The sequence below is a fragment of the Oligoflexus sp. genome (genome assembly GCF_035712445.1).
Classification (GTDB): domain Bacteria; phylum Bdellovibrionota_B; class Oligoflexia; order Oligoflexales; family Oligoflexaceae; genus Oligoflexus.
Genome location: NZ_DASTAT010000018.1, coordinates 1 through 57,671, shown reverse-complemented (window position 1 = coordinate 57,671; position 57,671 = coordinate 1). Strand labels below are relative to the sequence as shown.

Annotated in this window: 49 protein-coding genes (1 of these 49 running past the window's edge); 25 read left to right on the top strand and 24 right to left on the bottom strand. The window is 53.0% G+C overall.

Translation table 11 applies throughout. From position 1 onward, the window contains the following. Together VFO10_RS03350 and VFO10_RS03345 are read right to left on the bottom strand one after the other, a co-directional pair. Nucleotides 1–139, bottom strand: partial view of a glycosyltransferase family 1 protein gene (locus VFO10_RS03350; protein WP_325137265.1) — the beginning only. It extends 1,043 nt beyond the left edge of the window; 139 of the gene's 1,182 nt are visible here — the first part of the coding sequence; its start codon is at nucleotides 137–139; its stop codon lies off the left edge, out of view. Nucleotides 140–307: 168 nt separating this feature from the next. Further along, nucleotides 308–976 carry a hypothetical protein gene (locus tag VFO10_RS03345; protein WP_325137264.1) on the bottom strand — a complete coding sequence of 223 codons (669 nt, stop codon included), beginning with the start codon at nucleotides 974–976 and terminating at the stop codon, nucleotides 308–310. Between the two features lie 156 nt (nucleotides 977–1,132). On the opposite strand from VFO10_RS03345, the gene VFO10_RS03340 reads away from it, so the two are divergent. Next, the gene (locus VFO10_RS03340; protein ID WP_325137263.1) at nucleotides 1,133–1,915 is read left to right on the top strand and encodes a glycerophosphodiester phosphodiesterase; all 783 of its coding nucleotides are present in this window, start codon (nucleotides 1,133–1,135) and stop codon (nucleotides 1,913–1,915) included. Further along, nucleotides 1,863–2,786 (top strand): alpha/beta hydrolase, encoded by a 924-nt coding sequence (locus VFO10_RS03335; protein ID WP_325137262.1) that lies wholly within the window; start codon nucleotides 1,863–1,865, stop codon nucleotides 2,784–2,786. Before VFO10_RS03340 ends, VFO10_RS03335 begins: the two co-directional genes overlap by 53 nt. Here VFO10_RS03335 and VFO10_RS03330 read toward each other — a convergent pair. The 7 genes from VFO10_RS03330 to VFO10_RS03300 all read right to left on the bottom strand — a co-directional run bounded on the left by VFO10_RS03330 (nucleotide 2,740) and on the right by VFO10_RS03300 (nucleotide 13,480). Beyond that, complete coding sequence (locus VFO10_RS03330; RefSeq protein WP_325137261.1) at nucleotides 2,740–3,732, bottom strand: nitronate monooxygenase; 993 nt, start codon at nucleotides 3,730–3,732, stop codon at nucleotides 2,740–2,742. The two genes, VFO10_RS03335 and VFO10_RS03330, sit on opposite strands and share 47 nt — an antisense overlap. Before the next feature lie 60 nt (nucleotides 3,733–3,792). Then, nucleotides 3,793–5,172: an L-serine ammonia-lyase gene (locus VFO10_RS03325; protein WP_325137260.1), complete on the bottom strand. Its 1,380-nt coding sequence runs from the start codon at nucleotides 5,170–5,172 to the stop codon at nucleotides 3,793–3,795. Nucleotides 5,173–5,316: 144 nt separating this feature from the next. Next, complete coding sequence (locus VFO10_RS03320; RefSeq protein WP_325137259.1) at nucleotides 5,317–6,315, bottom strand: class I SAM-dependent methyltransferase; 999 nt, start codon at nucleotides 6,313–6,315, stop codon at nucleotides 5,317–5,319. A gap of 221 nt (nucleotides 6,316–6,536) precedes the next feature. Beyond that, nucleotides 6,537–8,306 carry a glycoside hydrolase family 5 protein gene (locus VFO10_RS03315; RefSeq protein WP_325137258.1) on the bottom strand — a complete coding sequence of 590 codons (1,770 nt, stop codon included), beginning with the start codon at nucleotides 8,304–8,306 and terminating at the stop codon, nucleotides 6,537–6,539. Between the two features lie 105 nt (nucleotides 8,307–8,411). After that, nucleotides 8,412–9,446, bottom strand: coding sequence for an aldo/keto reductase (locus VFO10_RS03310; RefSeq protein WP_325137257.1), 1,035 nt, complete (start codon nucleotides 9,444–9,446; stop codon nucleotides 8,412–8,414). A 135-nt stretch (nucleotides 9,447–9,581) separates the two neighbouring features. After that, nucleotides 9,582–11,507, bottom strand: a complete 1,926-nt coding sequence (locus VFO10_RS03305; protein ID WP_325137256.1) for a glycoside hydrolase family 9 protein — start codon at nucleotides 11,505–11,507, stop codon at nucleotides 9,582–9,584. Between the two features lie 188 nt (nucleotides 11,508–11,695). Continuing rightward, complete coding sequence (locus VFO10_RS03300; RefSeq protein WP_325137255.1) at nucleotides 11,696–13,480, bottom strand: MEDS domain-containing protein; 1,785 nt, start codon at nucleotides 13,478–13,480, stop codon at nucleotides 11,696–11,698. A gap of 742 nt (nucleotides 13,481–14,222) precedes the next feature. Here VFO10_RS03300 and VFO10_RS03295 point away from each other — a divergent pair. Genes VFO10_RS03295 through VFO10_RS03285 form a run of 3 tightly spaced genes read left to right on the top strand, consistent with a single transcriptional unit; the run spans nucleotide 14,223 to nucleotide 19,425 of the window. After that, the gene (locus tag VFO10_RS03295; protein ID WP_325137254.1) at nucleotides 14,223–15,392 is read left to right on the top strand and encodes a response regulator; all 1,170 of its coding nucleotides are present in this window, start codon (nucleotides 14,223–14,225) and stop codon (nucleotides 15,390–15,392) included. Further along, nucleotides 15,386–17,359: a 7TM diverse intracellular signaling domain-containing protein gene (locus tag VFO10_RS03290; protein WP_325137253.1), complete on the top strand. Its 1,974-nt coding sequence runs from the start codon at nucleotides 15,386–15,388 to the stop codon at nucleotides 17,357–17,359. The genes VFO10_RS03295 and VFO10_RS03290 overlap by 7 nt, the downstream gene beginning before the upstream one ends. Then, nucleotides 17,359–19,425 (top strand): sensor histidine kinase, encoded by a 2,067-nt coding sequence (locus tag VFO10_RS03285; RefSeq protein WP_325137252.1) that lies wholly within the window; start codon nucleotides 17,359–17,361, stop codon nucleotides 19,423–19,425. The genes VFO10_RS03290 and VFO10_RS03285 overlap by 1 nt, the downstream gene beginning before the upstream one ends. On the opposite strand, the gene VFO10_RS03280 is transcribed toward VFO10_RS03285, so the two are convergent. Then, the gene (locus VFO10_RS03280) at nucleotides 19,426–19,854 is read right to left on the bottom strand and encodes an HNH endonuclease (RefSeq protein WP_325137251.1); all 429 of its coding nucleotides are present in this window, start codon (nucleotides 19,852–19,854) and stop codon (nucleotides 19,426–19,428) included. Between the two features lie 151 nt (nucleotides 19,855–20,005). Between VFO10_RS03280 and VFO10_RS03275 the strand changes: the two genes are divergently transcribed. Further along, complete coding sequence (locus VFO10_RS03275; RefSeq protein WP_325137250.1) at nucleotides 20,006–21,385, top strand: HAMP domain-containing sensor histidine kinase; 1,380 nt, start codon at nucleotides 20,006–20,008, stop codon at nucleotides 21,383–21,385. Here VFO10_RS03275 and VFO10_RS03270 read toward each other — a convergent pair. Beyond that, entirely contained in the window at nucleotides 21,336–21,956 is a 621-nt protein-coding gene (locus tag VFO10_RS03270) for an isoprenylcysteine carboxylmethyltransferase family protein (protein ID WP_325137249.1), read from the bottom strand. The genes VFO10_RS03275 and VFO10_RS03270 overlap by 50 nt on opposite strands. 24 nt (nucleotides 21,957–21,980) lie before the next feature. Beyond that, nucleotides 21,981–22,583, bottom strand: coding sequence for a hypothetical protein (locus VFO10_RS03265; RefSeq protein ID WP_325137248.1), 603 nt, complete (start codon nucleotides 22,581–22,583; stop codon nucleotides 21,981–21,983). Between the two features lie 204 nt (nucleotides 22,584–22,787). Between VFO10_RS03265 and VFO10_RS03260 the strand changes: the two genes are divergently transcribed. Both VFO10_RS03260 and VFO10_RS03255 read left to right on the top strand, forming a co-directional pair. Further along, nucleotides 22,788–23,360, top strand: a complete 573-nt coding sequence (locus tag VFO10_RS03260; protein ID WP_325137247.1) for a hypothetical protein — start codon at nucleotides 22,788–22,790, stop codon at nucleotides 23,358–23,360. A gap of 320 nt (nucleotides 23,361–23,680) precedes the next feature. Continuing rightward, nucleotides 23,681–25,555: an alpha-amylase gene (locus tag VFO10_RS03255; protein ID WP_325137246.1), complete on the top strand. Its 1,875-nt coding sequence runs from the start codon at nucleotides 23,681–23,683 to the stop codon at nucleotides 25,553–25,555. Between the two features lie 48 nt (nucleotides 25,556–25,603). On the opposite strand, the gene VFO10_RS03250 is transcribed toward VFO10_RS03255, so the two are convergent. Further along, nucleotides 25,604–26,071 carry a DUF1036 domain-containing protein gene (locus VFO10_RS03250; protein ID WP_325137245.1) on the bottom strand — a complete coding sequence of 156 codons (468 nt, stop codon included), beginning with the start codon at nucleotides 26,069–26,071 and terminating at the stop codon, nucleotides 25,604–25,606. Between the two features lie 289 nt (nucleotides 26,072–26,360). Between VFO10_RS03250 and VFO10_RS03245 the strand changes: the two genes are divergently transcribed. From VFO10_RS03245 to VFO10_RS03215, 7 genes are all read left to right on the top strand, one after another. Continuing rightward, nucleotides 26,361–28,673 carry a family 65 glycosyl hydrolase domain-containing protein gene (locus tag VFO10_RS03245; protein WP_325137244.1) on the top strand — a complete coding sequence of 771 codons (2,313 nt, stop codon included), beginning with the start codon at nucleotides 26,361–26,363 and terminating at the stop codon, nucleotides 28,671–28,673. Further along, a complete protein-coding gene (gene pgmB, locus VFO10_RS03240; protein ID WP_325137243.1) occupies nucleotides 28,670–29,329 on the top strand; it encodes a beta-phosphoglucomutase in 660 nt (219 codons plus the stop codon). The genes VFO10_RS03245 and pgmB overlap by 4 nt, the downstream gene beginning before the upstream one ends. Before the next feature lie 192 nt (nucleotides 29,330–29,521). Beyond that, nucleotides 29,522–30,649 (top strand): SDR family oxidoreductase, encoded by a 1,128-nt coding sequence (locus tag VFO10_RS03235; RefSeq protein WP_325137242.1) that lies wholly within the window; start codon nucleotides 29,522–29,524, stop codon nucleotides 30,647–30,649. Nucleotides 30,650–30,750: 101 nt separating this feature from the next. After that, a complete protein-coding gene (locus VFO10_RS03230; RefSeq protein ID WP_325137241.1) occupies nucleotides 30,751–31,818 on the top strand; it encodes an MBL fold metallo-hydrolase in 1,068 nt (355 codons plus the stop codon). A gap of 107 nt (nucleotides 31,819–31,925) precedes the next feature. Continuing rightward, nucleotides 31,926–33,005 carry an endonuclease/exonuclease/phosphatase family protein gene (locus tag VFO10_RS03225; protein ID WP_325137240.1) on the top strand — a complete coding sequence of 360 codons (1,080 nt, stop codon included), beginning with the start codon at nucleotides 31,926–31,928 and terminating at the stop codon, nucleotides 33,003–33,005. A gap of 55 nt (nucleotides 33,006–33,060) precedes the next feature. Further along, nucleotides 33,061–35,772 carry an ATP-binding protein gene (locus VFO10_RS03220; protein WP_325137239.1) on the top strand — a complete coding sequence of 904 codons (2,712 nt, stop codon included), beginning with the start codon at nucleotides 33,061–33,063 and terminating at the stop codon, nucleotides 35,770–35,772. 95 nt (nucleotides 35,773–35,867) lie between these two features. Further along, complete coding sequence (locus VFO10_RS03215; protein WP_325137238.1) at nucleotides 35,868–36,146, top strand: hypothetical protein; 279 nt, start codon at nucleotides 35,868–35,870, stop codon at nucleotides 36,144–36,146. Nucleotides 36,147–36,154: 8 nt separating this feature from the next. Here VFO10_RS03215 and VFO10_RS03210 read toward each other — a convergent pair whose 3' ends face one another. After that, nucleotides 36,155–37,495 (bottom strand): hypothetical protein, encoded by a 1,341-nt coding sequence (locus VFO10_RS03210; protein ID WP_325137237.1) that lies wholly within the window; start codon nucleotides 37,493–37,495, stop codon nucleotides 36,155–36,157. 162 nt (nucleotides 37,496–37,657) lie between these two features. Beyond that, nucleotides 37,658–38,584: a hypothetical protein gene (locus VFO10_RS03205; RefSeq protein WP_325137236.1), complete on the bottom strand. Its 927-nt coding sequence runs from the start codon at nucleotides 38,582–38,584 to the stop codon at nucleotides 37,658–37,660. Nucleotides 38,585–38,843: 259 nt separating this feature from the next. Between VFO10_RS03205 and VFO10_RS03200 the strand changes: the two genes are divergently transcribed. Together VFO10_RS03200 and VFO10_RS03195 are read left to right on the top strand one after the other, a co-directional pair. After that, a complete protein-coding gene (locus VFO10_RS03200) occupies nucleotides 38,844–39,428 on the top strand; it encodes a hypothetical protein (protein WP_325137235.1) in 585 nt (194 codons plus the stop codon). Nucleotides 39,429–39,453: 25 nt separating this feature from the next. Continuing rightward, nucleotides 39,454–40,998, top strand: coding sequence for a flotillin family protein (locus VFO10_RS03195; RefSeq protein WP_325137234.1), 1,545 nt, complete (start codon nucleotides 39,454–39,456; stop codon nucleotides 40,996–40,998). 31 nt (nucleotides 40,999–41,029) lie between these two features. On the opposite strand, the gene VFO10_RS03190 is transcribed toward VFO10_RS03195, so the two are convergent. Further along, nucleotides 41,030–41,737, bottom strand: a complete 708-nt coding sequence (locus VFO10_RS03190; RefSeq protein ID WP_325137233.1) for a hypothetical protein — start codon at nucleotides 41,735–41,737, stop codon at nucleotides 41,030–41,032. A 275-nt stretch (nucleotides 41,738–42,012) separates the two neighbouring features. Here VFO10_RS03190 and VFO10_RS03185 point away from each other — a divergent pair, with 275 nt between their 5' ends. The 5 genes from VFO10_RS03185 (at nucleotide 42,013) to VFO10_RS03165 (ending at nucleotide 46,931) form a co-directional block, all read left to right on the top strand. Beyond that, the gene (locus VFO10_RS03185) at nucleotides 42,013–42,207 is read left to right on the top strand and encodes a hypothetical protein (RefSeq protein WP_325137232.1); all 195 of its coding nucleotides are present in this window, start codon (nucleotides 42,013–42,015) and stop codon (nucleotides 42,205–42,207) included. A 51-nt stretch (nucleotides 42,208–42,258) separates the two neighbouring features. Next, complete coding sequence (speD, locus tag VFO10_RS03180) at nucleotides 42,259–42,630, top strand: adenosylmethionine decarboxylase (RefSeq protein WP_325137231.1); 372 nt, start codon at nucleotides 42,259–42,261, stop codon at nucleotides 42,628–42,630. Continuing rightward, nucleotides 42,627–43,436: a bis-aminopropyl spermidine synthase family protein gene (locus VFO10_RS03175; RefSeq protein ID WP_325137230.1), complete on the top strand. Its 810-nt coding sequence runs from the start codon at nucleotides 42,627–42,629 to the stop codon at nucleotides 43,434–43,436. The genes speD and VFO10_RS03175 overlap by 4 nt, the downstream gene beginning before the upstream one ends. 31 nt (nucleotides 43,437–43,467) lie before the next feature. Further along, on the top strand, nucleotides 43,468–44,244 hold the full coding sequence (locus VFO10_RS03170) for a class I SAM-dependent methyltransferase (RefSeq protein WP_325137229.1): 777 nt from the start codon (nucleotides 43,468–43,470) through the stop codon (nucleotides 44,242–44,244). 71 nt (nucleotides 44,245–44,315) lie between these two features. Next, nucleotides 44,316–46,931, top strand: coding sequence for an Hpt domain-containing protein (locus VFO10_RS03165; protein WP_325137228.1), 2,616 nt, complete (start codon nucleotides 44,316–44,318; stop codon nucleotides 46,929–46,931). A gap of 11 nt (nucleotides 46,932–46,942) precedes the next feature. Here the strand turns inward: VFO10_RS03165 and VFO10_RS03160 are convergent, their stop codons facing one another. Beyond that, nucleotides 46,943–48,505 carry a hypothetical protein gene (locus tag VFO10_RS03160; protein ID WP_325137227.1) on the bottom strand — a complete coding sequence of 521 codons (1,563 nt, stop codon included), beginning with the start codon at nucleotides 48,503–48,505 and terminating at the stop codon, nucleotides 46,943–46,945. Nucleotides 48,506–48,903: 398 nt separating this feature from the next. On the opposite strand from VFO10_RS03160, the gene VFO10_RS03155 reads away from it, so the two are divergent. Further along, entirely contained in the window at nucleotides 48,904–49,200 is a 297-nt protein-coding gene (locus VFO10_RS03155; RefSeq protein WP_325137226.1) for a DUF6289 family protein, read from the top strand. 66 nt (nucleotides 49,201–49,266) lie between these two features. Here the strand turns inward: VFO10_RS03155 and VFO10_RS03150 are convergent, their stop codons facing one another. Both VFO10_RS03150 and VFO10_RS03145 read right to left on the bottom strand, forming a co-directional pair. After that, nucleotides 49,267–49,482, bottom strand: coding sequence for a hypothetical protein (locus VFO10_RS03150; protein WP_325137225.1), 216 nt, complete (start codon nucleotides 49,480–49,482; stop codon nucleotides 49,267–49,269). A 93-nt stretch (nucleotides 49,483–49,575) separates the two neighbouring features. Then, entirely contained in the window at nucleotides 49,576–50,421 is an 846-nt protein-coding gene (locus VFO10_RS03145) for a hypothetical protein (protein ID WP_325137224.1), read from the bottom strand. 309 nt (nucleotides 50,422–50,730) lie between these two features. Here VFO10_RS03145 and VFO10_RS03140 point away from each other — a divergent pair, with 309 nt between their 5' ends. After that, a complete protein-coding gene (locus VFO10_RS03140; protein ID WP_325137223.1) occupies nucleotides 50,731–52,116 on the top strand; it encodes a Fic family protein in 1,386 nt (461 codons plus the stop codon). Nucleotides 52,117–52,448: 332 nt separating this feature from the next. Here VFO10_RS03140 and VFO10_RS03135 read toward each other — a convergent pair whose 3' ends face one another. Next, nucleotides 52,449–52,958, bottom strand: coding sequence for a hypothetical protein (locus VFO10_RS03135; protein WP_325137222.1), 510 nt, complete (start codon nucleotides 52,956–52,958; stop codon nucleotides 52,449–52,451). Continuing rightward, nucleotides 52,919–53,464: a Panacea domain-containing protein gene (locus VFO10_RS03130; RefSeq protein WP_325137221.1), complete on the bottom strand. Its 546-nt coding sequence runs from the start codon at nucleotides 53,462–53,464 to the stop codon at nucleotides 52,919–52,921. The genes VFO10_RS03135 and VFO10_RS03130 overlap by 40 nt, the downstream gene beginning before the upstream one ends. Before the next feature lie 720 nt (nucleotides 53,465–54,184). Here VFO10_RS03130 and VFO10_RS03125 point away from each other — a divergent pair. Continuing rightward, nucleotides 54,185–55,276: a tyrosine-type recombinase/integrase gene (locus VFO10_RS03125; RefSeq protein WP_325137220.1), complete on the top strand. Its 1,092-nt coding sequence runs from the start codon at nucleotides 54,185–54,187 to the stop codon at nucleotides 55,274–55,276. A 28-nt stretch (nucleotides 55,277–55,304) separates the two neighbouring features. Here VFO10_RS03125 and VFO10_RS03120 read toward each other — a convergent pair whose 3' ends face one another. From VFO10_RS03120 to VFO10_RS03110, 3 genes are read right to left on the bottom strand one after another with little or no spacing between them, the layout of a single operon-like run. Beyond that, nucleotides 55,305–55,691 carry a hypothetical protein gene (locus VFO10_RS03120; RefSeq protein ID WP_325137219.1) on the bottom strand — a complete coding sequence of 129 codons (387 nt, stop codon included), beginning with the start codon at nucleotides 55,689–55,691 and terminating at the stop codon, nucleotides 55,305–55,307. 1 nt (nucleotide 55,692) lies between these two features. Beyond that, the gene (locus VFO10_RS03115; RefSeq protein WP_325137218.1) at nucleotides 55,693–56,073 is read right to left on the bottom strand and encodes a hypothetical protein; all 381 of its coding nucleotides are present in this window, start codon (nucleotides 56,071–56,073) and stop codon (nucleotides 55,693–55,695) included. A 10-nt stretch (nucleotides 56,074–56,083) separates the two neighbouring features. Beyond that, nucleotides 56,084–57,595 (bottom strand): GxxExxY protein, encoded by a 1,512-nt coding sequence (locus VFO10_RS03110; protein WP_325137217.1) that lies wholly within the window; start codon nucleotides 57,593–57,595, stop codon nucleotides 56,084–56,086. Nucleotides 57,596–57,671 lie beyond the last annotated feature (76 nt).

Genomic DNA, 57,671 nt, shown 5'->3' with positions numbered 1-57,671 from the left:
GAGAATCGCGGTTGACGAAAATAAAAAACCGATGCCGTGAGGGACCAATTTTCAAACCATTCAAAAGCTGAAAAACATAGCGCGCGATGCCATGCATGCTGCCCTGTTTGATCATACGGGCATCAATCGCAATCCGCACGTTTTCCTCCTCAACGCTGACTCGAACGCTTCACTTTCTCAGCCAATGGACAAAAGTCTAGCGAGCCCTTGAATTAAAGACCAGCAACAAATGGAAAAGCACAGGGGGACCGCGACGAATCACGGTCCCCCTGGGAGGAATCTAGTTCAGATTGGCAGTGATTATCTCTTAGAAAGCCAGGCCGAGTTCAATACCGGGCTCCAAATGACTCATCATGCGGCGTTGGAGCGAGGTCAGATCCTCGGGAGTCGTGGTCACTGTGCCGTTTTCGGCTTTGTCTTTCATTGTGCTTTGGAAGTGGCGCAGGCCGATATAAGCGCCGACCGAGAAGGGAATCGACTCCGCCACGTAACGATAGCCGGTGCGCACGGTGCCTGTGGGGCCCGCGCCCTCCAGGGAGTGACGAACCTTGCCATCCGCATTCAGGCTGGCGCCCTGGATATCCTGATTGGCGGTCGGCGTCTGATCCCAGTAGCCCTGCACCTGGCGATAGCCGAGGCCCACGGTCCAATAGCCGCCCGACAGCGACTTGGGCTTGCTGTACTGCGAGTAAAGGAATGACACCTGCGAGGCCTTCATCATCAAAGAGTCGCCGTTTTTCTCTTCGATTTCCTTGTCGGAATACATTTCGCTCTCGCCCATCATGTTCAGCTCAATGCCCAAAGAGCCGTTGCCACGCAGGTTCCACTCGGCTTTGGTCACCGATTCCCCGCCGAAGGCGATGATAGGAAGACTTAAATTCATGGTTTTGTAATTGCCACCCATATCAGCGGCCTGGGCTGCCGATGAAACCATAAAAATGGCCAAACATAGTTTCCAGCCAGCGTGCTTGCGCATGGGAAGACTCCTTGGAAAACGAAAGAGGGATCGACTCACTGTTATTGTACAATCCCGCCGGGGAAACGGAAAGACACCCGGCAAACAGCGTTGAGTTTGCGGCAAAATCGCGCTAGGCTTGGAAGATTGATAAAGTTCTGGAGGGTTACGATCCCGATGAAAGTCATAGCACACCGCGGCGCCTGCACAGAAGCCCTGGAAAACAGTTGGGATGCTTTCCGCAAGGCCGTGGATGGTCAGGCCCATCGCATCGAACTCGATGTGCACCTGACGCGCGACGGCCACCTTGCGATCGTGCACGATGAAAGCCTCGAACGCACGGCGGGCGTCAACAAGCTGATCGCGGACATGACCCGTTCGGAAGTCGAACGCACGGTGAAGCTGACCAATGGCGAGCCTTTGCCTTTTTTGGATGATGTCTTCACCGAGCTTCTGCCGAAGATCGAATTCAACGTCGAAGTGAAAAGCCCAGGCCACGCGACAGTCGAGGCTTTGGCGGCTTTGATCCATAAGCAGAGCCTTGCGGGCAAGGTGATCGTGTCGGCTTTTATGGAACCCACTGTCGCATCTTTTTCCCGGGATCATCCAGAAATTCGCATCGCTTTCCTCTGGGACAAAAGCCTTTGGTGGCCCATGGCCTTTCAATTGGGCCCGAAGAGTTTCATGAAGAAAAACGCCGTTCGCATTTTTCATCCCGATGCCGCGCTCGTGACCCCAGGCATGGTCCGGCAGATCAAACTCGAAGGCTGGGAAATTTATCCCTACATCGGCCTGCGTCGGGAGACCAACCGCGAGCAGCTCTGGTCCTATCTCATGACCGTCGGCGTTGATGGTCTTTGCACCAACTATCCGCGCGAGATGCAGCTCTGGCTGCAGGAGGCTCTGGATGACTCCAACCGTTTCAGCAGCTCTGGACAACTGGCACATAGCAAACCTTGATTCCCCGGTTGATGGCATCCCCATTCGCTTTGCGGTTCTGCGGCCGAAAAAAAAGGCGACGCAGGCTGTCTTGATTTTAAATGGCCGTAGCGAATGGATCGAAAAATATACCGACATTCCCGACTGGATGAACCTCGGTGATGATACGCTTTGGGTGACCCTGGATCATCGCGGCCAGGGCGCATCGGGTGGACCGCGCGCTTATGTGGCGAGTTATGAAGACTATGCGCTGGATGCGGCGGCGGTCATGGAGGCCGTGGCCGAGGATTTGCCCTATGCGATTGTCAGCCACTCGATGGGCGGTTTGATCGCCCTCTATGGAACTCTGCATGGTCAGCTGCAGCCGCGGGTTTTGGGTTTAAGCTCTCCGCTTCTCGCAATGCCGAATTCACCTTTGCCCAAAAATATCGCGAAGCCTTTGGCCCGGATCATCGCGAAAACGCGCTATGCGCAGCAGCCGACCGGCGCGGGAACCGAGAAAAGGCGGGATTTTTCCGGCAATCCTTTGACTCGTTCCTTGCCGGGATTTCAGCGCGTCTGCCACGCGCCCTATCCCTATGTGTCTCCAACCTTTGGTTGGGTGGAGGCCACCTTTGCCGCCTGCGATGCGATTTTGGAAGTGGATCGGATTAAAACTCTGAAGGCCCCGGTTCGCATTATCGGCGGAAGCCAGGAGCGCGTGATCGATCCGAGCGGCTGGTCGAGCTGGTGCATGCAGGCGGGTCAGGCCACGCGCACACCGATCGAATTTCATCGGGTGAGCGGTGGTCGTCATGAACTTTTGAACGAGATTCCTCGCATTCGGCAGCAGGCTGTGAACCTTCTCAGGACCTGGCTGCTGCGGCATCTTCCGCAACCAGATTCTGAATGATCTCGGCCACCGGCTGGATTTCCTTGATACCGGCGACGCTTTTTCCGGCCTGGAAAAATTCCTTGTAGGACGCGCCTTGCTGAAGGCTCTGCTTGAGCTGCCACACCGAGCGCAGGCTATAGAACATGCGGGCCCAGTGTTTGGTGCGGGCGTTGTTCAGAAGGAAATTTTCAATCCCGCTCATCTGCGAGCCGCGTTTTTTCATATAGCCCGTGTTGATGACTGCGACCGGGACGCCGGTCAGTTTTTTGGTGAGGATGATGTCCTCTTCCTTCGCCGCGAGGATCGCCTGCTTATAATCATCATGGGCCGTGCATTCCTTCGAAGCGATAAACCGGGTACCGAGCTGAACGCCCTGATAACCAAGGCTCAGGGCTTTGCGATACTGGGTTTTATCGCCGATGCCACCGGCGCAGATCAGGGGCACGCCGAAGGCTTTCAGATCCTGGAAAAGTTTTTCCGGCGTTTGATTGCCTGCGTGACCACCGGCGCGATTGTTCACACAGATCAGTCCATGCACGCCGGCGTCGATGGCTTTTTGGGCCCAGGATTTTTCCGTGACATCATGAAAGACTTTCGCCCCAGTGCCTTCCACGCGTTTGACGACCCACGAGGGATTGCCGAGCGCCGTGATAAAAAACCGCACACCTTCTTCAAGGGCGATATCCAGCCACTGCTGGTTTTTTTCCAGATATTTCTGGGATGATTTTTCGATCAGAAGATTGAGGCCGATCGGATTGGGGGTCAGGCTCCTGATATAGCGAAGGCCCTCGCGGAACTGATGCTTATGCACATAAGTCAGGGAAATAGGCTGCACGATGCCAATGCCGCCTGCTGCGGAAACAGCAGCCACCAGCTCGGGGTTGCTGCATGGATACATGGCCCCGCCGATGATGGGATGTTTGATGCCAAGCATTTGAGTAAACGAGGGTGTTGCCGAGGACATGAAGCCTTCCTTTCCGTAGTGACGATGCGAGAAGCTGCGATTTTTTTACCAAGGCCCAGGTCAACACTCAATCACATTCACCGCAAGCCCGCCGCGCGACGTCTCTTTATACTTCGTCTTCATATCCGCCCCGGTGTCCCGCATGGTTTTGATCACCGAATCAAGCGACACCTGATGCGTACCCTCTCGTTTCATAGCAATACGGCTGGCGTTGATGGCCTTGATAGCCCCCATAGCGTTGCGTTCGATACAGGGAATCTGAACCAGTCCACCGACCGGATCACAGGTCAGACCCAGGTTATGCTCCATGCCGATTTCAGCAGCTTCCTCGATCTGGGACGAACGCCCTTCCAAAGCCGCCACCAGCCCGCCCGCGGCCATGCTGCAGGCGACGCCGACTTCACCCTGGCAGCCGACTTCCGCCCCGGAAATCGAGGCGTTTTCTGCATAAAGAATCCCAATCGCCGATGCCGTCAGCAGAAAGCGATACACGCCGTCCTGATCCGCGCCGGGACAGAATTCCTCGTAATAGCGCAGCACCGCGGGAATAATACCGGCCGCGCCGTTGGTCGGCGCCGTGACAACGCGGGAACCAGCGGCGTTCTCTTCATTCACAGCCAGCGCGTAAAGGTTCACCCAATCCAGAATCGAAAGTGGATCTTTCAGGGCTTTCTGGGGATTCTGGGTGAGGTCCTTATAAAAATCCGGCGCACGTCGCTTCACTTTCAAACTTCCCGGAAGAACGCCGGTATTGTGACAGCCACGATCTATGCATTCCTTCATCGTGGTCCAGATGCGGTCGAGCCCCGCCCGAATTTCCGCTTCACTGCGCCAGGCCTTTTCATTTTCAAACATGATCTGGGCAATGCTCAGATTCTGCGCGCTGCTGATCTCCAAAAGCGCAGCCGCCGTTTTAAAAGGATATTTCAGCTCGGTCGTATCCTTCTTCAGCCTGTCCTCTTTCGCAGTATCCTCGTTCACCACAAAGCCGCCGCCGATCGAATAGTACACGCGGCTATGCAGTTCCTTATAATCGGCGTCATAGGCGATGAAACGCATGCCATTGGAATGCAGAGGCAGAACTTTTTTGCGAAAGAAAATGATGTGCTTTTTGGGATCAAACTCGATCGGCCGCTGCCCTTTTAGAAAGAGCCGGAAATCCCGTTTGATCGTGGCCAATTTCTCGTCAATGGTTTCCGGGTCCACCTGATCCGGCAGCTCCCCCGAAAGGCCGAGCATGATGGCTTTATCCGTGCCGTGGCCGACGCCCGTCAAAGCCAAAGAGCCATAGAGCTCACAGGTCACCGTGGCGACCTGATCGAAGACGCCTTTTTCCTCAAGGCCCATCAAAAAACGGTGTCCGGCACGCATAGGGCCGACCGTATGCGAACTGGACGGACCGATGCCGATTTTAAATAAGTCAAAGGTACTGATTGCCATGAATCCCCTCACAAGACCCGATACATCGAGTGTACCTGAGACCTACAGAAATGTAAGAGGAGCGGCAAGAAAGAAGCAGGGGAAGCCGGAAGTCAGGGTCAAAGAGGTCGCGATCCGGGGCGCGCATGAACGCCCCGCGCCGACTCAGTCCACACCGAATTCCTTCTTCATCCCATCCCCGGATGGCATGAGGCGGGTTTCCAGCTGAACGCGCAGCAGCCTTTCATAGTCTTCACGACGGAACACCGCAAAGCGCACGAAAAGTTTATCATCCTTTTGGGGATGCAGCGGCGGCTGGAGCATGAACACGGTTTGACCCCAATGCGTGGCACCTTCGGCATCCGGCGCGGTATCCAGTTCGATCGGATGATCGACAGGATTTTCCGGCGAACCGCGGAAAGACACATCAAACCATCCACAGATGGCTTCGATGGGGTTATGCCCTTTAAGCGTGATCTGACCTTCACCCGACACACCGGCTTTGAGTTCGTCGATGGTGATGCGATGCAGATCAAGCGTGGTCGATGCCAGGGGCTCACCCAGCACCTGATCAGGATGCACATCGGCCCACTCACCACCGCCCAGATAATTCTGCTTTTGTTCCGCGATGTAAGGGTGCGTTAGCACATCCATGTCGATGTTATAGAGATTTTTCATATCGAGCAGGAACCATTCCCAATGTTCTATCACGCGATCGAAGGATTCCTTGCGCTCGGCGCTTTCCTGAGCCTTGATCGGAGCCCAGAATAGCCGGGCATGAGACGGGTACATGGCGCCGCCGGGCTTCAAAAAGCGATCGCGGGCGACGAGCACGGAGTCGAGCATGGTCTCGCGCAAAAGAAGGTAACCCATCCATTCGCTGACGATAATATCGACTTTTTCGGGAAGTTCGACCGTCTCCATCGTGCCCTGAATCACAGTCACGATGTTATCGAGCTGATTGGCTTTGACAAGATTCCGGGCATGCTCCGCCATGGATGTCGCTTCCACAGCATAGACCTTGCGCGCCCCGGCCCGGGCGGCAAACATGGCCAGAATCCCGGATCCGGTTCCCACATCGAGCACGACTTTGCCTTCAAACTGTCGGCGATTGTCGACGATGGCACGATAGTAGGCGGTGGTCCGCTTGTGATCCTCCAGCATGGATCTCTGGTGGGAAATGAAAGAATAGGATCGGAAATAACGAATAAAGTCCTGTCCGTCCGGACTTTGGCCTTGCAAACACTTATCGGAACCGCTCATTGACTTTAACCCAAGGTATAGTGACACAGGGCAAACCGGGAATCCTATATGAGGCGAGTTGGGGCTTTTTTTCAAGGTAAAAAAAGGAGCCTGCGCGCACGAGGCCCCTTGATCGTCACAATTTAAAGGGCGCAGCAGAGGAGGGCCTGAACCTTGCCGCCCTTGTGCGCATAGCCAGCCAGGTAGTCCTGATCCCCGCACTGACCTTTATGGGAGTAATCAGCCCAATCTCCCCCACGTCCACTGAGCCGCTGATCACCCTGGCTGAAATCCACTGTACGACAGCTTGTGCTCAAATCCCGATTGGCACTGGCACAGAGGAGTCCACTCGCCTTGCCTTTATCCTGAGCATAGCCCACGGCAAAATAATTCAATGGGCATTCGAACTTGGTGGAACCAGGGGCCCAATCGGAAATTCCATGCGGGCGCGCGCCGGTTTCCTGCCAGGCTTCGACATGATACTGCGCAGCTGTCATGGAAGGATCCTGCGGTTTTTCATGCGAGCAGAGCAGTCGATGATCCTGACTCAGGCCCACGATCCTTTCCCCGCTGGGACATGAACCCTTGCGCGTATAAGGCAGCCAGTCACCCGCCCCTGCAAGGTTTTCATCGCGATCGCTCACAGCCAGGCGGCTCAAGCGATTCACAGGAAGGCTCGGCTGCGCGCCCTCGGATGCGATCAAGCGCGAAAGTTCCGCATAACGCCAATCATCGGTCAAATTCCGGGCGTAGTCCTCGCTGACAAGGCCATAGCCTTCATGATTGAAGGGCCAGTAAGCAAAATCGAGATCCTTATCAATCATGTACCGCACGAGTTCCGAAAACCAGGCGCGCGTCGCCGGATCGCCTTCATTCGCCGAGGCTCCGAATTCACTGACCCAGACCGGGGCGGTAAAATACTGATCCGCATTCAGCACGTAACCGAATTCACGATCCAGAGTGTCCCGCAGCGTTTGTGCATCCATTTGCCCGTAACGGGTTTTGCCCGGCGAGGTCTTGTCATCACCTGTATGATTCGGACCTGTGAAGGAATAATTGTGCGCGGCATAGACAAGCTTATGGGGAACGATCAGATTCACAGGGCGCCCCTGAACAGGCTGAAGATGCGGGCGCTCGCCAGATCCCAAAAGGGGAATCGTGCCGGTCCAGTTGATGCCTTCGACTATGATCAAAAGATCGGGATTGACGGCCAAAATACGATTGCCGGCATCCGCTGCCGCTAAAGCCCAGTCATTGCCATCGCCTTTGCCCCAGTTGGGAAAGACGGGGATCACTGTATTGCGCCACTTCCCTGTGCGCACTTCATTGCGGAGATCGGCACCGACCACCCACTTGTTATTTTTATAGCGTGCGGCCAGCATCAGCCAGTCCTGAACCCACTGCTCTGAGGATTGGCTATACGTGCCGGCTCCTTCATTGTGCCAAAGGCCGTTGCTATCAAAATTGCAGCACCATTCCGAACTTGTGGAATGATTATTCAGAATCACAGCGATACCGTTATCGGTAAAGGCCTGTACCACCGCATCCATGATCTGCAGGGGATTTTGCCCACGAAACTGAGGGTTGGCCGCCACGGCTTCATCCGGCACGGGCCTTGTCTCATGCAGCATCTGATTGGAAAAAGGCAGACGAACTGAATTGAATCCCCAGGCCTTGTAAAGCCCGATCATCGACGCCAGGGGCTGACGATCGAGGCCCTTGAGCACCTGGCTGTCGAGGTGAAAACCGTACCAGTTGGCGGAACGCAGTTTGAAGCGGGCGCCCTGACTATCGACGACATAGCGCCCGGCGGTACTCAGTGGCAAACGGGGACTTTCTGCAGCCTGGGCCAGGCCGGCCCAGAGTGCGATGCCGGAAACACAGCGCATAAACCAGCGGTATGCTGTTCGCATTCTTCAACTCCCTTGTGCAACGCATAATTTTCCCAAGGTTTAGCAGGCTGCGAGCACAAGAGCAAGTTGAGGAATGGCGAATTTCAAGCTGGAGACGGCGCTCAGCTATTCCTTGATCGGCGCGCTTGCGCGGTACTGACCCTGAAAGGCGATCATCCATCCGGGATACTCCGGCGGCAATTGGCTCACTTCATTCAAAGCCTTGAGATCCTCGTCTGTGAATCGCAGACGGGTGGCACTTAAATTATCCTCAAGCTGCGGCATGGTCCGCGCTCCGATGATCACGGTGCTGACCACGGGCTGATGAAGCAGCCAGGCAATGGCGACCTGAGCCACCGACGCCTGATGCCTTTCAGCGATCGGGCGCATGACGTCGACGCAGCGAAAAGCCCGTGCTTTATCGACTATGGGGAAATCAAAGGAGGTACGCCGCGCGCCCTCGGGCCCCTGTCCATCGGCCTTGTATTTTCCGCTCAAAAGTCCGCCGGCCAAGGGACTCCAGACCATCACACCGAGTTTCTGATCCTGAACCAGCGGAATCACTTCACGCTCCAGATCACGGCCGGCGATCGTGTAGTAAGCCTGAACAGTTTGAAAACGCGCCCAACCCCTTTGATCCGAAATCGCCAGCGCCTTCATGATTTGCCAGGCAGCCATATTGGAAAGACCGATGTAGCGAACCTTGCCCGAACGCACCAGATCATTGAGAGTGGACAGCGCCTCCTCGAGCGGCGTCAGAGGATCAAAACCGTGCAGCTGATAAAGATCGATGTGATCGAGCTGCATCCTTTTCAAGCTGGCGTCGATTTCATTCATCAGGTGATAGCGTGATTGCCCACGGCCGTTCGGCAATTCGTTCATAATGCCTGTCGCCTTGGTTGCAATCACCAGCTGATCCCGCGGCAGTCCCAGATTGCGAATGGCCTGACCTGTGATCGTTTCGCTGATACCCATGGAATAGACATTGGCGGTATCTATAAAATTAACACCGGCATCAAAGGCCTTTTTCAGCTGAGCCGCGGCATCCTCAAGCTGCAGTTTACCCATCCGCTCCCAATGTCCCGCGCCGCCAAAAGTCATCGTGCCGAGACAGAGTTCAGAAACATAAAGACCAGTCTGGCCCAGTAGTTTGTAACGCATACACACTCCTTCTAGTTCGGCGTGCTCACCTCTGGGCAAAAGCTACACGCGCGACTCTGGAGGCGCCAGTCAATTTCCAGACAAAAAAAGAACGGCGAGGTCATCAGCCCCCGCCGCTCCTTTTCCTATCCCGGCTTACTCCTGGATCGGAAGGTTCGCATTGCTCGCCCAGTCGCTGCTGGTCTGAGCAAAGGATGGATCATTTTTTTCATTCCAATAAGGCGCCCAGCTCTGCGGATAGTTGAAGCGGAACTGCACCTCGCGACGGCACTCGGACTGTCCGGCTGGAATAATCTTCTGCCCCGAGAAATCGACTTCGATGAAATAAAGGGCGCGCGTGGCGTCATAGACTTTCAGACCCGAAACCGAGGTGGCCTGGGAATAGGCTGTGGTGATCTTCACCTGGCCAGGATCCCGGAGGTTCGCAGGAATCTCGGAAAGGTCGATGATATAGCGCATCCGCAGTTTTTCCGGCTGACGTGGGGGAAAGGCTGTTTTGTTCTCGATCCGTGCGGCGATTTCAAGGTAATCATTCCCGCGGGAATTCACCTTGGTTTCAATCGAGTATTCCTCGGTCTTGTTCTGCTGCGCGGGGAACTGAGGATCGATGCTTCCGCCGTAATCCTTGATCAGGAAGGCCAGGGCTCCGGTGAACGCCGCATTATAATCGGTCGCGACTTCGGTGAAGACATACTGATCCCGGGCATCGGAATAGCTATCGTTGCGATCCGGTCCACCGACCAGGGCTCCATACAGAAGGTGCCTGGTTTTCGCCGGGGCCTGCAGACTGTTGGTCCACGAACCATGCGCCGCGCGGTGATGCGGATTCTGCGGAGGATTCACGCCGTAGCCGACGACATAACTGCGACCCGAGGGGTTATCGCCGAGCGCGTAATCAATCTGCTTTTTCCCGAACTTGTGGTAGACCCAAGCCTTGTCGCTTTTGCGATTATTCTGCCAAAGGTAATCGGCATACAGCAAAGCCATGAACGCTGTGTTCGATGCATAGCGCAGGGAACCCCAGCTATCGAGCCACGCGAGCCCGCCTGGGCTATAGGTGATGCGCTGACCCTGATGACCTTCCGTCCAGTAATCCAGCCAGCGTTCCGCGTCCTCTTCATACTTGGGATTTTTGGTCAGTTTCGCCATCAGGACATAAGCCCCGTAGCTTTTATCATCCCAAGAGAGTGTCCATTTATAAGGCCTGCCCGGGTTATCAATACTTTTAATACCCTCATAGGCCACTTCAGCTTTTTTCAAATAGGAGGCGTCGCCGGTCGCCTGATAAAGCCAGGCGGCTCCCCAAACGAGTTCATCCTGATAGCCGCTCCATGAGCGGTAATAGGAACCGGCATCCTTGATGCAATCACTATAAACACCGCGGTAATTATCCGCAAAGTCATAGAGTTCCTGGGCCTCTTTCAAAGCTCTTTGCGCATAGGCGGGATCATCCTTGGCAAAGACCATGGACGTTGCCGCCAGGGCCGCGGCCGCTTCACCGGCCAGGTCACTGCCAGGACAGGAGCGGTCTATTTTGTAAGCCGGACGTGCCATCTGCATGACTTCCGGTGGGCCCCAGTACGCATGGTCGATCCCGCCGTTACCCACCTGCCCCCAGAATTCATAGGGGGCGCTGTGCGCTTTCATGATCCAGTCAGCGACGTAGCGCAGGTTTCTTTTCGCATAATAATCCTGATCGAGGCTTTCATAGCTCTTTTCTGAAACCAGAAGACTCCAGGCGAGAACTGTCGTTGTATAGGTCATAGGCAGACCAAACTTCACATGATCGCCAGCATCAAAGAATCCGCCGGTCAGATCCACGCCTTCTGCGGCGCCGTCATTCAATCCTGCAGGTCCGCGCCACGGCACCCGATAGCCTTCCGGCAAGGGTCCAGCCATCTGCGCTTCATAGAAATAAAGGGATTTTTGTAAGACTTCGCCGTAATTCGGTCCGGGAACGGCGGCATGGGCGGCGGGCATCATGATGGGGGAAGCATTCACCAAAACCATCGCTGCCATGAAATACATGGAAGCTGTCGGCATTTTTCGACAGTATGACATTAGCATCCTGCTCGTCCTTTCTACTAACTTTGTTTAGATTCTTAACAATGTATTTCCAACTTTTCTGTTGTTTGATCAAACAAAGGAATTTCAATGGACAAGTTGAAAAATCCTCGAACACCTTGAAAAAGACATAAAAAAAGCCTGAACCTCGCGATTCAGGCGGGATTTTTTCGGAATGACGAAATCTACCTCATTTTGAATTGCTTCAAAGTTTTCAGCAGGTCTTCGCGGTGGATCGGCTTGGGAATATGGCCATCGAAACCGGCAAGCCCTGATTTGATACGGTCTTCAAGCATTGCGTGGGCGCTCAAGGCGATAACGGGTTTTCGGAAGCCACCCTTTCGCAGGATTTCGACGGCGGAATATCCATCCATGGTCGGCATCTGCAGATCCATGAGAACCAGGTCGAATTCATTTTCGCTGGCCATGGTCACGGCTTCGTGCCCATCCTTGGCAAAGGTGAATTGAGCACCTGTGCCGCGCAGCATGTGTTTGATCAGCAGACGATTGTCAGCCAAATCTTCGGCGATCAGAAGGCGATAACCTTCCAGTTCACGCTGGGGATCGGCCGCCCTTTCCCCTGCTGACGAACCTTCCGTCATCTCAACGGCATCAACCCCGATCGTGACCATGAACACGGAACCTTCACCGGGCGCTGATTTTTCGAGAATCACATCGCCACCCAAGGCCTGGGCCAGTCGTCGCGAAAGGTAAAGGCCAAGGCCGGTGCCTCCGAATCGCCTTGTCATCGAACCGTCCGCCTGATTGAAGGGCTGAAAGAGCGACTGCTGATGATCCCTGTGAATCCCTATGCCCTGGTCCTGAATACGGAAGACGATTTTCGGCTGCGGTTTCGCCGTGAATTCCGCCTGAATCGAGATCGTCCCCCTTTCGGTGAATTTCACAGCATTGCCCACGAGATTGATCAATATCTGCCGGAGCCGCGTGGGATCCGATTGGACGGTAAGCGGCAGCTTCGGTGAAAAATCCGTGCGGAGGGTCACGGGCTTCATGCGGATTGACGGCGTGAACACCGCAATGACTTCTTCCAGCAGTTCCACGGGGGAAAAGCTTAACTTTTCGATCTTCAGCATGTCGGCTTCGACTTTGGCAATGTCCAGAATATCATCAACCAGGCGCGACAGGGCGGTGCCGTTCCTTTGAATGACTTCGATAAACTCTTTTCTATCCGGGGTGGAAAGATCATCCTCTTTCAAAAGATCGGTGAAGCCAAGGATGGCGCCCAAGGGCGTACGGATTTCATGAGACATGTTGGCAAGAAATTCCGTTTTCAATCGACTGGCGGATTCCGCAGCCTTCTGCGCCTGCTTCAGGCTCGACTTCAATTCCCGATTCAGGGTTTGAAGGCTGCCGTTTTCCGAGCGCGCCTTCACCGATTCCAAAAGTTCCCACTGCCCGCCCTGACGCAAAAGAGCGAAATCGTGATTCCGCACCACGTCGAAAACTTCCTTGGATCCCGAGTTATTCAGGCAATAGCTGCAAAGTCCAACGATGCGATGCCGCGAAAAGGTTTCGTTCACCTTGGATTCATACTCTGTAAAAGCCGCCCAATCGTCTTTTTCCAGCCAGTAGGTATTGCCCGTCAGGCGCAATCCCTTATAGCCTTTTTCCAGAGCACGAAACTGATAATCCACCCAGCTCTGCAGGATGACGTCGGCATCATTCTTTCCATGCCGTAGATACCAGTCGTGATGATTGATGATTTCAATCTGCCCGTTCTCTTCGAATTCGTCCAAACGGGGAACAGCCTTTTTTAAAAGGGTTCGCGCCTCATGAGCCAAAAGCGGCTTGGACGTGACCCAAAGGCACTGCTCTCTATTTTCAAGTCCGGCTTTGAAATAGGGGACGAGAGTATCCACAAGATCCGCCTGATCGAAATAGAAATGACAGAAATGCGAACCCCAGGAAATATCTCCGAGAGCATGAAGGCCACTTGCCACGAGTTCCATCCGATCAACTCCTCAAAGATGCTTCATTCAGGCTTCTCAGTCCTAGGGTATTCAAAGGAATAAAGCAATAGACTCCAATAGGATCCAGGCCAAAGCAGGATAGATCGGATCCCGCAAGACTTCCCTGGAATGCTTCTGATTCCTGCCAGGTCCTGCCTGGACATAGGCGAGGGACTATGGGGGGGAGGACCATTCGATGCCGTTGCAAGCGGAAAAAAGCCATGTGCATCTCTTTGCCGTTTTGTGCTCGGCGATCTTCATCTTCCTGCACTCCACGCTTGGCGTCCATCTCGGAAACGAGGCGCCTCTTATCCTGCTGATTCTGCCTGTCTTCATGAGCGCCTTCTACGGAGGTTTGGGGCCTGGAGTCTTATCCACGATCGCTTGCCTCGCAGGTGGCACGCCCTATGACCCAAAGCCGCGGCCGGCATTTGGAAAGCCAAAAAGAGGCACTGCGGCTAAGCGAAATAAAGTTCCGACTCCATGGAACGATCACATCACAAAGCTGATCTCCCCAAGACACTGGTCGAGACCATAGCCCATTACACCGATCGACTTTTGCATTGAACTACCTATAACGCTGCCCTGCTCTTGCAGCTCAAGGCCTTTGAATTGCAGGAAGAATATCCCGCCTATCCAGCCTCCCAATTACCTCTTAAACTCTGCGCTTTTTCTCAGATTTCCAAAGATTAAGAATATTCACACTCTGCCGACGGTAAAGCCCTGACCATTGGAGTCTCTCATGAAGCTAAACCTGAAGGCTGCTGCCGGCGTCCATGCTGGTGACGAGCAAAGAAAAGACGAAGGCCTCCATCGAATCCTGATCGTGGATGATGAGCTTCCGAATCTTGATGGTCTATCGCGTCAGCTGCGAGACCAGTACAATGTGTTGACCTTTCAATCCGCCGTGGATGCTCTCAAAATGGTGGACAAGGGCGGGAATGAAGGTCAATTCTCCGTCGTCATCAGCGACCAGATCATGCCCGAGATGAGTGGCGTGGAATTTCTGCGGGAGCTTCACAAACGAACGCATCCCGCACCGCGCATCATGCTCACAGGCTATGCGGCCTTGGACAACGTGATCTCGGCGGTCAATGAAGCCTCCATCTTCCGCTACATGACCAAACCCATCTTCCCCGATCAGCTGCTCCGCACCGTTCATGAAGCCATCAAACACTTCGAAGTCCACCGCGAAAACGCCCGGCTCGTGACGCTCGTCAAACAGCTGCTGGAAAAAAACGCGGAACTCAATAAGACCGTCCATAGCCTTTCGCCGAATACTCCCAAAGGAACAGTGGAAACCGAGGAATTTGCGCCCAAGCGGGTGCCGCTGGCGGTGGTCTTCGCCGACATTCGTGGTTTCACCGCTCTCTCCCGCACGGTTCAGCCGGAAAAATTGATCGAGGTCCTGGATAAGATCATCTGCGCCCTGCATGAGGTGGTCTATAAGTTTGGAGGCGTGGTCGACAAGCACCTGGGGGATGGGCTCATGGCGGTTTTCGGGCTCTCCGGGGAATCCATGCTGAATACAGCTTTGGCGGCCACCGAAAGCATGGCGGAACGTTCGCGGGCCATCCTCGAAGGTCTGCCGGCTCCCTTTGATAAACTGAAACTGTCCTTCGGCCTCGCCTCGGGTGACGTCGTCCTCGGCATGATCGGAAGCATCAATCGTTCCGAACTCGCTGTCATCGGGGATATCGCCAATCTCGCAGCCAGACTGCAGGAGCTGAGCAAGGTGACCTTGACCTCGGAACAGGGTCGACAAAGCCTCGGGGATTTCAAGCGTGTGATGGCCATCTGTACCAGCGGCCTTTTGGAGTTCCCTTCCAATTTTAAGAAGGCCACGCTTCATAACGAGGTGGGTGTCCGCGATTTCCCGGAAATCAAAGAGGTCGGGGTATACTCGTGCTAGTACGGCCCCTTCATTTCCGACTGTCCATCTGGGTCCATGGACTCCTTCTGATGCTTTGCCTCCTGCCGTCCCTAACGATGCGGGCCGCTCCCTTGGAGCTCAGCCATCAGGAATCGGTAAGCCTGGGCCAGGATTCCCACTATCTGACGGAAAAACAGCCGACATTGAACTTTCAAGAGGCGCGCCTTCTTCACTTTCCTCTGATAACGAGCGGTTCCCCCAATTTCGGCTGGACGGATCTGACCCTCTGGCTCCGAACAGAACTGATCAAAAGAAATGAACTGACCTATATCCTGGAAGTTGGCTACCCCCTGCTGGATGAGCTTGATATCTACATCGAACGCGAAGGCAAACTGGTTGCGCATCATGTGCTTGGTGATCACCAGGGCGGCACGAAACGCCTGAAAAATGCGATCAAACCGGCTCTTGAGTTTCCGCATGAACCGGGCCACTATCAGATCACGATCCGCGTTCGCTCGTCATCGTCCGTGCAGGTACCGATGACTCTTCTTCAGGAAAACACCTATCACGATCGGATGCTTGGAGACTTTTCCACGCTCTTCGGCTACGTCGGCGCCGTCACTATCATGATCATCTATAACGCCTTCATTTGCCTGAAAACCCGCAGCCGCGCCTACTTTCATTATGTGGCCTTCATGAGCCTTTTTCTGGCCCTGCAGGTGGCTCTGAATGGTTTTGGCCAGGTCTATCTTTGGCCGGAAACGGGAAGCAACCTCATCATTGGGCACTTCTCCTATATCCTCGATTACTTTGTGTATCAGTTCACCCGCTCGTTCCTCGGCTTTCACAATCGCCCGGGACTTGATCGCTTTCTGCAGGGCATGGCGGGGCTATCGGCCCTTGGCTTTTTCCTTTCCCTTTTTGTACCCTATGCCTTGTCTGTTCGTATCATGGCGAGCCTGACGTTATCCACCGCGATCGGTCTTCTTGCGGTGGGTGCCTTCGCGACCTTCGTGGATCGTACGCATGAAGGGAAATTCTATCTCCTCGCCTGGGGCGCGATGCTCGTCGGCTGTGTCATCTATCTTTCCAAACAGCTCGGCTGGCTACCCTACAATGCCCTGACTCACAATGCCTTCATGATCGGCAACATCACGCAGATTGCGCTTTTATCCTTTGGTCTGGCGGATCGCTTCAATCGCCTGCAGCAGTTGGCGCGCGAGGCGGACCAGGCGCGTGCCGAGGCCGAGGCCGAACTCAGCCTGTCCCTGAAAACCAGGGTCTATCTTGTCTCGGACATGGCCCATCGGCTGAACAATCCTTTGAATTATATCTCGACCAATCAGGCCAACCTCGATAGGGAGATGGCGGATCTTCACAAGGATATGAACCATATCATTGAAGAGTGGCACCCCCGCAACCAGCCGGATCTTTATGAAATGGCCCGCGGTCATATCAACCAGCGATTTCAGCTCATGAAGGAATCCATGAGCTTCATCGAGGATGGCATCAGACGCTCCGCCTCGTCAGTGATCGCGATTCGGCAACTCAGCGGCGTCGATGGGTATCAGCTGGACCGCCTGAACATCCTGGAGCTTTTGGAGCTGGCGCAGCAAAGGATCATGGAAACCGCCGGCAAAGCCGCTGCTGCCCGTTTTCATATCAAAGGTCAGCTGACGCCGCTGGAAGTTTACACCAATCGCTTTGCGATCCCGATGGTGATCGAACTGATCTTCCGCAACTGGATCAGTGTCACGAGCCTTACGGAAAACTTCACGGTTGAACTGACCACGAGCGGAAGTGGCAAACCTTCGCTCATGATGGCCTTGAATTATGCGAATCGGGATCAAGCGAAGCACATCGTCGAGCATATTCTGCCCTTTTTGAATCAGATCCTGAGGCCCTATGAGTCGCTGATCCTTTGCGTCCAAAACGAAGCCTCGCTCTCCATATCGCTGAATTTCGGTCAGGAAAAGCCTGTCGCGACTCTGCGGGAGGTGGCGTGATGCTGGCCGAAATGCTGCTGAGTTTGAATACTCTGACCGCAGTGCCCCTGACGGGTGAGGCCACTGACCTGGGGCCCCGGATCGTTTGGGTCGAAGATCAAAAGGGCAACATGAGCCTTGAGGAATTCAGCGAGTCGATTGCCCGGGGTGAATACAAGTCATCCCGCAATAACGCGCCTAACCTCGGCTACATGCATCATCCGGTTTACTTCGTCGTGCCGATTGAAAATCAAAGCGATCATCATCGCTTCATTCTGAATATCACCTATCCGCTTTTGGATGAGGTCACACTGCACGTTATTTCGGATAAAACGGTTCAGCAGCCCTTCACAAGCGGGGATCATGTCCCCTTCTCGCAGCGCTATCGACCCTATCGGACGATCAACTTCAAACTCGATCTGCCAGTTTCCGCAAAAGCCTATCTCGTCTTCCGCGTGAAGTCCGAAAGTGCGATGCAGCTGCAGATGCGTATTCACAGTGAATCAGACTTCGGGGACATGGCGGCCCGCGAAAGCCTTGTGCTCGGCCTCTACTACGGCCTGAATCTGGTCATGATTCTTTATAACGCCTTCCTCTATCTTTCGCTGCGCATGCGAGGCTATCTCTTCTATGTGGGATACCTTGCGCTTCACCTGCTGTTTCAGGCGAGCCTTCATGGGGTGGTCTTCCAGTTCCTCTTCCCCAATAATCCAGGCCTGAATGATAAGATGCTCTGGGTTTGGAGCTGCATGGGTTTTGTCTTCGCCTTCCTATTCGCGCTGCACTTTCACGAACTCGACGCCCGACTGCCCCGCACGGCCAGGGCTGCAAGGGCCATAACCTGGGTTCATGTCGTCTTTCTTTGCCTCAGCTTCGTGATGCCCTACTATATCGTGGCCTGGGTGGGAACCTTCCTGGTTTCCGTCGTCAATTCGCTGGTGATGGTCGGCATCGGGCTCATCAGCCTGCGGCATGGATACCGGCCTGCCCGATATTTTACTGTGGGTTGGAGTATCCTCGTTCTCGGGAACTTCATCTATGGCCTGAAGCATCTCACGCTGCTGCCTTCGCACTTCCTCGTCGACCACGGGATGCTCATCTGCTCGTCGATCGAAGTGGTTCTTCTGTCCCTCGCTCTCGGAGATCGCGTGAACCTCCTTCAGCAGGAACGGGATGACGCCAACCGGGCTTTGATTGATGGCTATTCCCGCCTGCAGGTCGAGATCGACCGCCGCGAAGAACTGGAAAAGCAAAAAGCCGCCCTGGGTCAGGAGATCCGCCAGGCCACCGAGCAGCTTATCCAGGCTGATAAGATGTCGACCATGGGCCAGCTTGTGGCGGGGGTGGCTCATGATATTGCGAATCCCACTCAGCTTATTATCAATTCCAAGACTGAAGCCTTGAAGAACGTGACCACGATTGAGGAGCGCCTGAATGCGCTTTTGGAAGGTGATGATCCGGAGGTGGTCTCGGTAAGAACGACTTTTGCCAGCGATCTGACCCAAACCCGGTCGTCACTTGATGACATCAGCACAGCGGTGGATCGCATCGAAGCCATCCAGAGCGCGATTCGCAATCAAACGCGGGTGGACTCCCAACCCTCGCTCGTTCAGCTGCGCCCTTTGATTGATGAATGCCTCACCATACTGCGTTCGAAGCTGAAACCTTTGCGGGTGGATATCGAATGCCCGGAAGACCTGACGCTGGAGTGCCGCCGCTCCCAACTTGGTCAGGTGATCACCAACCTTCTGAGCAACGCGGCCGATGCCCTTATGGAGAAGGGCCTGGAAAGGGATGCGCATCGCACTGAGCCGCATCTTCTGGTGCGTGCTGCGCTCGGGGAAAACATGGTCACGATTGAAATCGAGGATGACGGTCCTGGCATTTCCCCGGACAAGATGGAAAAGATCTTCACGCCCTTTTTCACAACCAAGGCCGTGGGCGTCGGGACCGGCCTTGGGCTGTCCATTTGTCAAAAGATCATCACGGCTCATGGGGGAAGCATTCGCGTGCAGCATCCCCGCAAGCTTCAGGGCGCCTGCTTTCATATCGAAGTTCCGGTGGTGGCCCTTAAAGAGGTCGCCTGATTATTTCAGCTTCTTCTTTTTAACTTTCTCCGGCGTTTTACTGGCCTTCTTACGATTGCATTCAATGCAGAGCGTCTGAAAATTATTCAGCCGATCACGACCGCCTTTGGTGATGGGCAGGATGTGATCCTTGGTCATGAGCACCTCACGCCCATCCTTCAGCGCGTAAAGATTCAGGTGATAGTAGGGCTCGGCCGGATACTTTTCCTTGGCGAAGTAGCTGCCTTTGCAGCCGCAGATACGGCAGCGGACGCCATTTTCGCGGAAGGTCTGCAGTTTCAAAGAGGTCATGTTGATGGGATCACCCGCAATCATCACCAGGGCCTCGGGAAAACTCGTGGCACTCAGTTCCTTCGGAGTGAAGATGACATGGGGAAGGACATCGGTAATAGCCAGCGTTTCCTTGCGAATCAGATTGGGATCCTTCACATGCGTCCCCTCCTCGACCTTATTCTAGAACCTGGTCAAGGATCTGCAATCACTCTTTTCAGGTCAAGGCCAGCGTCGAGCTTGCGGCAGGGAGGCTGACCCGCGTCTAATCTTTCTTGAGGAACGGTCCCATTCTTCCGATAGCGAAGGCATGACAGAAGGAAAAGACAACCTGCGTTCCAATAAGTTTCTGCATATAAGGTGGCAGGAAGCTCATCTTGCTCTTTATACCAAGTATGCGAATTTCATCTGTATTGCCCTGATGCTTCTGACCATTCCCACGGATTTTGTCTCTTTTCCCATAGACGAAGCCTGGCGGGTCGTCAATGCGCGCTTTTTGGTGATCATCATCTTTCTGATGGATCTCACGCTGCTCATGACCGTGGCACGCAAAGTCCGTCGCCCCACGCTCCTTTTGAATACTCTTCTCTTCACCAGCACCTTAACCATCAATGTTCTTTATCTCTACTTCCTTTTTTCCATGGACAACCAATATCGCCTGGCTGTCACCACGGGTTGCCTGACTTCCATCCTCGCCACGCACATCTTTCTTTACCGTTTTTATGCGGTTCATAACTCGTTTACCCTGATCTATGGACTGGGTCTCACCGTCTGCTTTGCGATGCAGGGCGAGTGGCGCTCCTCGCTCATTCCCCTGTTCCTGGGGCATGCGACGGGCTTCGCTCTTTCCCTTTTTTTCCGCAAGGTCTTTCAGCAGTCCTTGGAAAAGGACTACCTGATCAAAATCCAGGCCGAAGCCATCCGCAAGCAGTCCGAGCAGATCGAAGCCACGCTGAAGGATAAGGACAACCTGCTCAGGATCCTGGTTCATGACATTGCCAATCCTCTTTGCGTCATCATGGGGAATGAAAGCTATCTTACTGAGCAGGAGGCCCATCTGGATCAGGTTTCCATGAAGCGTCTCTCCCGCATTCATAATGCCTGTCTCGCCATTGATCATCTGATTGTGCATGTCCGGGAGTTTGAAGCGGTGCGTTCCGGCAAAAAAACGGTGAAGATCGAGCCCTGCTCGGTGAATGAGGCCATCGACGGCGCCATCCTCATGGTCGAAGCCAAGGCGGAGGCCAAAAGCGTGGCAATCAATGTTCATTATTCCAAGACCCGTGATATCCTGTGCGTCGCGGAAGGGCTGTCTTTGACCCACCAGGTCCTGGTGAACATCCTGAGCAACGCCATCAAATTCTCGCCTTTGGGCGGCAAGGTTGATATCTTTATCGACCGGAATGAAGGCAACGTGGAAATCGCGGTGCGGGATTACGGAGTCGGCATTCCGCCTGAAATCCTGGGCGGCCTTTTCAATCCGAGCAAGCCTACAACCCGAACAGGAACCGCAGGCGAGAAAGGTACAGGCTTTGGCATGCCTCTCGCCAAAGCCTACGTGGATAAATTCGGGGGTCAGCTGCGGATCGAAAGTGAAACGCCGGATAAATCCCTGGATAAGCACGGCACCAGAGTCACCATCATCCTTCCCTTATGGAGTTCAAGGACTTCAGGAGTTGAAGCGGCTTAGGCAGAAAGCGGCCGGTGCGCTCCATATAATGCGTATAGGTCGGGAACGCTGCGCGAAGGCCTCGCTCTTCCAAACGTGCCGAGCGGTGATAGTAGCCGAGCATCGTGCCCCAGAGAGCCAGCACAAAGACATCCCCTGTCGCGACAAAAAGCCCCAAAATGATGATCAGGTTCGCGGTATAGATCGGATGCCGAATGTGACCATAGATGCCATCCATGACAATATCCTTCGGCACATACATCTGACTGCAGTGGCTATAGTTCTGGCCCAGAGTGCTCTTGGCACCGATGAAAAGAAGGATGCCGACCACCGAAATCCAGGCGCCCATATAAAGGGTCGCAAGGTTATGGAAGAGTGAGAACGTCAGCTCGTGCCGGCCCATAAAGAACAGCACCAAAGCATAGAGAAAGGTGAGCTGCGAGATCCTGTAGACATAACGGAAGGTGGACACAGAACTCATGGCAGGCCGGTTCGCTTCACCGGACACCTGGATCTTCTTCGCATCATACATCAGGAGCGAAACCAGACCTATCATGGAATAAAGCAGGGCAACGGTCAATTGATGGCTCATCACGGCACTCCTTAGGGCTTATGGTTATTTGGAAGAGGGATGATGCGGGCTCAGACTGAGCTTCAGGCGGCTGAGCTTGGATCGCACAAGGCGCACCATAATCTTGCCCCCAACCGTAAGCAGCTGCGTCTTGCTCCAAAGAAAGACATGATAGGTCTCGCCTGGAATCAACTTGCTCGGCGCCTTATAGATGACCCGTCCGCAGAAGAATTTATAAAGATCGCTGATGCCCTTGCGATTCGCCACGCCCAGCGTGTAATGGCAGCTGGTGCAGAACACCGAGCGCCAGACGATGGTGGCCCACACAAAGGCCTGCAGAAGGACCTTGTCCTTTGTGCCCCGCTTGATCCAGAACGCAGCATTTTCCTGGACATTGCTCAGGTCACCGCAGTGCTTTTCCAGAAGCGCCTGGCGCAGCTCATCGGGGATGTCCTTGGTTGAACGGATAGGCGGGCAGCATTCGACGTAACCACCGACCATCTGCTGGCCGCTATAAATCGCGAAAACTTTGGATCTCTGCATCCAGTCAAGGGGGATGGCCTGGTCTCCCCCGTTATTCACGTAAAGGTCACTGTATAAATTCATGTCATCGGCCGTTTTTAATTTTGAAATTTTATAGCCAAGCATTGCAGTGGTTCCTAAGAATGTTGTGGTTTGCCTCGATATTCTGAGCACGCTTCGGCAGGAATCGCGGTGTTTTCTAAACATTCTGTTAAGCCACTGGGGGCACTCATCCTATGCAGGACCATTAAAGATTTCGTTTCAGAGTTTATGAAAGGGCGAAACTGCGCTAGATTCTTTACTTAACCTTCATAGCAGGAAGATTCCGATATGCTTCATACCCGCTTCGTATTTCTGATAGGTCTTGGCCTCGCGTCGGTCGCTGCCCATGCCGCTGACAGCTTTCCAATGCCCAAAACCGGGGAATGGAGGGTCAAGGAGCTTGACGGTGGCGCGAAAGCCAAGGACAGCGGTACTCTGGAGTGCATAGAAACTCAAGATAAGAAAAATTGGGTGAATGATTTTAAGAAAGCCGCCAGTGCCAACGGCATGGAATGCGAGCTGACGATCAAGTCCGAGACCGCCAAACGCCTCGCCTACGATATCCAATGCAAGGGCCGCCGTTCCCCGACCGGAGCCACAGCCGTGGAAGTCTACAGCCAGGATGCCGAGGGGAGCCTTGTTTTCAATCGGCAGAGCGAGACGGCCTATACCATCGAGCAGGAGATCAAACTCCTGAAGATGAAGCCCGACGCGGCCGATCCCAAAAGCATGTCGCCCCATCAGAAAAAGATGATGGATGCCGCCATGCGCCATGCAGCGGAAAGTCCGACGACCCGAATGAAAAACGAATATACGTTCGTGGGCCCCAAGTGCACAGTAGCCAAACCCAAGCAGGGCTGAACACAGGGGCGGTGACCGGCCTCCGGTCACCGCAAGTTCAGGAAATGGTTCACCACGAAGAAGCGATCTGAATCCCGTGAACGTCCTGTAGGAAACTTACCGGATTTCTAACCTTTCGGTGTGCCTGCCTTCTCCGCCAAAATCAATAATATCAACATTTCCAGAGGTATAGTCGATTTCGATACCAAAGCTGCAGGTCGCTTTCAGGCTTAAAATGATGTGAAATTCCAAATCCTTGTCGCCAGCGAGCAGCTGTTGTACCCATGAGTGAAGCGCAAGCAATGGCTTCCAGGAAGAAGCCCACAATGGGGGACGCGCCGATGATCCAGAAATTCATTTCCGTAAAAGCATGGGTGGCGGCGGTTGCCATTCTTTCCGCATCCGGACTGCAGGCCGCCGACAACGGCACCATGATGCAGTATTTTGAATGGAATACGCATGCCGGCGGTGAGCATTGGAATAACCTCGCCAATGATGCTCGCCACCTTACAGACCTTGGCATCAGCGCGGTCTGGATTCCACCGCCGAGTAAAGGCGATGGCAAGATCTGGGACGTCGGTTACGGAATCTATGATCCCTATGACCTTGGCGAATTCAAGCAGAAGGGCGCCGTGCGGACCAAGTACGGAACCCGGACCGAACTCTTGAATGCTGTGCGGCAAATGAAAGCCAATGGCCTTCAGATCTATGCTGATATTGTGATGAACCATCTGCTTGGCGCTGACAAGACAGAGCGCGTGCGAGCCTCCCTGTCCCAGGAAAGCAATCGCAATAACGCGAACAGCGGGGCCATGGACCTCAACCTATACACACGCTTTGACTATGCGGCGCGTGGCGGTAAATATTCGACCTTCACATTCAACGGCAACCACTTCAACGCTGTGGGCTGCAGCGTTCCGGGTTACACCGGCAATATCTGCAAACTCGATGGTCACAGCTGGAACTGGGAAGTGGATACGGAAAACGGCAACTATGATTATCTCATGGGCGCCAACCTTGATTATGATCACCCCGAAGTCACCCGCGAAATGCAGACCTGGGGCCGCTGGCTAACCACCGAGCTGCAGCTGGATGGTTTTCGCCTGGATGCCGTGAAACACATCAAATATAAATTCATCCAGGACTGGGTCGGCTATCAAAGAGCCGCGTCGGGACGTAACCTTTATGCCGTCGGTGAGTTCCTGAGCGGTGATATCAATAAGCTCGACAACTTTTTGGCCAAGACCGGCTACACGGTTTCGCTCTTTGATTTCCCTCTTTACTATAACTTCCAGAAAGCCTCGGATTCGAACGGCAACTTTGATCTGCGCACCATTCTCAACGGAACGCTGATTCAAAAGCATCCTGGCCTCGCCAACACCTTCGTTGACAATCACGACACCCAGTATGGTCGCGACTCGGCGCGCCCTGTGCTGTCCTGGTTCCGGCCTGCTGCCTATGCTTTGATTTTGACCCGGGCCGATGGTTATCCAACCGTTTTCTACGGTGACTACTATGGTCAGCCGCAGGACAAGATCAAACCCATGCGGGATAAACTCGATCCGATCCTGCGCGCCCGTAAAACAGCGGCCTATGGCGCTCAGTATGATTACTTCGATGATCCGGACCTCATCGGTTGGACCCGTGCAGGCGATAACGCCCATCCTGGTTCCGGCCTTGCGGTTCTCGTGACCGATCGCGGCGGCGGCAGCAAACGCATGTATGTGGGCACGGAGAATCGTGGAGAAACCTGGATCGATGTCACCGGCGGCATCAAGGACGCGGTCACCATTGATGACGGCGGCTATGCCACCTTCCGTGTGAATCCCGGTTCGGTATCGGTCTGGCTGAATCGCAGTACCCAGGACGCCTGGCGTCCTCAAGCCGGTCAGCTCGTGAGCCTGACCTTTGACATTCGTCACGGCCGCCTGCCTGAAGGCCAGCGCGTGCTGGTCGCGGGAGCACCTGCGGCCCTGGGTGCCTGGAATCCCGCTTTGGCTCCTGTGCCCACGGAATCCGCTGATGGCCTGACCTCGACCCTGACGGTCGAAGTTCCAGCTGGAACGCAGTTCGAATTTAAAGCGGTGAAGGTCGACACCACGACCGGCAAAGTCGTGAAGTGGAATGAAGGACAGGACTACTATTATACCGTCTCGGGCGCTCGCCCGGATCAGCTGACCGTTTTTTGGAAAGACGTTCCCGATTTCGTCGAGTAAGCAGCGAAGGCACCAGGTTCTCAGCCTGGTGCCCTGAAACTCAGCCTCTCACCTCTCCGCCCTGGGATGATTCAAAGCGTTATTATGGGAACCGGTCAGCTGCGGTCCAATCACGACCGTATAATGATCGGGGAACTGACCGCTCAGCATATCAGGCACCCATACCGAGAAAAAAGCCCGATTCGTGCAGGCTGCTGTATTGTCCGCATAGGGAATGTTAAAGCCCGCATTCTGATTCACGCAGAAATAGTGATTGGCGCCCCACTCCTTGCCTGAACTTCCCGAAGCATAAACATAGTAGCGTGTATTCGTGAAATTGCTCGTCAGCTGCGTGCAGGCATAGGAACCGACATCATACCAGCCATGAGACACCCAGATATTACTTTCGAATCCCGCGTACGCGACACTCAAAGTATCCTCAGTTTCATTGCACACATAAAGTCCAGCGCCATAGCTGGGCGAGGCAGCTGTCAAAAAAAGAGCGGCTCCAAGAGCCATGGATTTGTATATGATCATAAACATGCTCCTATCAGGAGGTTCTCGATGGGCTTTCCATAACTCTCGTCCGCTTTGCTGAAAAGCTGGAGTCATTACCACGGTCAGTCTTATGGGGAATATTGAGAATGAGTTCGATTGCTATCCGTCAGTATCACGCTGACAGGGCGTCGCTCAGGGAGCAAGAGCCCTGAGCAGAAGCCTTTCCCGCACGTAAATTCTCAGTGAACACAACTAAACTGTAGCTTTCCTTTGCAAAGGGCCGGGCCTATAATCCAGCCGCTCTCGTATTGAGATAATGAGGTAGCTTATGTTTGATTTTTTTGAAGCCCATCCGTGGAAAATCGTAGAAAACGAATTGCGCCCCGATCATAAGCGCTTCTCGGAAAGTATCTTCAGTCTTGGCAATGAGCACATGGGACTGCGGGGATTTTTCGAAGAGGATTATTCCGGAGATACCTTCCAAGGATCGTACATCGCAGGTGTTTATTATCCCGATCCCACCAAAGTCGGCTGGTGGAAGAATGGGTATCCCGAATTTTTTGCTAAAGTCATCAACTCGACGAACTGGGTCGGCATGCATGTCTGTATAGACGGTGAACGCCTTGATCCAGCCCACGGCCAGGTGACTGATTATCGGGCCGAACTCGATATGAAACAGGGTCTTTTGAGCCGGTCCTACGTCTGGACCAGTCCCTGCGGCAAGAAAGTGGCCGTTTCTTTCCAGCGTTTCCTGAGCATGGCCGATGTCGAGCTGGGCGCTGTTCGCTGTGAAATCAAAGCCTTGTCGGGTCCTCTGTCGATCGTCGTCACGCCGTACCTGGATGGTGATGTGCGTAACCTCGATTCGAACTACGGTGAAAAATTCTGGGACGCCGCGGGTCATGGAGCCAAAGAGGATGCGCTTTATCTGAAGAGCATTTCGAAGAAAACCCACTTCGAAGTCGCGACGGCCATGAGCTGCCGCTTTTTGCATCGCAATGATGAGCACGATCTTTTGCCTCAATCCTGTTCGCAGCCCCATCGCGCCGAAGCAGCTTACGCGGTGGGCCTTGCTGAAAATGAGACCATGGCCCTCGAAAAATTCGTGGCCGTGCTCACCTCACGCGATCATGAAGCCGGCGACCTGATCGACCTCGCCTGCAGGAAAGTCCTTCAGGCGAAAGAACTTGGCTTTAATCCCCTCTTTTCGAATCATGTGGCCGTATGGGATCAAAAATGGGCGGAAGCCGACGTCATCATTGAAGGTGATGTGAAAGCGCAGCAGGGCATTCGCTACAATATTTTCCAACTGCAGCAAACCTATGCTGGCCGCGACAGCCGTCTGAATATCGGTCCCAAAGGTTTCACCGGCGAAAAATACGGCGGCTGCACCTACTGGGATACGGAAGCCTTCTGCTTCCCCTTCTATCTTTATACGAACAAGGAAGTGGCGCGGAATCTTCTCGTCTATCGCTATAACCATCTGGAACGGGCCAAGGAGAATGCTCGCAAGCTGCAGCTCAAAGGCGCTCTTTATCCCATGGTGACCATCGACGGGCGCGAATGCCACAACGAATGGGAAATCACCTTTGAAGAGATTCACCGCAACGGCGCCATCGCCTATGCGATCTATCATTACACCGAATACACAGGCGACACGGAATACCTTGATTCCATGGGTATCGAGGTCCTGATCGAGCTGAGCCGCTTCTGGGCTTCGCGCGTGTCCTATTCCGAACCCAAGCAGAAGTTCGTGATCCTTGGCGTGACCGGGCCGAACGAATACGAAAACAACGTCAACAACAACTATTACACCAATATGCTGGCGCAATGGACCCTTTCCTATACGCTGCAGGAACTCGACCGTCTGGAGCGCACCAAAAAAGATCTGTTCAAAGATCTTCAGGATCGCACGCAGCTGACCCGGCAGGAAGAGCTGCAGTGGCTGAATATCCAGCAGAAGATGTACCTGCCGCGGGATGAGGAGCGCCGCATCTATCTGCAGCAGGATGGTTACCTCGACAAGGAACAGAAACTGGTCGCCGATCTGCAGCCCGGTGATTATCCTTTGCATAAGAACTGGTCGTGGGATCACATTCTGCGTTCGCCTTATATCAAGCAGGCTGACACCATCCAGGCCTTCTACTTCTTCCCGAAACTGGTCGACCGCGCCGAGCTGCGCCGCAGCTTTGATTTCTATGAACCCCGCACGGTTCATGAGTCCTCGCTCTCGCCTTCGGTCTATTCGATCGTCGCCAGCCTTGCCGGTTATGAGGAGAAAGCCTATGAGCTTTATCTCCGAACCGCACGTCTCGATCTTGACAACTATAACCACGATACTGAAGACGGCTGCCATATCACGAGCATGGTCGGCAGCTGGCTTGCGATCGTGCAGGGCTTCGCGGGTCTGCGCTTTGAAGGCAATCAGCTGGCTTTCGATCCTTATCTGCCCCAGCAATGGAGCGGCTACAGCTTCAAAATCAACTATCAGAATCGCCCGCTCAGCATCACGGTAACGTCCGGCGAATTCGTGCTGAAGCAACTCTCAGGTGATCCCATGATTGTGAGAGTCGGCAGCAAAACCTTCCCGCTGAGTCCGTCGCAGGCTGTGCTGGCGCCAACCCGGAGGGCTGAGGCATGAGATCACGCTTCGCGGCCGTGATTTTTGATCTGGACGGCGTGCTGACCGACACCGCCCGCTTTCATTACCTGGCCTGGAAAGAGATGGCGAGCGGCCTTGGCATTACGATTGATGAAGCCTTCAATGAAACGCTGAAGGGCATCGATCGCATGTCATCGCTGGACCTCATCCTTGAGCATGGCAAGGTGCAGCTGCCTCTGGCCGAAAAAGAGCGGCTGGCGTTTGAAAAAAACGAGCATTACAAGGAACTCACGGCCTCGATGACCCGCAAGGATCTTCTGCCGGGAGCCCTGGAACGCCTCGATGAACTGAAGACCCTCGGTGTAAAAATCTCTTTGGCTTCGGCGAGCAAAAATGCGCCGGCGATACTCGAAGCTCTCGGTATCCCGGGCTACTTTGATTCGATCGCCAATCCTGCACTGGTGGCTCGGGGCAAACCCGCACCGGATATTTTCCTTCTGGCGGCGGCTCCTCTTGGAGTCCGGCCCGAGGAATGCCTGGGCGTTGAAGACGCCGAGGCCGGTGTGGTCGCTATTAAAGTGGCCGGTATGCAGGCCCTGGGGGTCGGGGATCCCAAGGTTCTCGCGGCTGCCGATCGCGTGGTTTCGGGCCTGGATACATTTAAATTTGCTGAACTTTTTGCCGAGTGGCGATAACCCGGTAAACGCCCAGATCTTCGCAGAGGCATCGCTCTTTGAATGCGATGGCCTTTGCGGAGATTTTTTTTATATACGCTTTCCCTCACACTGGCACGAAATCTGATAGCAGAATCCAGGCCGCCCTGCGTCACACGAAGGGACGGTCACGAATCAAAAACGTCTTCGATTCAAAAGCAACGGAGGGTTGTTATGAAGCGATCTATCAAGGATTCTGTTGTCGTTATCACCGGAGCATCGAGTGGAATAGGCCGCGCGGCGGCTCTGGATTTCGCCCGCAAAGGCGCACGTCTGGTCCTTGCCGCCCGCGGTGAAGAACAGCTTCAGGCTGTGGCCAATGAATGTCAAAGCCTTGGAACCACCGCAATGGCTGTTCCCACCGACGTCAGTGAGCGTGAAGCTGTCGAGCAGCTGGCACAAAGGGCCATTGAAACCTTTGGTGGCATCGATGTGTGGGTGAACGACGCCGCCGTGTCTCTCTTCGGACGTCTCGATGAAGTGCCCTGGGATGACTATCGCAAGGTCATCGAAACCAATCTCTTCGGCTATATTCATGGGGCTCGGGCTGTGCTCCCGCATTTTCGGGAACGCGGCCGCGGGGTCATGATTAATATTTCATCCATGGTCGGCAAGACCGGAGCCCCCTATATCAGCGCCTATGCCATCAGCAAGGCGGCTATTATCGGGCTTTCGGACAGTCTGCGCCAGGAACTCATGGATACGCGTGACATTCATGTTTGCACGGTGCTGCCGGCATCCATCGACACGCCGATCTTCCAGCATGCCGCCAATTACATGGGAAAAGCTGTTAAACCCATGAGCCCCATCTACGATGTGGAGGCTGTGGCCCAGCAAATCGTAGACCTTGCCGTTCACCCCCGGCGCGAGGTTTATGTGGGCGGATCAGGCCGCCGCATGGGGCTTCTGAGCCGTGTAGCCCCTGGATTTGCGCAAAGGATCATGGCCCGTCAGGTGCGGAAGGATCATTTTTCGAAAACCCCGGCCGATGCCAGGGAGGGCAACATTCACCACCCCATGCAGGAGATTTCCGGGCCAACCGGTCACTGGCGTGAGCGTTCAGACACCCACAAAGGCACCATGATCCTTGGCCTTGCAGTTCTTGGAATTGGGATCGGCGCTCTGATCGCCTATCGCCGGGGTATGCTGCCGACGCTCACCAAACGCGCTGGGCTTCATGGGTTCAAAGCCCTTGCGAACACAGCCGTGATGCGCATTGCCGAAGGGCTGCATCAGTCCAACAAGTTCCGCCGTCAGACTGTTCGCCGCATCAAAAAACCTGTGCTCCGTCTTGTCAGCTGAATCTCAAGCCGCGCTGGGGGCGCGGCTGCCTTCATGCACACCTCATAAAGATTTATGCTATAATTTCAGCTTCATTATTCCAAATCCTCACAGGACATCGGATGCATCTCGCAGAAAAACGTCGGGCCCGGATGGAGCGTTCTCCTCAATGGCAGAACGGAAAATTTACCAATCCACTCGAGCGCACTCAGGCCTCCAGAATCTCTCTTTTGCGGCAGATCCTTTTTGGAAACCCCAATCCCACGCGTCCCAAGGAAAGAATTCCCGTAGAGGCTCGCAGACGCAGCGACTTCGACAATTCCCCCGACCTGCGAACGACCTGGCTCGGGCATTCCACGATGATCGTGGAGATCGAAGGCAAACGTCTCCTTTTGGATCCCGTCTGGGGTCAGAGGGTTTCCCCCTTTTCCTTCGCGGGACCGGAACGCTGGTACCCGTCTCCCCTTCCCATCGAGGAACTGCCGGACCTCGATGCCGTCCTGATTTCCCACGACCACTATGATCATCTCGATTATCCCACGGTCCAAAAGCTCAAAGGCCGCAAACTCCATTGGGTCGTGCCTCTGGGCCTGGGCGGCCACCTTGAAGGCTGGGGCGTGCCCGCACACAGCATTGTGGAATTGGACTGGTGGGAAACCTTCGTCCTATCCGGCCTGACCATCACAGCCACACCCGCCCGACATTTTTCAGGTCGCGGTCCTTTGGATCAGGATAAAACCCTTTGGTGCGGCTTTGCCGTGAGCGGAGCCCATCACCGCGTTTATTACAGCGGGGATACCGCACTTTTTCCTGAACTCAAGGACATCGGCCAGCGCCTCGGACCCTTTGATCTGACCATGATTGAAGTGGGCGCTTACGATCGGCATTGGACCGATGTGCATCTTGGCCCGGAGCAGGCCATACGCGCCCATCAGCTGGTACGCGGAAAAATTCTTCTGCCGGTGCACTGGGGACTTTTCAGTCTTGGTTTCCACGGTTGGACGGAACCTATGGAACGCGTGCTGGCCGCCGCCGAGCGGAATGCTGTGAATGTGGCTGTTTTAAAGCCCGGTGAAAGCATCGTCCCGCCTCATCTTCCGCCCATGATCAAGTGGTGGCCCGACCTCCCTTGGCGTGATGAAGAGGCCGATCCTATTCGTTCCTCGGGTGTGGATCATCTTATGAAGTAGGGGTTCCTGCTGAATTCAACCCATGCATGAGGCTGGTGCTTTCACGAATTGACGGAAAGCTTATCCCTAATGATGATCGGCATCATTTCATTGAAGAGGGATAGGCTATGTTGCGAAATACTCTGCTTGGGACCATACTTCTCGGAAGCTCGGCACTTGCCACCATGGGCGCGGCCCCAACGTCCAAAACCTTTACCGTCATGACCTGGAATCTTTACTTCGGCGCGGACACCGCACCCATTCTTTCCGCCAAGACCATGGATGAATTGGCCAAACGCGCCGACGCGGCCTGGAAAAATCTTGAGGCCACCCGTTTCAAAGAGCGGGCCGCGGCCATTGCTGATCAGATCGCCATCGAGCAGCCTCACATGATTGGTCTTCAGGAGGTCGCTCTGCTGCGCGTTCAATCCCCAGGTGATCGTCTGCGCGGTGGAATGGAGCCCGCCGAAACCGTGGTTTTGGATTTTGAAGCCATACTCCTGTCCGAGCTGCAGGCGCGAGGCCTTGATTATAGGGTTGTAACGCGCGTGGAAAATGCCGATGTGGAAGTGCCGCGAGCCAATGCCACCAAGGATGACGTTCGCCTGACCGATCATGATGTGATCCTCGCGCGGGGTGACGTCGAAGCCGATGCGTCCGCGCTTGGCAACTATCAGACGGCTTTGTCCGTGCCTTTCCCGGATGGAAAATCAAATGTGACAGTCAGCCGAGGCTATGCGATCGCCAATGTTCGCTGGATGGGTCAGGACGCAAACTTCGTGACGAGTCATCTTGAAATTTCATCGTTCGAAGCCATCCAGAAGCAGCAGGCCGCGGAGCTGATGGAAATTCTCGGCAATCCCTCCATCCCAACGATCCTGGTCGGTGACTTCAATTCCAATGCCGATGCCGAGGGCACGCAAAAATCCAGCTATCGCCTGATCACCGAGGCGGGCTTCCGTGATGCCTGGACGAATCGCGTCGACAAACAGGCCCAGGGCTTCACCTGCTGTCAGACGGAAACCCTTGCCAATAAAACGTCGAATCTCTCCGAGCGCATCGACCTGATCCTGACCAAAAATGCCGGCTCCTGGCTCGCCCAGGACGTGGACATCCGGGTGCTGGGGGCGAAGCCTGAAAACCTCACCAAAAGCGGCCTTTGGCCTTCGGATCATGCCGGTGTGGTCGCCCGGTTTACGGTAAAATAAAGCCTCTTGATGGATGCTGCGAATCATCCGATGAACCTACGAAGGAGCATGTCACGTGCCTTGCGTCTGGTTCATCATCGCCATCCTTTTCTTCGCGCCCCAGGCCAGGGCCCTCGAGGCACCGGGGCCTATGAATCTTGCCGAACCAGAGACCTTGAACTGGGCTCTCTTCGATGATCCTCAGGGGCTGCACGACTGGGTGAAAAGCTCGTGGCGTGCCTTGGCAAAAAACCAGGAATCGGTCGAAAGAGTCCGCGCCTTCGCATTTTACGCGCAACTGGTTCTTCAATGGAGCTACACCTGGGATGAGAAGGAGGACCTGAACAAAACCGCGGAAGCGTATCTGAAGCTCTGCCTTGATCGCGGCTGGACCGAGGAATACCTGCATCTCTACACCTTATTCCGCCATCCCTCGCTGACCAAGGAAAACGCTTCATCCGCGGAAATCACCCTTTACTACCAGGACACCCTCCAAAAAATCCAAAGCATGGGCGGGTCACGCCACCGTTATCTTCAAACAAAGATGCGCTATGCCCAGCATCTCGAAACCATCGGGGAGCTTCAGGAAGGGCTCCGCCTTGCGAAGGAAACCTACGAGGCCATGCAGACCGCTCCTGATGTTCCCGCTCTCACAAAGTTGGTAAACCTCATGGATATAGCGGATTTCTTTAATAAAACCGGCGAGTTTGAACGCGCGAAAACGATCTGGGACATAGCCTATAGGGAGTTGAAGCAGAGTCGACTCAGAAACCTGACCCTGGTGCAGATGAATGTCCTCGGCCATCAGTACTTTCGTCAGCACACGCCCGAGGGCTATGAGAAGGCGGCCACCTTTTATGAGCAGGCTTTGAAAGCGGCTGAAGACCTTCATGATCAAACTCAGATGGCCTACGTTTATATTTCCCTGAGCCGCCTTGCCTGGAAACAGAAGTCCCATAAGGCCGGCATTCAGTTCGCAGATAAGAGCCTCGTCGTTCTGGAACGCGAGGGCGACTCCGCCTGGATAGGCGAGGCCTATCTGCAGAAATCACGCAATCAGCTGGAGCTTGGTCTCTATGAGGATGCCCTTGCCAGCGTTCTGAAGGCTCAGAGGAACTATGATCCCAATAATCTTTTCGATCAAAGATATGTCGAGCAGATCAAGGCCGAAGCCTTTAAGGGACTGAAGCGTTTTGATGAAGCCTTCGACGCTCTGAAACTCGCGAATGAGATCGACACGAAGCTGACCAAGGAACAGTCTCATTCCGAGGTCAGCAGTCAGCTCGCGGACCTCGGCCTTCAGGTGGAGCAGGCGAAGAGCAAGGCTCTGGGTCGGGAAAATGAGCAAAAGGAAACCGAACTCAAAGCGGCGCGCCGATTCAAAATCATCCTGATCGCGCTGCTCGTGCTTGCGGTCCTTGTGATCGGCCTCATGATTTTCTCGCTGCACGAGAAAAGACTGCTCGCCATCAGTCAAAAGCGGGTTCGCGCCATCCTTGATCACATTGATGAGGCTATCGTTCTGATCAAGCCCGATCTTACAATCGAAGCGGAATACTCACGTTATCTTGAGTCCCTGTTCACGTCGACCTCAGAACCTATGAAAGACGCCCATGCGATCCGCGATATTATCCGTCCTTTCATGTCGAATACAGATGATGCCACCGTGATGCAAAATTCCCTGGAAGCCTGCTTTCATGAAAACCGCACCGTTTGGGATCTGAATGAAGGTCATATGCTGCAGGAGAGTCAATGCTTCATCAGCGGTCATCTGCGGTTCTTTTCCTTTCACTGGCAGCCGATTTTCGATAGTGAATCACGACTGATTCGTGTGCTGCTTGGCATTCGCGATGTCACAGCGCGGAAGACGATGGAGGCTGAATTTGCCGAAGCGAGGCAGGAAAAAACGCGACTCTTCGAAAAGGTCCAGGAACTTCTGAGTGTCGATCGCTCCCAGGTCGTCCAGCTGCTCGATCGCATGGCGGCGCTTAAACAGCAAAATGACCTGAGTCGCATCCGTTTTGAACTGCATGGCATCAAAGGCCTAGCCCGCACGCTTTCCCTGCGTCAGCTGGCAGAGGCGGTTCATGAAATGGAATCCGCGCTTAAGGAGACGAAGTCACCCATCAACTGGCAGCCGCTGGATGCCCTTGCCCAAGGCTACCGGCACATTCTGGATGAAGTCCTGGTCTCACACGAATCCCGCATGCCAACCGAGGCTGGTCTGGCCGCGATCGTGGCTGCGCTTCTGCCTGATCTGCGGCAAAGGGCACAGGCTCTGCCCCTCGAATGGCAAGGCATCGAACTCGATGATCAGATCAGCCACTGGGATTCCCAGGAGATGAATACCGTGCGCGAGCTGCTTCTACACGCCACCAGCAACAGCCTTGATCACGGCTACAAATTCCCGAGGCAAAGGGGCGAAGCCGTGGCCCCCTTTCATCTGCGCATTCACTGCCGCGAGGATCAGGGTCTTCTGAGACTCCATATTCAGGACAAAGGAGCCGGTATCAACTGGTCCGCTCTGGCCGACAAAGCCCGACGTCTTCAGGTCGAGCACCAGACTCAGGCCGATCTCACCGCTGTCCTTTTCATGGAGGGCGTCACAACGGCCACACAACTCACGACCACCAGCGGCCGCGGAGTCGGTCTGAGTGCCATGAAATACAGCCTGGAACAGCGCGGCGGTCACATCGAAATCCAATCGCAACCCGGCGCGGGAACTGAAGTCATCTGCACCTGGCCCCGCCAGGCATCCAGGGCCACGCCGCATGACGCGGCGTCCTAGTCCAGGACCAGCTCCCAGGTAATCCGGTCCCCATCGAAGTCTGGTCTCATTTTTGCTATTCTCCCTTCCGGGTTCGAACCAAAGGGGGCTCACTCATGTTCCGCACACTCTTTCAACTGCTTGTCCTCGGCGTCCTGGCCGTGCTTGCCTATGAATTCTTTACCGGCGATAAATCCCAATCCTGGAGTTACTGCGGCAGTGACTTAAGGAAGGAAAAACAAAAAATGGAACGCCTCGTGGATCAGGCGAAAAAAGAAGTCGGAAGCGGGGCCGAGGTCACCTGGAAAGAGGACGCCTCGTGCATCTCCGCAACTGTTAAAAACAACAGAAGGCTCTCCTCCTTTCTCATCAATAAAGTCAAGAGCACCTTCTGATTCTCCTATCAACGCCCCAAAGGCGGCGCCTCCAGGCGGATCACTCCAAAGCGGGAAAGAAGCCCCTCTGCCGAGGCCCGACCCGCAGCCAGTATCTTCCCATCAGGCTGCACCAACACTGCATTCGCGTGATCAACACCTGATCCAAAACCAGCCACGACCGCACCCGTCCCCAGAAAACTCTCATCCAAACTTCCATTCGGCTGGCACATCAGCACCATGAAATCCTCATTCCCATGATGTCCCGCCAGAACAAGCTTTCCATCTGCGCGTCGCGCCATCGCATAGACCCCGGTCGACGTCACGAAATCATAAAGAGCCCCGCCGCCGTTGCCAAAACCCGCATCCAGATTTCCATCCGGCAGATACTGCGCCAGCGCCACTCCATATCTTTCACAGGGATTCGGAAAGCATCCACCACTCACCTGCCCCACGCCGGCCGCCACGATTCTCCCATCCGGCAGAAGCGCCAGGCCTTGCGCCCTATCCGCGCCTCCTGAAAAATCCGTCGTAACAATGCCGCCGCTGCCAAAGCCTGCATCCAGGCTGCCGTTCACGTTATACCGGACCAGGGTGAAATTCTCATCCGGTCCCGTGGTCCAGCCATTCCCAGCGACCAGGATTTTTCCATCCGGCTGTACAAGGACAGCATTCGCGCTGTCCTGCCCTCCAATATCGGTGACCACAATCCCATCCCCACCAAAACTGGTATCAAGGTGTCCATCCGGCAAATAACGAGCGATCGCAAAATCAGCCAGGAACGTTCCCGTCACTCCAGCAACAATAATCTTTCCATCCGGGGCGATCACAACAGCGTTGGCCCCATCATTCACACCCGCACCTGTCTGCGGATATATCGGAGTCAAAACGCGACCGCCCTGACCAAAGCTCGTATCCAGTTTTCCGCTGTTCTCATAACGCACCATAGCAAAAGTATCGTGCGCGTAATTCAAATTCCGCGCCGCGCCCACCACCACAATTTTCTGATCATTCTGAATCGCCACAGCCTTGGCAGCCGAACCGAAATATTCGGTAAACCCTGTGATCACCTTCCCACGATCCCCGAACGATGGATCAAGGTTCCCATCGGGCATAAGCCGCATGACCGCAAAGTCCACCAGCTTCTGGGGGCTTGGCCGCCCCGAACCCATCACAATAATGCGCCCGTCGCGCTGCAGAGCCATCCCATAGGCTTCCCCATCACCCGCGCCGACATCAAGGCTGCTCATGCCGCCGCTGCCAAAGCCGGGATCAAGCTCTCCATAGGCCCGTGGTGATGCTGCGGCCTGCTGAGCCGCAAGCAGTGCCGTCACGAAAAATCCGTCTCTCGCATACTCGAATATCTTCATTGTCACCCTCATGCTTCCATGCAAGCAGAGATAGCACCATGTCCAACCCTCTGCAACCTGGTGCCCCTACCAGGCCTTGGCCTCCGAAAAAATTTGCAGGCGCGGCTTTAGACTGACGGAGACCACCAACCTCCTCTTCATCATTCGCAATGGCTGAAGCCTTCAGGAAGCGCCCATGACATACGATGGAAACGTAACACCGGCATCCAGAAAAATGTTCACCATTTCCGCCAGCAGCCGCAGCCGCGTGTCACGGTCCTTCTCCAGGGAATCCAGGGCCAAGGCACGCTGATCATAATAGGCAATCAGCATCTCAAGGACCATGCGCATGCGCAAAGCGGTGAGCTGGTCCTGCCCCATCTGAAACACCCGGCAGTCGAGGAAAAAGTTCGCGACCTTGGGTCTGAAATCCCCGTTCTTCATCCAGATCAAAGGATTCCGACCATAGGCCCGCACGGCCTCCACCATTCGATTCCCGGCCTTTTCATAGAGGGCATCCAAACCATGAATGATTTTTTCAATCGCCAGTTTCTGGTGCCGCACCGTGCGGAGCGAACCCAGATGCTTTTGCATTTCGAAAAAAAGTTCCTGCCCGAGCTGTTCATAAGCGTCCAGCGCCTCATCTTTGACCTCGTCATCGAAGAGATTGAGGGCAATGCCCCGCACCAGAACCAGCTTCTGCGGCTGGGGCCTGCGCACCTCGCGAAGCTCTTCCACGATGCGCGCGATTTCCTGACCAACGATTCCCGCCTGCTTGTAACGGCCTAGTTCACGGAAGCAGGATTGGATCAGCTGAAGGACGAAGACTTCCTCTTCACGATCCTGATCAGGCGCTTCACAGATATACCGCTTATATTGATAGTTCGAACGCAAAGCCAAACTTGGATTGGATTCCATAAGGACACGATTGAGATGTTCCATAGCATCACGCCGCAACTCAGAGGACAGTTCGAATGCCAAACAAAGGTAACGGTCCACAAGGGTCGGGTGATAAGGCTGACGGCTAATGTGATTGAGAAAATCAGTCAAGCCACCTTGGGTATTGCTCATGGCTGCATCATCCTCCAGACTGCGGCGCAGAGACTTCATATGCAAAATTCACAGGATGTTTGTCGGATATTTACCCCTTATCTTTAGCCATCTCCCAAAAATCAATATTTATTACTTATAATTTAGTCACTTATAAATACATTCCCAGGCCTCATAATTCCGGTCATGTGCAAAATAAAATGCTTCTGCATCCGATTTCCCGAAGCAAAATTCTGTCACTGTCGTCCTCAACGTCTGCAATTTTTTTCGCATTCCTTCGTCTCTCACCAGGGGCCGTTCCCACACAGCAAGGGTCACTATGACATCGACTATCAGTCTTCTCTTTATAATTTCCGCAGTTCTGGGTGGCGCCATCCTCCTTGTCCAGCTTGTCATTCATCTTTTCGGAGGTGCCATCGGTGACAACGATCTTGACCTCTTCGAAGGCGGTGATGCCGATGCGAGTTTCAAAATACTTTCGCTGCAGGGCCTCAGCGGTTTTTTCACCATGTTTGGTCTCGTCGGTCTTGCCCTGCTTTGGGAAAACCATGTGGTGCCTGCCATGGCTGCAGCCGGGGGTTTTGCCGCCGGTCTGCTCACCACCTGGGTGATGGGCAAGATCTTTGCCTGGGTCAAAGGCCTGCAGTCGAGTGGCACCATGCAGATGAAAGACGCTCTTGGCGTCAGCGGCACAGTCTACACCCGCATTCAAAAACATAAACCAGGCAAGGTCACTCTCGTCGTCCGGCAAAGGCTTCTGACCCTGGATGCCTGCACCGAAGACGACATCACGCTGGAGCAAGGCGACCGCGTCCTCGTTCAGGCCATCGAAGACGACGGCAGCCTTCGCGTCTCGCCCTTCATTCATCATTCCCCATCGGACATACATCCCTCACAGGGTTGATTCGAATCATTAAGGAGAACTTTTCATGGAACACGTTGGTCTTTGGGCCATTTCTATCATGGCCTTTGTGGGCCTGACCAGCATCACGCTGCTTTTTCTGGCTTCCCGTTATAAGCGTTGCCCCTCCGACAAGGTTTTGGTTGTCTTCGGTAAGGTCGGGGATGGACAAACCGCCCGCTGTATTCACGGCGGTGGCGCTCTCATCTGGCCTTTGATTCAGGACTATCAATACCTGAGCCTGACCCCGCTCACGATCAATATTGATCTGAAGAATGCCCTCTCGCGCCAGAACATTCGCATCAACGTCCCCAGCACCTTCACCGTCGGCGTCAGCACGCAGGCATCGGTGATGAACAACGCCGCCGAGCGTCTTCTGGGCCTGTCCCCGGAACAGATTGAGGCGATGGCTGGCGAAATCATCTTTGGTCAACTGCGCCTGACCGTGGCCTCGCTGACCATTGAGCAGATCAACCAGGATCGCGAAAGTTTCCTCGAGGAAATTCGTAAAAACGTCGAGCCCGAGCTCAACAAGATCGGCCTGAACCTCATTAACGTCAACATCACCGACATCACCGATGAGTCCAACTACATCGGCAGCATCGGCAAAAAAGCTGCCGCCGAAGCCATCAACCGCGCCCGTATTGATGTCGCCGAACAGGAAAAAATCGGTGCGATCGGTCACGCCGAAGCCCAGCGTGAACAGCACGTTCAGGTTGCCCTGACCGAAGCCGAATCCGCCAAGGGTCAAAAAGCGGCCCAGGCCGACCAGCGCATCTATGTGCAGCAGCAGGAAACTCTCGCCTCTGTTGGTGAAGCGGAATCGCTTCGCCAAAAGGATATCGCTGTCGCCAAAAACCTGGCAGAAGCCGAAAAGGGTAAGAAATCCGCCCAGGCTGACCAGCGTATCTTCATCCATCAGCGCGAAGCCGAAGCAGTGGCCGGTGAAAACCAGTCGAAAGCTTCGATCGTCAGCAGCAACGCCGAACTCTCCGTGCGTGAGGCCGCCGCCCGCCAGCAGGCTCAGGTTGCCCAGCGTGAAGCGGAGGTTCAGATCCAGCTGGCGGAAGCCAAGGCTGAACGCGAGCGACTGACCGCCAGCGAGGTCGTGCGAGAGGAAATCGAACGCCGTAAAATGGAAATCCGCGCGGCCGCGGATGCTGAGCAGGTCCGCCTGCGCGCCCGTGGTGATGCGGATGCGATCATGGCGAAGTATGAAGCCGAAGCGGAAGGTCTTTTGAAGGTGCTGTCCGCCAAGGCCAAAGGTTACGAGGCCCTGGTGCAAAGCTGTGCCGGCGATGCCAAGGCTGCCGCGTCCTTGCTTATGATTGAAAAGATCGAAGAGATCGTCGCGACTCAGGTGGAAGCGATCAAGAACGTGAAGATCGACAAGGTCACGGTTTGGGATTCGGGAAGCGGCGATTCCTCATCAACCGCCAACTTTCTTTCCAATATGATCAAGAGCCTGCCGCCGCTGCATGAGGTTGCGAAGATGGCTGGCGTCCAACTCCCTCAATATCTCGGGGAAATGCAGTCCGAATCCGAACGTCCTGCTGCTGTGACCCAGCATTAAAGGAAGGCGGCTCCGGCCGCCCTTTGCCCACTCAAGGAGCGTTCAAAAGACCGGAATTCAGGAAGCGCCACGCAAGGTTCACTGTGATGATGGTCAAAGCGAAATAAAGCAGCCGCAGGCTCCAAAGGCGGGGATCCAGCGCTGCACCCGCACGAGCCCGCTGAGCGATTAGGTTTCCCAGCTTCTCATAGAGTTTAAATACCGCGAAATCACCGAATAAGACCCCGGCTCCGATCACAATCAAGGGCAGCGTCCCATCATAGGAATTTTCGTTGAACGTCAGCCACCAGGTCATCCAGAAAATGGCAAGGCCCGGCTGGAAAGCTGTTGCCATGAATCCGGCCGCGAACCACACCCAGAGCCTGTCCCCTTTCTGGGACTTACGGAAAGTCCATTCATCCTGACCACCCACCCGGGGTTTGCGAGCAGCGCGCTTGGACACGATGATGCCACCGCCTATCATCATCAGGAGCAGGATCTCGCTGACAAGTCGAAAACTCTCAGGCAAAATTCCATCAGGATGAAGCGCATCCATCCTGCTCAAAGCATAACTCAGCCCGGCATAGAAGGCGTCGCTGATGATCACGCCCAGGACAGCTGCATACCAGCGAGCCTTTTGCGATTGAATGACAAGCGCCATCAACGCGAAATTGATGGGGCCGACGGGAACTGTGGAGACGACAGCGCCCATTGAAGTCAAGAGGAAGAGCGCCAGCATAATTTCCCCGGTTGGCATCATGTTCTGCCTCTGATCATACCGGAAGATGGGTCACGCCCACCAGCCGCCCACCCAACTGTCATACTTTGACAGTTCTGCTAATTTCTGAGAGGGCAAACCCAAAGTTCTTATCACAGGACACGGTTTTGGGAGAGGTATGGTTTGTGCATGAGCCTCAGGAATCTCATTCATTTGCTCTCGCCGACGATCGATCAGCATGATCGATCATCGGCGGGTTCTATCATCCTTTTCTCCCTGGAGGTATCGTGAAAATTTCTTGTGCATTGGGGCTCCTGTTGTTTCTCTCACTTCCTGCTTCCGTATCGCTAGCCAAGGACAGCCGCAAGTCTAAAAAAGAGGCGAAGGAATGCCAGGATAAAGGTGGAACCTGGGACAAGAAAAAGAAGAAGTGCGCCGTACCGGAGAAGAAAGAATCCACTGAAGTCCAGGAGAACTCGACCAACCCTGCGGAAGACGCGCCAGCTCAGTGAACAGTGCAATTGATGGGTTTTATTTTGCCTTCTTATAGAAATGGAGTCGATATGGACACGCTTGGACGTCATCTTATTCTCGACATTTGGTACAGCTCATTTTCTGAAGAGATCTTCCAGAAGAAAATGGATATCATAGTGAACCAAAATTTTCAGGTCGTCCAATCCGTGTCCCATCGTTTCAGTCCCCAGGGCGAAACCAGAGTCTACATCCTGTCTGAATCCCATGTCGCTGTTCATACCTATCCCGAACATCGCTATGTGAGCGTCGATATCTATATATGCAACTCCGCCTATGACCTCAAGTCGATCGCACAGTCCGTCATCAAGATCTTTCCCGCATCGGACTATCGGGAAAGGACAGTGCAAAGGGGCAGCAAAAGCCTTGAATCCAGAGAAAAAACGTTCGAGATTTCGCAATGAACCTTCTCAATCCCAGCCATCGCCAGTTTTTGGATCTACCGCTGCGCGGCAAGCTGCATTTCCTGAGTTACCTTCTGAGCGCCAGTCGACGCAACGCGAGCGACGACAGTGACGGGAACCTGATCTTGAAGGGTTGGAAGCGCAACCATCATCAGCTTCCCTGCACATCCGAAACGCGCATGCGCCGGGCTCAATTATTTCTGAGTCTAGGTTTTCAACATAAAAGCATTTGTCTCCTGGGTGATGACGATCTCGTCGCTATTGAACTCATGAAACTGGGTTTCACCCGGGTCACTGTGTATGATTGTGATGCCAAGGTGCTGAACCAGATCGAAGAAGCCATTCCGAAGCATTGCCGTCCGTTCCTGGAACTGAAGCAAATGGACTTTCATTGTCCGATCGGCTTGCGATTTCACTTCGCCGATTTGGTCTGCTTTGATCCACCTTACAACCGCGAAGGTCTTGAGCTGTTCCTGAAAACTGCGCTGGCCTGTTCCAAACAGGACGAGGGAAGCAAGCTGATCATGATGACCATCCCTATTCTTTTTCAGAACAAACGGGACGACTGGGCAACAGTGGAGCGCAATCTTCAAAAAGGCGGGTTTTTAAGTTCGGAAACACACCCGAACTTCAATTCATATCCTCTCGACTTTTTCAGCCGATTCTGTCTGTTTTGCCTCTCACGGCCGTACTATCGGCAGTCGCTCACGCTCGGGGAGATCCGTTTTTTTTCCGACTGCCTCGTCTGGGACTATCGGCGATCCAAATCGTCCTCATCGCTCGCTTTCCCGGAAGAAATCCCCTAGTATCTCTGTCTTCCAACCACAGAGGTGCACCATGGATATTGTTCGCTATAATAAATCAGCCTGGGATCACCAGGTTTCAGTCGGCAATCCTTGGACCATCCCGGTTTCCACCGATGAGATCGCCCGCGCTCGACGCGGCGAAGTCCGTATGCTCCTCACACCGCAAAAAGTTATTCCCTCTGACTGGCTTCCTCAGTGGAAGGGCTGCAAGGTTCTGGCTTTGGCCTCAGGCGGTGGTCAGCAAGGTCCTCTGATGGCGGCAGCTGGGGCCGAGGTTACAGTCTTCGATAATTCTCCGCAGCAGCTGGCTCGCGACCGTGAAGTAGCCAGCCGCGAAGGTTTGACCTTAAGAACAATTGAAGGTGATATGGCCGATCTTTCCGCCATACCGGACGCAAGTTTTGACTTTATTTTGCACCCCTGCTCGAACGTCTTTGTCCCTGATATCAAACCCGTTTGGCGTGAAGCGTTTCGAGTTTTAAAAAAGGGCGGCACCTGTCTTGCGGGCTTTTGTAATCCCGTCCTCTTTACCATGGATTTTGAAAAAGAAAAGGAAGGTCTGGCTCAGATGCGCTACAGCATTCCCTATAGCGACCTCACAAGCCTGACCGCAGAAGAAAGGGAACGTTTTCTTCCCAAGGGTGAGCCGTTGGCTTTTGGCCACAGTCTGCAGGATCAGATCGGGGGTCAGCTCGAGGCCGGGTTCGTCCTTAGTGGCTTCTACGAGGATGGTTGGGATGCAGACAAGGCACCCGTGCATCGCTTTTTGAAATGTTTTATCGCAACGAGGGCTTACAAACCGCTCTAACGTAGGCAACAATCGAACCTGTCCCTTCAGGTCTGATTCCTTCACAATAGCAGTGAGGATAATCAAACCCTATGATGCTGTTGCAAATAATCGGGAGCCTGGCTCTTCTGCTGGCGGGCGCTGCTTTTGCAGAATCAGACGAGCAACGCCGGGCCATCAACCTTTTGCTCTGGACTGAGCCTGGCCAGGATTCAACAGTCGAAGACGAAAAACGTCAGCTCAAAGACGTTCTCGAAGACCCGCTTCAAACAAAAAACCATAAGTACCTCGCAGCCGGCATCTATACTGGCTACCTTGTTTTCGCCAACAAGCTTGCGGAGACCCGGTATTATTGCCAGCTCTATCCCCCACAGCCCTCGTACTTTGAGTACCGTGCAAACTGCGTGATTGGCCAGGAACGTCCTATTCTGGAACGCACGCATGAGCTGGAAGCCATCGCCGAGGAAGCCCTTAAGGCCAATCCGGACCGCACCACCGCCTCGGGAATCTTCACGCAAAGCAGTGAAATCCTGCGGATGGCCGGGCACACTCATGAATCCATTCGGGCAGCCAAACGCAGTTTTGAATCCGTCCCTCCGCGCGCAGAAGAGGCCATGGCCACGGGCAAGCAAAATCTCGCGGGGGCGTATGCCAACGTCCTGCTCTCACCCTCCCTCCAGCGCCAGGCCCTGCAATACTATGCCGAGGTCCGGGATTGGTTTGCCGCCATTCAGCCCCCCACTGCTGACTCGATTTACCAGATGCAGCTGAACAGCTTCAATGTTGCGCTCGTGCATCTCCTTCTTTTCCGCGACTACGATCAGGCTCTTTTCAATCTCGATAAAGCCGTCGGCTTTTCCCCGGCCAAGGCTGACATTCCTATTTTCAAGGCCTATGCGTGGGCACTGAAAGGCAACTCGGTCGAGGCCCGCAAGCAGCTTAAGACTGTGGACCTCACGCTATCACAGGACCCAACCCGGCAGGCTTTTCTTCGCTGCTACTTCGATCTTACAAAGCGTCTGATAGGAGACGCGACCGACATTCAGAGCTGCCTCAAACTTGAGGAGCCGACCACTGAAATACTCCTGGATCTCACCACAACTCTTTCAGGAATGTCTTTGAAACCTGAAGAGGAAAACAGGATGTGGCGCATGTTTTACCGCTTCTTTGTGGAGAATCTGAAACCTGATTATCAGAATTCCATGGACTCAGCGGCCGCGGAAGCGGAACTGCAGCAGCAAAAGGCGGAGAGTCGCCTTAAGGATCTTAAGCTCAAGAACATGAAACTCTATCAGAATCTTTCCTGGGCTCTCATCGGCATTGCTCTTTTCTGTACACTTGCATTCTTCTTCGCTGTCCGCTCCTGGCGAATCAGTCGCCGTCATGCCAATGATATGAGACGCAGCCAAAAACGGCTTCAAAACATCATGGAGAGCATCGAAGAAGGGCTTGTGCAGATCCGTCCTGATCTGGCTTTGGCTCCGGAAAAATCGCGTCACCTGGAGGCCATTATCGGTCATCAGGATCTGGAGGGTGCGCACCTGGATCAACTCCTCATCCGCACTGACCTGAGCGTCGATGCTCAGGCGCAGTTGAAGCAATGCCTCGGCGCCTGCTGGGGTGAAGGTGAGCTCGCCTGGGAACTCAATCAATCCAATCTGCCGACCGACGTGCGTATCGACGACAAGGACATTGCTTTCTACTGGCAGCCTCAGATGGATCAGGATGTGATCGTCTCGGTGCTCCTGGTAATGCGCAACGTTACGGCCATCAAGGACCTGCAGCGTCTTTCAGAACACGCACGGCAGGATGCGGATCGCATGCTGGTCTATGCGCAGCAGATCCTCGCCTGTCATCCGCGGGCGGTTTCCTCGTTTCTTCAGGAGCTTCCCCATCTCCTCGAAGAGCTCAAACACTCCATCCTCCAAGCAGACGATAAAAATACCGCCAGTCGCCTCGCGCATCGTCTCAAAGGAAGCGCTCGTGCCCTTGGTCTTAAGGATCTTCAGGATGAAGCCCATCGGCTTGAGGATGCGTTTCAGACTCTAAAAAAGTCTGAGATCGAACGCAGTTTGGAAGATCTTGCGGCTGCGGGCGGCCGTTACACACGGGCCATGCAGCATATACTCGGAAAATCCAGTACAAAGGCAGAACCGCAGAGCCTGCTCGATCTTGTCACCCACTATCGCTCAGCGTTGGAGCAGCAGCTGGCGGCCGCGGGCATTTCCCTGGCCCGTCTGCAGATCGATGAATCCGTTCGCTTCCGTCCCGATGAATTGCTGGCCCTTGATGAAATTCTCCTCCATGGTCTGACCAACGCGGCCGATCATGGATTCATCCTCCCGCGAAAAGAAGGCCGCGTGATCCCCGCCGCCTCCTTCGCCCTCACCGCCGCACAAATCGGCCGGGAACGTGTCCTCACGCTGCGGGATAACGGGGCTGGGCTGGATCTTCAAAAACTGAAGACTTTGGCCTATGAACGACGTTGGACCCCCGGACCTGGAGAGACGTGGAGCGATGTTCTTTTCCTCACAGGCGTGTCCACCGCCGAACAGTTGACCCACACCAGCGGCCGGGGCGTGGGACTAGCTGCGATCCGCAGCGCCGTCCAGCAGATGGGTGGGGCCGTGGAGCTTCTCAATAACGAAGATGGTCCTGGAACCACGCTCCGCGTGCGTTGGCCTCTTGCAGAGTCTGCGGCCGCGTAGTCCCTTCCGTTTTATTTCTCAACCTGATCAGGTCCCGAGGGGGCATCAGCGTATTGCCATGCAAGCTTATACTCCTCCAGAACTATCCCTGCTTCCGCAAGACGCTCCTGAGACTTCAAACTTTTGTAGAGTCCGAACAAGGCCCAGCCATTTTTCGGAAAATCTTTCAGATCTTCACGATACGCGCGTTCAGCTTCAGCGAATTTACCCGCAGTTTGATAGACCTCGCCAAGAATAAGGTGCGGGGATTGATACCAGGCTGGTGGCTCGATATAGGTCAGACTATCCTGAATCGCGACAGCCTGAGTCAAATCCTGAATGGCCTTCGCGTAGTCCTTTTGTGCCGCAGCCAGGACGCCTTTGGCTTCCGCGATGCCGATGCTCAGAACGGTAGACGCGGGATTGAGTCCTGCAAGAAGCGAGGTTTTCATCGCAGGTGCCTGGGCCAATGTTTCAAGTTGGGCAATATTCTGCTGGGCCTCTTCAAATTTGCCTTTATTCGTCAGTGCTTTGGCCCGAGCAAAATGCCAAAGCGCGCGGGCATAAGCCCAGTTCTGTTCGGGTTCAGGCTCAGCCAGGACGCGATCCCAGTCTTCGAAGCGAGTGGAAACCAGAAGTGGTGTGGACCAGAACTGCTGAAGGTCGAGGGTATCCGGGGATTGCTTGGCGAGCGGAGTGATATATTTCCTTAGATCTTCTGCGGTTTGCAAAGCAAGGGCGCGACGTCCTTCGAGACCGGCAGCGGCGACCAGGAAATCATAGTTATGAGGTACATAGAGCATGTGATAGAAGCCGGTCGTAGCCGGGCACATGGCGATATATTCCTGATCAGCTTTGATCGCTGCTTCATTCACTTGCGAAGCATCATGATAGCGCCCCACCCGGATATAGATGTGCGAGGCCATGTGAACAAGGTGTCCAGCTCCGGGCACAAGGTTCACAAGACGGTCCGCCGCTTCCTCTGCGAGTTCAGGTCTTTCTCTTTCCACAATATGGATCAGAAAGTGAATCGCGCCTGGATGCACTGGGTTTTTATCCAGGACTCGTTTCAGCGATGCAATCATTTCTTCAGTCCCCTCGCGAGGCTGGCCCTCTGGAGTCCAGTAATTCCAGGGCATGGTGTCCATCATTGCTTCAACAGCGAGCGTAACGATGTTCTCATCCTCGGGATAAGCAAGCGCGACTGATTTCATAGCCTGGGCGTATTCTTTGTCCAGCGTTTGTCGGTCGGCTGCTGGTGTTTCCCTGTAACGTGCAGCGAGAGCCTCAATGAGAGCCTTCTCCTTAGGGCTAACATTATTCACTTTCGAAAGAGCTTGCTGCAGCGCATTCCACGCAACAGGAACAGCAGCTTCTGTCATGGGGGCATTGATGTTGGGACCTTTTACGTAAGCCAGTCCCCAGTAGCACATCGCACATTCCGGATCCAGTTTGATCGCGGCCTGAAATCGCTCTTCCGCAGCGTCGTGATTAAAGCCAAAGGCCCAATTCATGCCTTGGTTCATAAGCTTTTGCACTTCAGGATTGCTGGTGCTTATGGGAAATGTGTAGGAGCCCAGGCCATGTTCAGCCATCTCTGAACAGTGGTCCTCTTGTCCATCCGCCCACGACAGGGAACTCGGTATTTGTGAGCCTACGACTGCAGTAAAGAATAAGTAAACGAGTCGATTCCAATGCGGGTTCTTCATATTTTCCTCACATTCTCGTTCGTTGAAATTGCCATTTGGAATGTGATTAAACGAGCTGTGCAATCCGTGTCAACGTCCCGAAATATACAAATGGCCAAGATTCGAATTAGGGGCTTATCTTGTGCGTTTTGAATGCCTATGACTCATCAACACTTTCTGGCCTTGGTAGAATTCCTAGCTCCTTCCCTAAAAGATATCCGCAAGCTCGCAGCAAATTCACAGGCATCCCGTCTTTCTTCGTGTGAACTCATATGACAATGCAAACATCGTTTGGAGGTTCAAGTATGAAGTTGCGTTTAGGAATGCTGTCGGCCGTGCTCATGCTCTCGTCTCTTTTTGCAGCCAATCAGGCTACATCGCGTCCTTCAAAGGAAGTCGAAACGATTTACTTTGATGGTCCTAACTTTGAAAATGAGGTGGGTGGACGGCTTCTGACCTGTGGTGGCGGCACAACGCGATGGGGAAAAAGTACGCGTTGGTATATGCGTTCGGAAGCTCCATGTGACGAAGGTCCTGGAATGAGTTCCTGCTTCGCCTGCACGTTGGATAGTGTCTGTATGCCCGTAAATTGTCCGGGCTGATAGTCAGAATATAAAACCCGACCTTCGTGTGAAGAGTCGGGTCTCTATTCAAATCTTCAGGTTCAATCAATGGACCTCAGTCGAAGGTTTGGTCTCAGCTGTGCTCGTAGCTGCAGCGGGCTTGCAGGTGCTGCGGGACAGGCGTGAGCCGACCACGGCTTCCTGCTGTACGCAGGTCTGCTTTGCTGAAGTGCCTGGGGCAGATGTGACGCAAGCGGTCAAGGCACCAGTTAAAAGGGCAGCAAAAGCCAGGTTACCGACGGCGACTGAAAACTTATTCATAGACAATCTCATGATTTAAGGGGGTTAATCGGGTTCAAGGCCCTGCACAGAAGTAAGACGCATGGCAGGGCTTTTTGTTGCAACCAGGGCCTATTAGGGGCGAAATTTAAGCAGTCGGCCGCCAACGAAATAATAGTCCTGGAATACATACTTGGAGGCTTCCGCAATCTTGAGAGTAATCGTCTTGGGTTGCGAACAGTCTTTGGTGAACTCGCTGGCCGGATAAGCTTCGGCACCCAGGAGGTTGTCCCCACTGTCATTCCAAATACTAATTTGGCCGGCTTCGCACAGTTCTTTGATCGTTACGACCTTGGTCTTATCTTTGCCAGCTGAGTAGCTGTTAAATTCGAAAGCATCACCATTCGCGAGTTTTGCGCCCGCTCCGTATTCATCCATATCCTGTTCCAAGCGGTTGATGGATACGCTTTCATTTTCAAAAGTCATTGTCACGGACTTTCCGTCCTGACTGGTACTAATCGTGACCTCTTCGCGTTTGTTATTCACGATGGGCGTGATTCTAAATGTGGTTCCCCTCTTTTTGTCAATGAGGGTGAAGGCATCGTTTTCCCAGTTCAGGTCACAAGCATCGGTCTTTTCATACATGCACAATGCAACAGGATCCAGGGAACCAGTATAATTTGCGTCAAGTTTTACAACCTGGTTCGTAGCAACAACCCGGGCTTCATCTTCAGTCGCGGCATAGATAGCTGTTTCGACGTTGCCATCTAATTTCTTCACGTCAGCAACGTAGATTTTGGCTTGTGCGTTCGAAATATATTCGATGGCATCTACAAAATCGCTATCGAGAGTGTAATGTTTCAGAACGGTCATAGGTTGATATTCGCGATTTGTTCCGATTCCATTTGTCTTGGAGGAATTACTTTCATGACAAGCAACGGGAAGAAGAGTCAGGAGCAACACAGCAGGAGAAAATTTCATGGTAGCCTTTCCACAACAGAGAATTTGACTCGGAATCCCGAAAGCATTCAGGATTGGGTTGGCATACTGCAATGGCCAAGCCATGGTTATCCCACTGAAATTTCTGCTGGTTTTTTACAGTTTCGAAGGCTTACTGTCAGAAAACTTAACACCTGATCAGAACAGCGAATTGCGACAGCAACCTGTCGCAATACTTGAAATTGCGACAGCAATCTGTCGCAATACTTGAAATTGCGACACAAAAATGTCACAATATGGTCAAAATAGTATGTATTGCGACAGAATTTGTCGCAATACTAGGAGTCAAAAATGACGCCCCTGACAAAACAAGATATTGAAGGCATTATTCTCAATCTGTTTTCCTGGCACGATGAAATCAATATTCATCTTATTGCCGGAGCAGCCGGACTATCCAGTGCCAATGTAAACGATCGCCGAGCCATACAACGCGCCTTAAAAAGACTTCTGGATCAAGGAAAAATTGAAGCCCGAGGTCAAGCCCGCGCGCGATCTTATATTTCCGCTGAACCTATAAATCATGAGGTAAGACCTGGGTTTGCTGGAATTCCGCTTTCTCAGGCTTCTGAATCTCTCCTGAATTATGTTTCACAACCCATGCAGGCCCGCATTCCAACAGGCTACAGTAAGGACTTCCTTGGATCTTACCAGCCGAATCGCACATATTATCTGTCCGAAAATCAACGCTCAGATCTGCTTAAAATTGGGAGGATTGAAAACAGAGATCAACCAGCAGGCACATATGCAAGGACTATCTTAAATCGACTTTTAATTGATCTATCGTGGAACTCGAGTCGCTTGGAAGGCAATACCTACAGCCTATTGGAAACCAAACGCCTCATCGAATTTGGAGAAAATGCTACTGGAAAAGACGCTTCCGAAGCCCAAATGATTTTGAACCATAAAGAAGCGATCGAATACATTGTCGAATCTGCGGTTGAGGAGCCCATAAGTGCACACACTATCTGCAGCGTACACGCTTTACTTTCAGACAACCTACTTGGTGATCCCGGCGCATCAGGTCGAGTGAGGCAGATCCTGGTAGGCGTCAGCGGTACGACCTACATCCCTCTCAGCAATCCACATTTGCTTCAAGAAATGTTTCAGGTTTTCACCAACAAGCTCAATCTGATTAAGGATCCTTTCGAGCAATCGTTCTTTTCCCTTGTTCACTTATCATATCTGCAGGCGTTTGAAGACGTGAACAAGCGCACAGCCAGAATGGTCTCCAATATCCCTCTTATCAAAAAGAATCTCAATCCTCTTTCTTTTGCAGATGTCGATCGCGATGCATACATAACTGCACTTCTTGGGATTTATGAGAAAAATGACGTAAGTTTACTGCGGGACCTTTATCTCTGGGCATACAAACGATCAGCTCAGCGATACTCAGCCATACAAGAAGCTATGGGTGAACCTAATATTTTGAAAATGAAATTTCGAAGTTTGATCCATGAGATTGTTCGAACCATCATTTTGCAGAAATTACATGGATCGGAAACTGTTGAGAAAATTAAAAACATCCTTGAAGAAACTGGTCTTTCAGAATCAGAAAGATCAGATATTTTTAAAATAGTTGAAACCGAAATCCTGAGCCTTCATGCTGGAAATATCGCACGATTTAAAGTAAGACCAAGTGAATTTCAGGAATGGGAGTCCCAATCACGTAAGAAATAAAGAATAGTGAGCCTCCCACAGGCACGAATCAAATCGGATATCATCGCAACGACCAAAAACAAAAACGCCCAGATCTTTCGATCCAGGCGCTTATTTTTTTTGGTAGCGGGGGCAGGATTTGAACCTGCGGCCTTCGGGTTATGAGCCCTTGGCAACGCAAATTGGAAATCGCGCGGGTCTTGGCTTTACCGGAAATACTTTAAACATGTCGGTATATTAATGGAAATCCTTGGAAAACTTTGGAAAGTCTAAGAAGGGGGTACTAACAATTTTTCAGCACTTTTACGGCACACTTTAAACATAGAAAGATAGTATCTGTCGCAGTCCTGTTTTTACCTGTTCTTCTTTTTGACCCGTTCCTTTACTAATTCTCCTGCTATTTGCTTTATGTGCTTTGGTCTAAATTGAGTCCCTTTAAACATATAGAATGCTCCGACTCCGCCGATTATCCAGAAGATACCCTGTAGAGTCGTTGATACGAATACAGATAGCAATTTTGTAGAATTATCGGATGGCACTCGTCCTAGCAACAGCCAAAACACTACAAACGCATTCAAAACCAGCAGAATCGAACAAAGGGCATAGACAAAATCCTTATACCCATCACGACCGGCATGCAGTCTTTCTTCACTTCGCTGAAAAGAGTTTTGAAAAAGATCCCATAGTTTGGAGAACTCGTCTTTTTGTTGTGCTGTTCCAAAGTGGTCTGCTGGGGGCGGCACGAGAAGTGAATCAGGAGGGTTCTGCTCCTGTTCCAGGATGTCGGGGGTCACTACATCTTCAAGCTGTTTCTGAAGCGCATTTAGTGCTGCTTCATCATGAGACTTTTGATTTTCGACCATTGATCACCATTAAAATACTCGCGCAAGTCATCGCCATCAATTGGCACTGTCTTGAACTTTAGCTTTTCTTCACCACCAGCTTTTTCTACACACTTTGCCCATGGTGTACCTGCCAAGTGCGTTATCCTTGAAAGCATTGGGCCATCTTTTTCTCCAAAAACTTTCCAGATGTTCTCAAGGATCGGCACAGAAATGGAATCTACTGGTTCTTCGAAATGAACAAATTTTGAGGCGCTATCATCCCAGCGACTAGCAAATGTGGTAATCGCCCCTCCACCAAAGTCTTTGAACTCATGGTACACACTTGGCTCAACAGGACCGTATTGCCAAGCGTGAAATTTTTGATTTATCAGGTCAATGCCGTTAGCCTTCGCTTCACCTACGGCGAAAAAAATCAGCTTCTGCAGTTGCATCGGCGAAAGTGAAGCTCCCGAAGATCTGGCCTTCACAAGAAACCAGTTGGCGACTTGCTTCGCTTCGTATGGAGGATTTTGTGGTTCAGCCATAGCTCTCTCCCACGATCGAGAAATCTTTATATCTGATCGACCTAAGCACGGGAAAACTTTAGACAATATACAGGTGCTCATACATAAACCGTTGTTATTATTATTATTAAAGCATGTCCGTGCAGATGCAATTTTGTCGCCGAACTAAACCCTCGGCAAAAACAGGTAACAGGAAAGCAAAATGACTATTTCTTAAGCATTTATGCCAAGAATCTTCAACACCAATTTTGGTTCTCCTGCTGAACGGCAACCAGCATGGATCAAAAAAACAAAATATCGTAATTACGGCAACTTATGACTGTCGTTCGCCCCGCATTTTTCTTAGGGCGGTGGAGTGACGATTTTCTGCCCGGAAGCGGCTGGATTGTTGGCTAGACTCCACAGCCACTTTCATCACAACACCAATGACTGTTGATTTTGGACATTGCCTTCCAGGCGGTTGAACTACCATAAGAAGTCACTTCCCCGACATCTCGCACCACTGCTAGACAAGCTTCCAAAAATTAGGAAGCTCCGCGTCGCGGCTGAGCGGGTAGAGTTTCTGGACGATGAGGAAAAGGCAAGGCTCGTCGACTCAGCTGCCTCCGAACCTGAATGGCATGCAGCGATCCTGATTGGCCTCAATTGTGGACTTCGGATCGGTATGTGCAAATTGCGTTGGAACGTTCGCTACCGCTGGGAGCGTATTTGCGAGTTCCTCGAAAGCAGGAAGGAAAAGAAATGAGTGTGAGCAAGACTAGCAAAGGTAACTACCGAGTACGTTGGCGGGAGAACAACACCCACCGGTCAAAAATCTTTGACCTGAAACATGACGCAAACCGATTCGAGATCGAGGTGCGCCGGGAAAAGCAAAGGATGGTTTTCCCCCCGGAAGCGCCAGTACCTGTTGCGATGACACTTCTCGAATACAAGGAAGTCTGGTTCCGTGACTACGCGAACGCGAACAAGACTGCTGGTTCGCGAAAGAACGATGAAGCGATACTGAGAAATTACCTGCTGCCTTGGTGGGGTGCAAAGAACCTTCGCGACATCACGAGGAAGGACGTTCACAGCCTGCAGTCCGCGCTGGTCGAAGAAGAGCGCCTCTCAAGAAAAACAATCAATAATATCATAGGTTTGTATCATAATCTGTTCAAAGACGCCATGGGCTGGGACCTGCTCGACAAGAATCCTTGCGCAGGGGTAAAACCGCTGGCCGTTGGTGAGCAAGATTTCGACTTTTGGAACCACGAAGACCGCGATAATTTCCTCGCTTACGCAAAGATCCACGACCCCTATCTTCATGATTTAGTGGCCATCGCGGTCTATATGGGTCTCAGGAAGGGCGAGATGGAAGGGCTTTTACGCGATGCTCTGGATATCGAGGCTCGCCAGATCACGGTCAAGAGGAACCACTGCTACAAGACGGGGACGTTACTGAGCCACACCAAAGGAAAGAAGATAAGACGTATTCCGATGAACGAAGTCGTCTACCGAATCTTGAAGCTGCGGTCGTCGATTCCGCAAAAGGAATCCGTCCTACCGTGCGACTATCATCACATCGTCGATCGCCGCTTCAAACCGCTGCAGGAAACGGCTGGCGTGAAAGTTATCACCTGGCATGATCTACGCCATTCTTTTTCCAGCCATCTTGCCATGAATGGTGTGAGCATGTTCGACGTCAAAGCCCTGCTTGGTCACGCCAATATTAGCACGACAATGAGATACGCCCACCTAGCACCCGACCACCTGAACGGCATTACCGACCTTCTTTTGAACGGACGACGAAACTATCGCGAAGACAAAAATCTTGCGCACAAATCATTTTACTAAACGTTCCACGGCAAACGGGCTCTAGAAATCATACTCCACCGATATCGCTATCTTTGAAGAATCCTTCCTTTGTGCTCCACCCCGGCTTATAGTCAACTGTAGCGCGGAAAGCGTTTCGGAATGACTCAATAGCTCCGGTGTACTGCCCCAAGATAAGGACTGTATCGCTGTTCGAAGGGAGGGATTCTTCATCCAAATCGTCGAGAAAATCAGAAACAGGGAGGATTTTAAACAGTTCCTTCATCGGTTTCAAACGCTTGTTGATCATCGAAACCTTGAGTTTGTTAAGGCTTCCATCGGGTTTCTTCTTCGAAAGTTCCTTCATTTCTTCAACAAGCGACCGGATCATTGGTTCGATAAGAATGAAACTTTTGACCTCAGCCAACGATGGAAGTGTCTTCGACGCTTTTGCCATATCACCTCTTCTTTAATTTTTCAGGTGGTTTCGTAAAGCTTTCGCTTCGCCGCTTATTGATTACCCAGTACCATTCGCCAAATTCAGATTCAATATTGTCTGACCTCAATTTTTCAAGACAAGATAGATACTGACCACAGACAAAAGCTACATCGCTAGTCGTAGGAAGAGAATCAACATCGAAAACTGAAAAATCTTCTGCTGGCCTGTAGTCGTCACCTAGAACATCATTCGCTGCAATCAGTAGCGCATTAACAAAGCCCAACTTAAATTTACTGACAGCATCATTTGGATTCTTTTTTGATAAACTACTAACTTCGACGTAAACCGATTCAAGCTGGCCGTTAATTTTCTCGAAGGCATCTATTTCATCTTGATTCAAAGGTCCTCCCTTAGCTTGGGCACGCTCTCATAAATTCAACATACTTTTTATTTATTACTTCAATCGGATCTCGCTGTTTGGATTCAAACACATTCACCATCATGTCGATGTCCGAATCCGTCAAAACAAGAATACACTTTCGCTGTCCTGACCACAGGTCAATCAAATTCCTCTGAATAGTCTTCGTCGGTTCATTTCTAGTCACCAAAATTCCGAATGACCCGAAAGATTCCTTTAGATAACGATTAATCTGATTAATATGATCTCGTTCCAATTCTTTAACATTTTTCAGCTCAAAAACAATTTGCCGACAGGAATATTTATCCCAAAGATCGCTTAAAAGACCGATGCTCTTATTGTTGTAGAAAACAAGATCCCGAATATGAGCCCCAGAGTCCGTCCGTGATTGCTCCATTGCGAAGTCCAAATGAGGATAGAGCAGCGATGGAAGCAATCTACAAAGTTGATCTTCATATTTCTTGTCTGCGTTATTGGTCTTGCCGGAAGGAAGCTTACTTATGGCTGCCAACAATCTCTTTGCAGAAACGACAGGAATCGTCGAGAACAATGGATCATTTTTGCAATCAGCAAACGATTTTTCGCGATTCTTAATATATCGGTCGATGACACCATAGTTGTCGCGGTTGAAGTTCAGAATCTCCACTCGTCCCGGATGCGGAGCCCCTTCTTCAACGTACTGCTTTAAGTAGTGGTTTTTGAAATAGTCTTCGTAGCCAATCCATGGGCTAAAACGAAGCCAGCGTTTTGGAACGAAAAGGATCGGCTTTCCATCATTTGGGTTTATCGGTACTTCAACTTCGATATTCTTAAACACATCTTTTCGATCGTCGTACAAATCTAGAATCGTGGTTTTTTGACAAGGGATCCCGTACTTGCCGCACTGGTCCAGCGTAAAATCAACAATAAAAGATTTTAGCAAGACGCATGCAAAATCACTGATCCGGTCTTTCGAAACCTTGTCCACGAACAATTGCACTTCTTCGATATGTTCTACATCTGTCCCCATTTTCTGCTTTGAGACTTCAAAATGTTCGAGAATGGATTTCGCCAATTCCTGCCCGATTTTGACTCCTCTTCTTGTCGCGGATTCACCCAAGCCGACTTCTGAACATTCAGATATTTTCTGAAGTTTGGCGATTCGTTCACTTTGGCTCCCTTTCGTGATTAGCGAACGAAATGCATAGATCATACTCTGATGCAGGGCTTGGTCTTGCTGAGACGGAGATTTCCAAAGAAGAAAGGGGTCCACGTAGAGAGGAAGATCTTCATCTAGGAAAGGGATCGCGAAGTCAGCTTTTTCCTGTGAAATCGGAATGCCGAAGTGATCGGTCAATCTAGGACGAATGATAGTCAATATTTCACCGATGAAAAGAAGGAAACTTCTTACGACAATACCGTTGCACAGTGGCGATTGCAACTCGGCGCAGCCTAAGTCCGGGTCATCTCGGTTGAGTGTGGGTGCGATTAAGAAAAGGAAAATAGGAACATGGGGAATCTCCAATTAGGTTGGGTTTGCCACAACATCAACCAAATCAGGGATTTACCCCATGTCTTTGGACAATCTAGCACGGATCATT

Coding starts and splice junctions, on each gene's coding strand:
- VFO10_RS03205 (WP_325137236.1), bottom strand. CDS start 38,584: ATGAAGTCTCTGCGCCGCAGTCTGGAGGATGATGCAGCCATGAGCAAT.
- VFO10_RS03125 (WP_325137220.1), top strand. CDS start 54,185: ATGAGTGTGAGCAAGACTAGCAAAGGTAACTACCGAGTACGTTGGCGG.
- VFO10_RS03275 (WP_325137250.1), top strand. CDS start 20,006: ATGACAGAAGGAAAAGACAACCTGCGTTCCAATAAGTTTCTGCATATA.
- VFO10_RS03340 (WP_325137263.1), top strand. CDS start 1,133: ATGAAAGTCATAGCACACCGCGGCGCCTGCACAGAAGCCCTGGAAAAC.
- VFO10_RS03160 (WP_325137227.1), bottom strand. CDS start 48,505: ATGGCTGAACATGGCCTGGGCTCCTACACATTTCCCATAAGCACCAGC.
- VFO10_RS03170 (WP_325137229.1), top strand. CDS start 43,468: ATGGATATTGTTCGCTATAATAAATCAGCCTGGGATCACCAGGTTTCA.
- speD (WP_325137231.1), top strand. CDS start 42,259: ATGGACACGCTTGGACGTCATCTTATTCTCGACATTTGGTACAGCTCA.
- pgmB (WP_325137243.1), top strand. CDS start 28,670: ATGAGATCACGCTTCGCGGCCGTGATTTTTGATCTGGACGGCGTGCTG.
- VFO10_RS03210 (WP_325137237.1), bottom strand. CDS start 37,495: ATGAAGATATTCGAGTATGCGAGAGACGGATTTTTCGTGACGGCACTG.
- VFO10_RS03195 (WP_325137234.1), top strand. CDS start 39,454: ATGGAACACGTTGGTCTTTGGGCCATTTCTATCATGGCCTTTGTGGGC.
- VFO10_RS03145 (WP_325137224.1), bottom strand. CDS start 50,421: ATGAAATTTTCTCCTGCTGTGTTGCTCCTGACTCTTCTTCCCGTTGCT.
- VFO10_RS03235 (WP_325137242.1), top strand. CDS start 29,522: ATGAAGCGATCTATCAAGGATTCTGTTGTCGTTATCACCGGAGCATCG.
- VFO10_RS03200 (WP_325137235.1), top strand. CDS start 38,844: ATGACATCGACTATCAGTCTTCTCTTTATAATTTCCGCAGTTCTGGGT.
- VFO10_RS03265 (WP_325137248.1), bottom strand. CDS start 22,583: ATGCTTGGCTATAAAATTTCAAAATTAAAAACGGCCGATGACATGAAT.
- VFO10_RS03130 (WP_325137221.1), bottom strand. CDS start 53,464: ATGGCTGAACCACAAAATCCTCCATACGAAGCGAAGCAAGTCGCCAAC.
- VFO10_RS03305 (WP_325137256.1), bottom strand. CDS start 11,507: ATGTCATACTGTCGAAAAATGCCGACAGCTTCCATGTATTTCATGGCA.
- VFO10_RS03310 (WP_325137257.1), bottom strand. CDS start 9,446: ATGCGTTACAAACTACTGGGCCAGACTGGTCTTTATGTTTCTGAACTC.
- VFO10_RS03345 (WP_325137264.1), bottom strand. CDS start 976: ATGCGCAAGCACGCTGGCTGGAAACTATGTTTGGCCATTTTTATGGTT.
- VFO10_RS03225 (WP_325137240.1), top strand. CDS start 31,926: ATGTTGCGAAATACTCTGCTTGGGACCATACTTCTCGGAAGCTCGGCA.
- VFO10_RS03140 (WP_325137223.1), top strand. CDS start 50,731: ATGACGCCCCTGACAAAACAAGATATTGAAGGCATTATTCTCAATCTG.
- VFO10_RS03230 (WP_325137241.1), top strand. CDS start 30,751: ATGCATCTCGCAGAAAAACGTCGGGCCCGGATGGAGCGTTCTCCTCAA.
- VFO10_RS03285 (WP_325137252.1), top strand. CDS start 17,359: ATGCTGGCCGAAATGCTGCTGAGTTTGAATACTCTGACCGCAGTGCCC.
- VFO10_RS03175 (WP_325137230.1), top strand. CDS start 42,627: ATGAACCTTCTCAATCCCAGCCATCGCCAGTTTTTGGATCTACCGCTG.
- VFO10_RS03150 (WP_325137225.1), bottom strand. CDS start 49,482: ATGAATAAGTTTTCAGTCGCCGTCGGTAACCTGGCTTTTGCTGCCCTT.
- VFO10_RS03260 (WP_325137247.1), top strand. CDS start 22,788: ATGCTTCATACCCGCTTCGTATTTCTGATAGGTCTTGGCCTCGCGTCG.
- VFO10_RS03320 (WP_325137259.1), bottom strand. CDS start 6,315: ATGCTGGAGGATCACAAGCGGACCACCGCCTACTATCGTGCCATCGTC.
- VFO10_RS03135 (WP_325137222.1), bottom strand. CDS start 52,958: ATGGTCGAAAATCAAAAGTCTCATGATGAAGCAGCACTAAATGCGCTT.
- VFO10_RS03245 (WP_325137244.1), top strand. CDS start 26,361: ATGTTTGATTTTTTTGAAGCCCATCCGTGGAAAATCGTAGAAAACGAA.
- VFO10_RS03295 (WP_325137254.1), top strand. CDS start 14,223: ATGAAGCTAAACCTGAAGGCTGCTGCCGGCGTCCATGCTGGTGACGAG.
- VFO10_RS03300 (WP_325137255.1), bottom strand. CDS start 13,480: ATGGAACTCGTGGCAAGTGGCCTTCATGCTCTCGGAGATATTTCCTGG.
- VFO10_RS03120 (WP_325137219.1), bottom strand. CDS start 55,691: ATGGCAAAAGCGTCGAAGACACTTCCATCGTTGGCTGAGGTCAAAAGT.
- VFO10_RS03155 (WP_325137226.1), top strand. CDS start 48,904: ATGAAGTTGCGTTTAGGAATGCTGTCGGCCGTGCTCATGCTCTCGTCT.
- VFO10_RS03270 (WP_325137249.1), bottom strand. CDS start 21,956: ATGAGCCATCAATTGACCGTTGCCCTGCTTTATTCCATGATAGGTCTG.
- VFO10_RS03190 (WP_325137233.1), bottom strand. CDS start 41,737: ATGATGCCAACCGGGGAAATTATGCTGGCGCTCTTCCTCTTGACTTCA.
- VFO10_RS03215 (WP_325137238.1), top strand. CDS start 35,868: ATGTTCCGCACACTCTTTCAACTGCTTGTCCTCGGCGTCCTGGCCGTG.
- VFO10_RS03330 (WP_325137261.1), bottom strand. CDS start 3,732: ATGTCCTCGGCAACACCCTCGTTTACTCAAATGCTTGGCATCAAACAT.
- VFO10_RS03325 (WP_325137260.1), bottom strand. CDS start 5,172: ATGGCAATCAGTACCTTTGACTTATTTAAAATCGGCATCGGTCCGTCC.
- VFO10_RS03255 (WP_325137246.1), top strand. CDS start 23,681: ATGATCCAGAAATTCATTTCCGTAAAAGCATGGGTGGCGGCGGTTGCC.
- VFO10_RS03165 (WP_325137228.1), top strand. CDS start 44,316: ATGATGCTGTTGCAAATAATCGGGAGCCTGGCTCTTCTGCTGGCGGGC.
- VFO10_RS03315 (WP_325137258.1), bottom strand. CDS start 8,306: ATGCGAACAGCATACCGCTGGTTTATGCGCTGTGTTTCCGGCATCGCA.
- VFO10_RS03250 (WP_325137245.1), bottom strand. CDS start 26,071: ATGATCATATACAAATCCATGGCTCTTGGAGCCGCTCTTTTTTTGACA.
- VFO10_RS03335 (WP_325137262.1), top strand. CDS start 1,863: ATGACTCCAACCGTTTCAGCAGCTCTGGACAACTGGCACATAGCAAAC.